Source organism: Pseudoalteromonas sp. CnMc7-15, from assembly GCF_022347925.1.
GTDB lineage: Bacteria > Pseudomonadota > Gammaproteobacteria > Enterobacterales > Alteromonadaceae > Pseudoalteromonas > Pseudoalteromonas ruthenica.
The window spans coordinates 230,686-287,366 of sequence record NZ_JAKRFT010000002.1; the positions used below are offsets into that span (position 1 = coordinate 230,686).

Here is a 56,681-nt window from a genome sequence, read left to right on the forward strand (position 1 = left end):
TCTAACCCCCACAACGCAACGATAAAGCGGGCTTGCACGCCAAATTTATCAGCCACTTCTTCCAGTGTCTGTTTATGCTCTTTATAGAGTTTACGGGCGCGGTCTATTTTCCATTGCGGCACCCGTTTTGGTAGATAAGTCTCTAAGGTTTCTTTGACCTCAGGCTGATTTTTATCGGCGCTGATCACCTTAGGCTTAAACTCTATAGTGGCAAACGCTGAATCAATTAAGGCTGCGTCATAGCCTTTTTCCAGCGCTTCGGAGCGCAGTTTTTTAACATAGGCATCAAACTGCGCCTGTTGTTGTTCAACACTTGCTACCTGCGAGTTTGCCAGAGACGGAAAAGTAATTGTTGCTGCGCCAGCCACACATAAGGTGGATAAGGCAACAGGCTTGAAGGCGCTGGCTATATACTTGCTGATGGTGTTAATCACGCTCTACTCCATTTTGCTGTCTTAATTCGTCCAACATATTCTCAGTTGGCGGTGGTAGTTGCAAATAGAACCCGTTGTCGCTTAATTCAGCCTTAACCTTGTCAATATCAGCAAGCGCCAAGCGCTCTTTTGTTGCTAAATTAATCAACATCACAAATTCAGGCGACCCAAAACTGTCCATCAGCGGCTCAGGAACATCGTCAAAATGGTCACGTTTGGGTACATATAAATAGGTATCTGCTTTTTTCTTGCTCTTGTATATGGCACACAGCATCTTAAGGCCTTTAAATTGTTGCGAAACACACCTTGACACTATACCATGAGAGCTAATCTATGTGGTAAGTTTAGTGGCCAAAGCTCAACGCTCATCACTGTTTGCGACTGCCAAGTTAAAATGGCAGCGCCACAGATAAGCGATAACAAATAATTCGGCCACACGAATACGAGCGCTTATGTCGGAACAATTATTCGAATTAAAAGGGAATCTCTTCACGTTATCCGTGTTGCGGTTATTAACACCGGATCTTGCAGCCTTATCTGAACAGCTTGATGCTAAAATAGCGCAAGCTCCGAAGTTTTTCGCAGGCGCGCCCATCGTTATCAATCTTGAAGCAATCCAAGATGCAACGCTTGATTTCACCCAGCTAAGAGACACATTAAAACGCCTTGCTTTTAACCCGGTTGGGGTATGCAGTGGCAGTGATAGTCAACATAGCAGTGCAAAAGAAGCCGGCTTGTCGGTGCTTAACTACGCCAAAGACGCACAACAAAGCCAGCAAAAAGCCCCTTCTCCACAAGCTACAGCCAAAGTAGAAAATGAACCAACCTTGGTTGTAGAAGGCACCGTGCGTTCAGGTCAGCAGGTGTATGCTAAAGGACGTGATTTGATTGTCTTGGGCTCTGTCAGCCATGGCGCCGAGGTCATTGCTGACGGACATGTTCATATTTATGGCACTTTGCGAGGCCGTGCTATTGCCGGTGCGCAAGGTGACGCAAACGCCACAATCTTCTGCCAAAAACTTGAAGCCGAACTTGTTTCAGTCAATGGCAGCTATTGGATCAGTGATTCGTTACAAGGGGACTTATGGGGCCAGCCAGCCCAAGTTCGCCAACGCGATGACTCACTTTATTTATCAGCTTTGGTTAAAGGATAAAACACATGGCAAAAATTATTGTCGTTACTTCAGGTAAAGGTGGCGTTGGTAAAACAACTTCAAGCGCCGCAATCGGCACAGGCCTTGCCCTTAAAGGCTTTAAAACGGCGATCATTGACTTTGACATTGGCCTGCGCAACCTTGATTTAATCATGGGCTGTGAGCGCCGCGTGGTCTATGATTTTGTCAATGTGATCAATGGTGAAGCAAACCTCAACCAAGCGCTTATTAAAGACAAGCGTGTTGATAAGCTGTTTTTGCTCCCCGCTTCGCAAACTCGCGACAAAGACGCGTTAACCAAAGAAGGTGTCGAAAAAGTCCTCAATGAAATGAAAGAGAGCTTTGACTATATTGTGTGTGACTCGCCAGCGGGTATTGAAGCCGGTGCGATGATGGCCCTATATTTTGCAGATGAAGCCATTGTAACCACCAACCCTGAGGTATCATCAGTACGCGATTCGGACCGTATCCTAGGTATTTTACAGAGCAAATCACGTCGTGCAGAGGAAGGTTTAGAGCCGGTAAAAGAGCATTTGCTGCTTACCCGTTATAATCCAGAGCGCGTACAAAAAGGTGAAATGCTTTCGGTTGAAGACGTTAACGAAATTTTGGCTATTGATTTGTTGGGTGTTATCCCAGAGTCACAAGCGGTGCTTAATGCCTCAAACCAAGGTCAGCCTGTGGTATTGGACGCTGAGTCGGATGCCGGTCAAGCCTATTTAGATGCCATCAACCGTCTACTCGGTGAGCAAATTGAATTCCGCTTCTTGGACGTTGAGAAGCGTGGTCTATTCAAACGGATTTTTGGAGGATAAGGTGTCATTACTAGATTATTTTCGTTCGCAGAAAAAATCCAGCGCATCGCTGGCTAAAGAGCGGCTGCAAATTATCGTCGCTCATGAGCGCTCACAGCGCGGCACGCCCGATTACTTGCCGCAGCTAAAACAAGACATCCTTGAAGTGATCCGTAAATACGTGGCCATTGATGCCGAAGCAGTGCAAGTGCAGCTAGAGCAAAATGAAGACGACTTAGCGGTATTAGAGCTCAATGTCACGCTACCTGATGACGAAAAATAACGTATCAGTGCAAATCACAAGAAAGAGGCTAAGTTAGCCTCTTTTTTTTATCCTTGTCTCTTTTTGCACGCAGACTGACCCAGTTCCAGATAATCGCTATCAGCAACAGCAAAGGCCAAGGGATGAGTAAGGCGTGGCTGTATTGCGCGGCGTTGATAAGCCCGACAATGATGATGCCCACACTCACTGCCAAGGCGATTATAAACGTAACCCATAAGCTGACTAAAACGCGGTCCAACGGCTTAGAGAGGGTCGGTGCATTCTCGGCGCAGGCCATGAACATCATCGCCATCGCAGCAAAGAACCCAATAAATATTTGCCCAATAAGCAATAGCACTAGCAACCACGTAGGCATAAGGAACTCAGTTATCGTCACTCGTTGGAAGTAAGCACCCAATCAGCAAGTGCTTCGCGTACATAATCAAAACGCCAAGGTTGTAGTAAATCAGGCGCTAATAGCTGCTCGCGTTCCTGCTCGTCGTACTTCCAATGCCAACTAATAAGTTGATTAATTTGTTTTTTACTGGCAAATACGTCGGCAGGTATACCGGTTTGCTTGGCAACGGTGGCTATCTTTTGCTTAATGTCTTTAGCCGTTTGTTTGTAGCCGCGATAATCCATTAATCGCGTTACGCGACTAGGAAGGCTTTGCTCAGGCACCGCTTTACCCCGCTCGATGCAAGCGAGGATTTCTTTACCAGAACGATTCACTTCCATCGGCTCGACGCCAGGAATATTACGCATACTATTGAGTGAGCTTGGCCGACGCTTGGCGATCTCTACCATATTGGCTTCTTTCAACACGAAATTAAGCGCTAAATTCTTTCGTTGTGCCTTTTGTCGGCGCCACATGGCCAGCTCTTTGAGTATCGCGAGATCCCGTGGCGCTAACTGCCAAGCCCCTTTCACCTCGCGGTATAACTGCTCATCGGGTATTTGATGGGCGCGCTTTTTCGACAACAACTGCGACTCTGCAATCACCAAATCAAACCACCCCTGAGCCCTTATCTGTGTCACTAATTCGTTATAGCAAGGCAATAGATGCGCAACATCAGCGGCGGCGTAGGCTAATTGGCTTTCTCTTAACGGCCGTTGTAGCCAATTGGTTCGCGACTCGCTTTTATCAATCTCTATATTAAGGCGTGAATTCACCATCGCTGCAAACCCCACGCAGTTCCCCTGCCCTAACAATTGCAATGCAAACTGGGTATCGAAAAGCGGCGCTGGCACAAAGCCGGCAAAGTTTTGGAAAACTTCGATGTCCTCAGAGGGGGAATGCAGCACTTTTAACACATGTTCGCATTTAAGTAACTGCCAAAGTTGGGTGAAATCAAGAGGCTGTAACGGGTCAATAAGACCAAGATGCTGACCATCAAAAATTTGCAGGAGTGCGATTTCGGGATAAAGCGTGCGCCGACGCATAAATTCAGTGTCTATTGCCAAGGTCTCAGCCTGACTAATAGCATTAACAAAGCTATCTAGTTCAGTCTGTTCAGTGATTAACTGGTAATCCACTTATACTCCTTAAAAAACAAACCGGCGATTGCCGGTTTGTTTGTTTATTCTTATTCGTCTTTAAGTGCGCGTCTGAGTATTTTACCGACGTTGGTTTTCGGTAATTCCTCTCTAAACTCAACTAATTTAGGCACTTTGTAATTGGTCAGGTTTTCGCGGCAATGCTTAATGATGTCTTGCTCACTAATGGCTGCATCCTTTTTCACCACGAACAATTTAACTTGCTCACCACTGACGTCATGAGGGACGCCTACAGCGGCGACTTCAAGCACGCCATCCATTGATGCGACCACTTCTTCTATTTCGTTCGGGAACACGTTAAAACCGGATACCAGAATCATATCCTTTTTCCGATCAACAATATAGAAAAAACCTTGGTCATCGTAAGTGGCAATATCACCGGTGGCAAACCAGCCGTCGCGCAGGCACTCTGCAGTAGCATCAGGGCGATTGTAGTAACCTTTCATTACCTGAGGGCCTTTAACCCAGAGTTCACCGGGCTCGCCAGCGGGTGCTTCTTGGCCATCTTCAAGCATCAATTTGATGTCTGTGCTCGGTGCCGGCAAACCGATAGAGCCGTTGTAGCCTTCCAAGTCATATGGGCAAACTGTAACCAACGGCGCACACTCAGTAAGACCGTAGCCTTCCACCAAACGCGTACCAGTTACTTTCTGCCAGCGTTCAGCAACTGGACGCTGGACCGCCATACCACCACCGAGCGACATTTTTAAGTTGGAAAAGTCTACGTCGGCGAAACCATCGGTATTAAGAAGACCATTAAATAAGGTGTTTACCCCAGTCATAACGGTGAATTTATTGTCTTTCAACTCTTTTACAAAGCCTTTCATGTCGCGTGGGTTGGTAATGAGTAGATTCAACCCACCATACTTCATAAAGGTTAAGCAGTTCGCCGTCAGTGCAAAGATGTGATACAGCGGCAGCGCCGTAACCACGATTTCTTTGCCTTTATCTAAAATATTATCGAGACAACCGGATACCTGTTCTAAGTTGCCCACCATGTTACCGTGGGTAAGCATGGCGCCTTTAGACACCCCAGTTGTACCACCTGTGTATTGTAAAAACGCGAGGTCGTCTAAGGTAATCTCTGGGCGAGTATAACGGCTGGCGTCACCGTTTTTTAACACATCCGTGAAAGCAATGGGGTTTGGCAGCTCAAAGCTCGGTACCATCTTTTTGATATGCTTAACAACGAAGTTGACCAGATGCTTTTTAAGGCCGCCCACCATGTCACCCACTTGGGTTACCACTATGTGTTTAACATTGGTTTTACCCAGTGCTTTTTCCAAGGTGTGAGCAAAGTTGGCAAGAATAAAAATGGCATCCGCTTCGGAGTCATTTAGCTGATGCTCTAGTTCACGCGCAGTATAAAGAGGGTTAACGTTAACAACCACGCACCCTGCCCGTAAAATACCGAGTATGGATACCGGTGTTTGCAATAAGTTGGGCATCATTACTGCCACTTTTGCACCTGGCTTTAAGCCCAGATCATTATTTATGTAGGACGCAACTTTCTTAGTTGCTTGGTCTAGCTCAGCATAGCTTAGCGTAACCCCCATATTTTTGAATGCAGGTAGTTGGGCGTAATCCGCAAAACTTTTCTCGAATAATGACAGTAAAGAGTCGTAATGAGCGGGATCGATGGTCTCTGGGCAACCTTTTGGATATCGCTTTAGCCAGATTTTTTCCACACTAAGCTCCTATTAATTTGTTCTTATAATGATTTGTCTTAGCAGTCATAAGTTTGGCAAATAGTAAGCACGACACTTAACCAATGCCCATATAGTTCGCTGTAGAGTGATAAACATTGCCACGCTTTTAGCAGGCTTGAGAGTTCATCGCCACAACAGTACTAACCTTAATCTAAGTTGCTATCTTTCACAATTGAGCAATTGCTCTAAATTGCTTTGATATTCCCACATTTATCGCAAAGTTACAATTATTCTGCGCTATTTTGATGCAAGTGCGCACCAATAAGGCGCGCGCATTGTTTCGGGCTTTGCATATGGCAATGATGGCCACCATCGACTGTATGTGTAACTAAGTCGTTGTAGCACTTACTAAATTCCTGCTCATTTTGGTGCACCATGGAATAACCTTGCGCCCCCTTTATCAATAAGGTGGGTACTTTTATAGGTGTTAACAAAGCATGCGCTTGCGCTTTAGTGTAGCGAAAAGCGGAATAATGCTTTAATCGTGGATCTGTTGTTAACATCACACCTCGCTCTTTTTTAACAATATTACGCGCCATTAGTTGCCGCGCGATATCAATATTGAAATCACTGACGGCCTCGCGGCGCTCATAGAGCTGTTCGGCACTTTCATAAATCACCCCTTTCTTTGCGCGGGCTCGGTGTTTAAGCGCCTGAATCAATACATTTTTAGTCTCAGGCTCCTCTGCGGTGACCAGGCCAATCCCTTCAATGAGAGAAAGTGAGGTAATACGCTCTGGAAAACACGCGCAGTACAATGAAGCCACCATAGCGCCGAGGGAGTGTCCGATGATGTGCACATATTTGGCCTTGCAACGCGTCACAAGTTGATGAAGGTCATCAACATAATCAATAAAATAATAATGTGCGTCTTGGCCTCGCCACTGCGATAAACCGTGTCCGGGCCAATCAATTGCATAAACCGGTAAATCCTTACCTAAGGCAGACATTAAAGGCAAAAAACTGTTGCTGTTATCCTGCCATCCATGCACGGCGATCACCACGGTGTCAGTGTTATTTGCGATTGCCAACTCTGTGTTGCTTTGTCCTTGCAGCCGAAGATGGCGCAGTTTGACCGAAAAACTAGGCACTTGAACTCCTTTTTGCCGCATTGCGGTTTATTTATTGATTTGTGGGTTTAAAATGTTGCCAAGCCACAACAGGACTAAATTATGAAACGCACTCTAACATTCGCTTCGATGATCTGCGCAAGTTTTTTTGCCAACGCAGAGCAAGCAGCACCTAAGAACATTATTTATATGATTGGCGATGGTATGGGCCCTGCCTACACCAGCGCTTATCGCTACTACGTTGATGATAAAAACACTAAGGTGGTAGAGCCCACCGTATTCGATTCCATCCTCGTGGGCATGGCACACACTTATCCTGATGACGATACCATCGTCACTGACAGCGCGGCTGGCGCAACGGCTCTGTCCACTGCAACGAAAAGCTACAATGGCGCCATCGCTGTGGATACTCACAAGCATGATCTTAAAACGATGCTTGAGATAGCCAAAGAACGCAAAATGACGACCGCGCTTGTCGCCACATCGCAAATCAACCATGCGACCCCCGCAAGCTTTGCTGCACATAACGAGTCTCGCCGTAACTACGATGACATAGCCAATGATTTCTTCGATAATAAAATCAATGGCGCTCTGCCAGTGGATTTAATGCTTGGTGGGGGTACACAGTACTTTATTCGCGAAGATAGAAACTTAGTGAATGAGTTTATCGCTCAAGGCTATCAATACAGCGATAACCTCAGTCAATTAGAACAATTACAGCAAATTCCAGCCCTGGGTCTGTATGCCGCTAAAGGTTTGCCATTTGCCCTCGATGGAGAGAGTAAACGATTAACGAAAATGACCGATAAAGCACTGTCGCTACTCGCAGCCAATGAGAATCCGTTCTTTGTAATGATCGAAGGCAGTCAAATAGACTGGTGCGGCCATGCCAATGATATTGCTTGTGCGATGGCAGAAATGGACGATTTCGCCCATGCCATTGATAAAGCCAAAGCCTATGTTGATGCCCACCCAGACACACTGTTGGTGATCACAGCCGATCACTCCACCGGTGGCTTGACCATAGGTGCCAATGGCCAATACTTGTGGCATGCCGATGTGGTTAAAGGCGTTACGGCTACAGCGGGTGTCATTGCTGAGCGATTGCTGGCGAGCGACGATATGGCCACCGTATGGCAACAAACCACAGCATTGGAATTTACCGAAGCACGTAAGGTTTTACTTACCCAAGCGAAGAATGTGGGTGAAGATGCGCTGGTCATGACTGTTAAAAAGTTAATCAATGAAGCAAGTTTTACCGGATGGACCACCTCTGGTCATACTGCTATTGATGTTCCTGTGTTTGCCTATGGCAACGGCGCAGAACAATTTATAGGGTCGCAAAACAACACTGACATCGCACAAAAGCTAATTAACTTTATTAACAATAAATAACATTGTTGATCTTATTGTAATCATGCGTTAATGTTTTATTGCTTGTTAACATAGTTTAACAACCCTACTGAAAACTGAAGACTCAAAAGCCGCTCTTGGAGCGGCTTTTTTATTGCTTTAAATCACAGCTTAAGAGCTACTGTATCTGCGCATCGCCTGTTCAAGCGTGAGTGGCATGTCAAAATAATAGCCTTGCATCAGATTCACAGGGAGCGTTGCTATGTAGTCAACGTGAAATGGCGACTCCACCCCCTCAGCGACAACACTAAACCCTAACTTGTTACAAAGCTGTGACATATTTTCATATAAATAGGTGGCCTTGTCTTCGGCGTTAACCGGAAGCAAGCTGCGGTCAAACTTAATGGTATCGACATTTAGCTTACTTAAAATATTTAAACATGAGTAGCCGGTACCAAAATCATCTACCGCACATAAAATCTGAGCGGCGCGCAATTTATCGACGATTTCTTTGGTGCGTTCAAAATTGTTATTGTAGGACGACTCAAGAATCTCAACCTCAACTTGCCCAGGAAACTTGGAGAACGCCTTGAGCACGCGGCGATAACGACGGTTAATCAAATTATCAGGAGAAATATTAAAACTAATTTTAGGGCTCATCTGATGGCGCTGAAACTGCAATAAGTCAAGCTCTAACTGATCAATCACAAAACTGTCCACCACATCCATCATCTCAAAGCGCTCAAGCACGTCAATAAACCACGGAGCTTTGATTTGACCGTCCGCTTGCTTTAAGCGTAGTAGCGCTTCGAAGCCAATGATTTTATGCGTGGTGTTATCGACTTTGGGCTGGTAGTACAAACACAGAGTGCCTTCTTTGAGGGCACTGATCACCTTATGTAGCTGGCGCTGGTCTGCAAACTGCGCGGTGTTGCGCTTTGCGAATTGCGCTTCGACGTGGCGCTCAAGTTGCCGTCCTGCGCTGACTCGTTTCACTAAAATATCGAGCTCACGCCCACTAATATTATGGGCACTATTGGCACGTACAAAGGGTAAATAAACAAGCGTATTGATAGCCACCAATCCCGCTTGCAGTGCCACGCCAATAAAGCCACCAGTTAATAAGTAGCCGCTCAATAGCACCGGAGTGAACCAGGGTATCGAATCAATATTGCTTAGGGGTAAAGCGCCGCTTTGTAGTAGCGCATAGGCAATAGCTGCATTTACCAATGGACAAAGTAAAAAAGGAATAATGAAAAATGGATTAAACACCACAGGCACTGCATACATCATTATTTCACTGATATTGAAAAATGAAAATGGCGCGCTTAGTTTAGCAATCTGGCTTTCATGACTTTGTTTTCCTTGTAATAAACAAGCGATTAGCAGACCCCAAATGCCACCACTGCCGCCTAAAGCCACAAAGGTCGATAAGAAGCTGTAGTTATCTAGGCCAGGCACCACTTCGTAACCTGTGAGTTCTGCTGAGGCAAGTATGTGATAAGTGTTATCGCCATGAATACCAAAGAGCCAAAACACGTGGCTAAATATAATTTGCGACATTAACTGCTGCCATTGGCTCCAATCGCTGTGACTTGCGCTTAACCACGACAAGCAAGCGGCCAATCCAGAGTCAAAATAAGGAAATAAAACAAAGGTTACAAAAACGGTCAGCACGTATGGCAGCATTAAATTGAGATGCTTGACCAAAAACAAGCTGACATTGCCCACGGACATAATTCTAAGCCAACGTAAGCTCAATGCAGAGCGCAACAGGTAGCAACAAAATATCGGCATAAGAATGGTGTACAGCACACCGGCGCGATTATTTATACCCACCCCACCGCTATCGAGCGCGTAGATATAGCCTGTAGCGACACAAAAACAAGTAAGCACTAAAATCGGTGCGGCGAAGGTATTTAACTTGAGGTTCTTCGCTAAATAGTAACTAAATGACAGCAATGTCGTTATCGGAAATAACGTCCATATTAGGTTATTGAAAGAATGCAAATAGGCATAAGGCCCCTGTAAATGCTCGTAGCCAAGCCAGTGAGTCACCAAAGAAACTAGCGCCGCCATAATAAAGAATGGGATGAGGGCTATGTACCCTTCTCGCAGCGAGAGAATAACGGTGTTGGCCGCTAACTTGGCAGCGCCGCGAGCAAGTACATCAAATACGCGGTGAAGCACGAGTTAATCAACTTTTATTATTATTTTCTAAGAGCAGTTAAGTTAACGTTAATAAGAGGTAATGTCCATAATTTAAAAACGTCGCTCAGGTTATGCGTAGACACTCACGCTAAGCATGGACTGCACTTCTTGGCGACGCTCTAAAAACGCGTATTCTTTATACGTGGCAATCGCATTACTCGTGCGGGTATTGGCAGGTTGGTCGTAAATGGTCTGACGATATAGGGCATCCGCTAAGCGACGACCTTGACTGGAGTCTTTAACAGACGACGCGGGCTGCTCTAGAGCCGGTTTTTCTTGAGCGCGTCCATCTCCGACAGGCTGTTGATTTCTTTTCAGTTCCAGCGCTGGGTTAGTCGTGAGTGAATTGACCGTACGTATCGTCATACCAATAATATATAAAAATCTAGCGACTTATTGAGTGTGATATAAACAGCGAGTTTGCGCAATGTTTATTCGCGTCCGGGTAATTTCTTCCACGTAACCGTGTCACGAACATACACCGGCTGCGCTTCACTGGCACTGTGCTGTTGGCCTTGTGCGAATTGCTCTGCCACCAGCGCCAGCATAAACTGACTATTCGGTAAGGTAATATGCTCATCAACGCTAATGCCGGCTACTGAGTGAGCTAAATCAGGGTAACTTTGCCACCCGGTGCCAACGGCAAGGGCCGCATCAAAAGGGACTGCGAGTGCTTCGGGCTTCACCACCTGCTGCGTGCCGACCAGCGTGGCAAGGCCATTGATATTCTCAAAAGCCCCCACATAAAGCTCACCCATACGCGCATCAATGGCCGACACTACTTGGTTTACACCACGTTGCTCTATCGCTTGCTGCGCCATCATGGCCAGCGAAGAGATACCGACAACGGGCTTTTGCGCTGAAAATGCGAGCCCTTGAGCCACCGAGACGCTGATGCGCACGCCGGTGAAGCTACCTGGTCCTTCGCAATAGCCGATAACGTCCACCTCTTTTAGCGCGCAATTGGCCTTGGCAAGTAGCGTGTCTATTTCAGTTAAAATACGTTGGCTGTGCTGCTGTGGACAGACATCAAAGAAACAATATTGCTGTCCTTGGTGGGTTAAGGCGATAGAAAGCGCTTCTGTGGAAGCATCGATGGCTAAAATGGTGTTGGTCATGGTTAATCTATTGCTGCTAAAAAGGCGTTTACTTCATTCATATCACGGCTACGACGCATATTCGGCAAGCTTTTTAGAAAGACTTGGCCGTAGTCGCGGGTGATCACTCTGTTATCACATAATACTAAAACACCGCGATCTTGGCTATCACGGATCAGCCGGCCAACCCCCTGCTTGAGCGCTATAACCGCTCTTGGCAGTTGAATCTGCGCAAACGGTTCGCCGCCACTTTGCTCACAGTCCTGCATTCTTGCTTGTAATAATGGGTCGTCGGGGGCCACAAAAGGCAGTTTATCTATCACCACGCAGCTCAGCGCGCTGCCACGCACATCTACCCCTTCCCAAAATGACGCGGTGCCCATTAATACCGCATTGCCATGACGAGTAAAGCGCTCAAGCAACAAGCGCTTGGACATTTGCCCTTGCACAAACACTGGATAGTCCATCTGTTGGCATAATACCTCAGCGACCATGTGCATGACACGATAGGAAGTAAAGAGCAAAAAACAGCGCCCTTTTGCGGCGCGGATAACTTGCTGACAAATGCTCACCAGCGCCCTTGGCATGGCATCGGAATTAGCCTCAGGTAGATAGCGAGGTAAACAAAGCAGTGCCTGATGTTGATAGTCAAAAGGACTGGCCAGCATCAATGTACGCGAAGGAGATAAACCCAGCGCATCACTAAAGTGTTGTAAGCTGTCATTGACCGATAATGTCGCAGAAGTAAAGACGAAACCCGCCTCTCGCTCGCTGAGCATCTCTTTGAATTTGGCCGCTATGTTCAACGGGGTAATGTGAATGGTTAAATGGTAGCGAGTGGCTTCATACCAGTAACTATAGCCACGCACTGACACATCAAAAGCGCGATCGAGTTGGCCTTTCAATGTCATCAAGCGCTCTAACATCGGCTCCACCAATTCACTGCGCTCTAAGCATAACTTAAGCACTTGGTTTAAAAATGCTAAGTCTTTATTAACACGGTGAATCGCGTCACACAGGGCTTTATCAGTCAGCGCTTTTCGCCAGTCTCCGCGCCCGCCGTCACTGCCAAAGGCCAAACGCATGTCCTTGGTTGCCGATTCTAATTTGTCCAGCGTCTTACCCAGTTGCAACATATCACGTAATTCGCTGCGATAAAGCATTCGCGCGTCGGTGATAAAAGCGAGAATCTTCTTCGTCGATATTGTTTCGCCAAAGTAGTCACTGGCAATATCGGCCAATTGATGAGCCTCATCAAAAATATAGCCATCGGCCCCAGGTAACAACTCGGCAAAACCACTGTCTTTCACCGCCATATCAGCAAAGAATAAGTGATGGTTAATGACGACGATATCGGCATCTGCGGCGCGTTGACGGGCTTTACGAATGAAACAACTGTCGAAATCAGGGCACTCGCGCCCAAGGCAGTTATCAGCAGTGGAAGTGACGTATGGCAGAACCTTGGCATCATCTTCGATGCCCACGCAATCGGCAATATCGCCACTGCGTGTTTGTGCTGCAAACTTTGCCACCATGGCTAACTGATGCATGATATCGGCGTCGTCACTTGGAACATGAGCAACATGTTGATTAAGGCGATAATGGCACACATAATTAGCGCGCCCTTTTAATAGAGCTTTCTTTTTAGCACTGCCCAAGGCTTTGTAGACAGTGGGTAAATCGCGGTGATAGAGCTGTTCTTGTAACGCCTTTGAGCCCGTGGAGATAATATATTTGCCTTTGTTCACCAACGCAGGAAGCAAGTAAGCAAAGGTTTTACCGGTGCCGGTTTCTGCTTCAACAATCGCTTGTTGAGAATGCTTTAATGCCGAGTTACACACCTGCGCCATATCTATTTGCGCTTGGCGAGGTTGGTAGCCTTTCAGTGCGAGAGCCAAAGGCCCGGTTTGCGAGAATAACTGCTCGATGGTCATGAATATTGCGCTCGGTGGACAGGCGCACATGATAACGAAAAAATCAGTTGCTACCAACAGGCCAATATTATGTTGTCATTTTGGCAACGCTCGGTTAATATTCTGGCGCTAAAACAACCCTCTAAAAGGACTTAACAATGAAACAATTAGTCGTTGTCTCTGCCGTTGTCGCCGCTGCACTTCTCAGTGGCTGTAAATCGACCCCACCGCGCGTTGCCCAAGATAAAACGGTTTCAGTAAACGGCACCGATTATGTATTCGGTGGTGTATACAATGTCGATAAAAATAAATTAGAGCTTAGTATTAATGGCGACCCAGCGATGAAGGGCAGTTTCCCTCCATATACGCCTACGTTGAATATGAGTACCAAGTACAAAGGCGAGGAGTTTTCCAGCTACTGCTACTTCGGTTCGGTACTTCAGGAGCAAGGCGGTGCTTTTGGCGCTATTGCCGGGGTGATCCAAGGCTCCAATAATAAATCGGGTGACAAGTGTGAGATTAAAGTAGCTGGTGAAATCAAAGAGCACCTTTACTTCTAAGCACTAGGCCCAGGTATCGAGGTGAGGCGATGAGTCCTTGCCTTTTTTCTTTTGCGTGTCTTCAACAAATGTTTCCTGCCCACGCGTTTCCTTGTCTTGTTTGCGCTCGTTGCGCACCTTCGCAACTTTGTTATCTTTAACACCGGCAACGTGAAAAGCGCCATTGTGGTGCACTTCTAGGCGCGTTATCCGCCCTAAAAAAGGGATCATAACATCCATACCGCTTTCCTTTTATCAACACTAACAAAGTAGTTGTACCTATAGACTATTATCGGCCGTTATACCTTATACTTTAATTTTTGTAAAAAAGTAGTTGCACTGCTTATAAGAACTATGATTATCTATGTGCGTAGTCAACAAACAACGCAAACACACTAAAGAGCATACGACCATGACAACGATTCTGATAACTATTCATCATCATCACCACAGCACCGAATAGCCTGTCAGGTCTTTCGCTGGGGGGTTATTCCTAAAAGGAACCTCTGGCGACGATATAGCAAGATTCATTTTCGCCCCGAGGTTTCCCCTCGGGGTTTTTAGTTTTATCTATTAAGGAAATGAATTATGAGCAACAACAAACGTTTACGTATCGCAATCCAAAAGTCAGGGCGTCTTTCCAAAGATTGCCAAAACCTGCTGAAGCAACTTGGCGTTAAACTTAATCTGCGTGAGCAGCGCTTAATTGCTCACGCCACCAACATGCCTATCGACGTGCTGCGGGTACGTGATGACGATATCCCTGGTTTAGTTATGGATGGCGTATGCGATTTGGGTATCGTAGGCGAGAACGTGCTCGAAGAGGTGCAAGCCGAACGCCGCAACAGCAGCGCCAGCTTTGCCGTTAAGAAACTGGCAAAATTAGACTTCGGTTACTGTCGTCTTGCGTTAGCCTGGCCCCAGGAGCTCGGCGCACAAGACAAGCAGTGGTTCAACGGCAAACGTATCGCCACCACCTACCCTGAAATCCTAAGCCAGTACCTAGAGCGTGAGAACATTGACGCCAGTGTAGTTATGCTCACCGGCTCGGTCGAGGTTGCGCCGCGTGCTGGACTGGCTGATGCTATCTGTGACTTGGTATCGACCGGTGCCACCCTAGAGGCCAACGGCCTGATGCAAGGCGACACTATTTTAGAGTCCAATGCCTGCCTAATCCAAAATCAAGAGCTCGCTGATGACGATAAGCTGGCGCTAATCGACAAGCTGATGCCGCGCCTACGTGGTGTTAAACAAGCGAAGGAAAGCAAATACATCATGATGCACGCGCCAAAGGCCAAACTTGATGATATCTGCGCTTTACTTCCGGGGACCGGACAACCCACCTTGCTTGCACTCGCTGGCAGCGATGATTACGTGGCCCTGCACATGGTTAGCAGCGAAACACTGTTTTGGGAAACCATGGAGTCGCTCAAGGCCCTCGGCGCTAACTCTATCTTAGTCATGCCCATTGAAAAGATGATGGAGTAATTAGCATGATTGTGTGGAACTCTTTGAGCGGCGAACAACAGCAGGCGCTATTACAGCGCCCAGGGGTTGCTGCTGCCGATCATGTGCGCCCCATCTGTGAAGACATTATGGCCAAGGTGCAACAACAAGGTGATAGCGCACTCAAAGCCATTGCCGCAAAGCTTGATAAGCGCTCGACTGAGGCGGAAATTTTATGTCCACAACAGGATATCATCGATGCCCAGCAACAGTTGAGCGAAGAACTAAAAGCGGCTATTGAGCAAGCGTACACCAACATCAAACGCTTTCACCAAGCGCAACAACCGAAGTCAATCAGCCTGAGTACGCAACCGGGCGTTTCTTGTGAGTTGCGCTATGAGGCCATTGACGCGGTGGGCATTTATGTACCCGGCGGCAGTGCGCCGCTGCCCTCTTCGGTGCTAATGCAAGGGGTGTTGGCACAGCTCAGTGGTGCCAGCACCGTGGTATTGGCCACCCCGGTCAAAGGCGATGAGCAAGTACACCCGGCTATTCGCTATGCTGCCAAGCTATGCGGCATCACGCAAATCATGCAAATTGGCGGAGCGGCAGCGATAGCGGCAATGGCCTTTGGCAGTGAATCTATCCCGCAAGTGAATAAAATTTTTGGCCCGGGCAATGCGTATGTCACCATGGCCAAACAGCTCGCTGCACAACAGGTGCCTGGTCTTGCCATCGACATGCCTGCCGGCCCCTCTGAAGTGCTGATTATTGCCGATAGCCGCGCCAATGGTGAATACGTTGCCGCCGATTTGCTGTCGCAGGCCGAGCATGGTCCGGACTCACAAGTCATTTTGCTCAGTGACAGCGATGAGGTCATTGCCGCCACTGAGCGTGCCTTAGAGCGACAGCTGGCCACCCTGAGTCGCGCCGATATTGCCCGTCAGGCGCTTGCACACTCGGCGCTAATTAAAGTGAGAGATATTGACCAAGCGGTGCGCATCTCGAATCTTTACGGCCCCGAGCACTTAATTTTGCAACTTGGCGACAGCACCCCGTACCTAAACAACATAAAGAATGTTGGCTCCATCTTTGTCGGCGATTATACCCCTGAATCTGCCGGTGACTATGCGTCGGGCACCAACCATGTGTTACCGACCTATGGTTATTCAAAAGTATATTCGAGCCTTAGCTTGCTCGATTTTTACCGCACCTACACGGTGCAAACAGTGACTAAAAATGGTCTTATTGATTTGGCCAACGCCATTATACCAATTGCCGAAGCTGAAGGCTTGGATGCACATGCCAATGCAGTTCGCGTACGTTTAGGAGCGTCCTCATGACTACAGAGTTATTACCGGATAATATCGCCGCATTGAAGGCGTACAGCTCGGCAAAAAGTGAAAAGCTCAGCGGCACTACGTGGCTCAACGCCAACGAAAGCCCGTATAGCAAAGCCTATAACGTCAGCGCATCCAATTTGAATCGCTATCCCGACCCACAGCCGCCAGCGGTGATTGAGGCCTATGCCCGCTACAGCGAGCTGCAACCTGAGCAAGTGTTAATGACCCGAGGGGCTGACGAGGGTATTGAACTCCTGATGCGCACCTACTGCCAAAGCGGAGTTGACAGTATTGCGCTGTTTACGCCCACCTATGGCATGTATAAAGTCAGCGCCGACACCCATAACATCGGCATTAATGAGCTTAGCCAAGCACAACTACAACAAGCCAGTGCCAGCGAGCTCAGCGAGTTAGTCGGTGCTGCTAAGCTGGTGTTTATTTGTAACCCCAACAACCCCACCGGCGCTCTTATCAGCGTTGACAAAATCGCCGAATTGGCACAGCGTTTAGCCAAGCGTGCCATTGTTGTGGTCGATGAAGCCTACATTGAGTTCTGCTATCAGCACAGTGCCGCGCAGCTCATTAAAACAAACGCCAATATCGTGGTGCTGCGCACCCTTTCCAAGGCCTTTGCTTTAGCGGGGCTGCGTACCGGTTTTACCTTGGCGCAGCAAGATACCTTAGCACCGCTGCGCAAAGTGATTGCTCCCTACCCCGTCGCCACAGTTATCGCTGACATTGCTGAACAAGCCGTAAGTAGTGCCAACATCATTTCCATGCGCCGACAAGTGAGTATTCTCAATACCTTGAAGGCCCAGCTAGTCGATTGGCTGCAAAGCAGCGCGGCGATTAGCCAAGTACTCACTGGCGAGGGAAATTTTGTCACCCTCCAGCTCAGAGATAAAGCCGCGATTGGCCTGGCCTATGAGCGCGGCTTGGTAATGCGCCCTTTTACCTTGTTTGGTGAGGATAATTGGCTACGTATTTCCATTGGCAATGAACAAGAGTTAAATGAAGTAAAAGCCTGGCTGGACAGCTTAACCAGCCCAGCGCCAACAACCAAGGAACCACAATGAGCAACCCGTATTTATTCATTGACCGTGATGGCACTCTGATTGAGGAGCCGAGCAGCGATAAACAAGTCGACTCACTGGAAAAGCTTAAGCTGCTACCGGATGTTATTGTGGCGTTATTAGCGCTGCAAAATGCCGGCTATCGGTTAGTCATGGTATCGAACCAAGATGGCCTAGGAACTGAGAGCTTCCCACAAGCAGATTTCAGTCTGCCCCATAACGCTATGATGGAGATTTTTAGCTCGCAAGGTATCCACTTTGACGAGGTATTAATTTGTCCTCACTTCGATAGCGATAATTGCAACTGTCGTAAACCGAAAACCGGTTTACTGACGCAGCTGATGCGCTCAGGTAAAGTGGATCTGAATCGCTCTTATGTGATTGGCGACCGCCAGACCGATCTCGGGTTGGCAGAAAACCTGTGTATACGCGGTATTCTTTATAACAATAATTGGCCGCAGATTGTCACCGAGCTGACCAGCGCTAATCGCAGCGGTGCGGTATCGCGTGATACCAAAGAAACGCAAATCTCCGTGGCCGTCAATCTAGATAGTAACGCCCAAGGCACTATCAGCACTGGGCTTGGTTTCTTCGACCATATGTTGGAGCAAATTCGTACCCACGCCAATATCGCTTTGGATATTAACGCCAGTGGCGACTTACACATTGATGAGCACCACCTAGTGGAAGATGTCGGCATTGCCCTTGGTCAAGCGCTGCGCCAAGCCCTCGGCACGAAATCACAAATTGCTCGCTACGGCTTTGCTCTGCCGATGGATGAGTGCAAAGCCGAGGCGCAAATTGACCTTTCTGGTCGTGCATCGTTCGTGCTGAATGCCGACTTTAGCCGCGATAAAGTCGGTGATTTGGATGTGCAAATGGTCGAGCACTTCTTCAAAAGTCTCAGTGACAATGCCGCGATTTCGCTGATTTTGTCTGTTTCACCGGGCAATTGCCACCACCAGGTGGAGGGGCTGTTCAAGGCCTTCTCTCGGGCCCTGCGCATGGCCATCGCCCTTGATAGCTCTCAGCAAATGGCAAGCTCAAAGGGGGTGTTATGATTGCCATCATTAATACCGGCTGCGCCAACATTAATTCGGTGCGCTTCGCCTTTGAGCGCTTAGGGCAAGATGTCGAAGTGATCACCTCCCCGGAGCAGTTGGCCACATTTGAGCGCGCAGTGTTACCGGGTGTCGGCCACGCCAAGGTAGCAATGCAGCGCCTAAAGCAAGGCGGCTGGCAGCAAGCGATCAGCGAGTTTCAGCGGCCACTGCTTGGCATTTGCTTAGGCATGCAAATGCAGTGTGACTATACCGATGAGGGAGATACGCCGTGTTTAGGGGTTATTCCTGGGCACGTTAGTGAGCTGCAGGTGGGTACGCTCAGTGCACCGCATATGGGCTGGAATCGCCTGCACATCGAGCGTGAACACCCGTTAACTAAAGGGGTACGCAGCGACGACCAAGTGTATTTTGTACATAGCTTTGCCCATGCCTGTAATCAGGCGACCTTGGCCTCAAGTGAATACGGACAACAGTTTTCCGCCATTGTCGCCGACAATAACTTTGCCGGCATGCAGTTTCACCCTGAGCGCAGCGCAAAAGTCGGCGCCCGGTTATTGCAGAACTTCATTGATTGGCAAGTCTAAGGATTGAGTATGATTATTCCAGCATTAGATATATTACAACAACAAATCGTGCGCTTATTTCAAGGCAAGTACGATACAGCCCAGTTCTACCCCTTTGATTTGCAAGCGCGATTAAGCGAATATCAGGCCCAAGGGGCACAAAAGTTACACTTAGTCGATTTAGAAGGCGCGCGCGACCCAAGCAAAAAGCAATGGCAGCAAATCCAAGCAGCGACCGCACAGCTAAAGGTTCCCTATCAAATCGGCGGCGGTGTACGTAGCAGTGCCGATGTCGAGCAGTGGCTAGAAGCCGGTGCAGCGCAAGTGGTTATCGGCTCCAAGGCGGTGAACGAGCAACAGCAAGTTGCCCAGTGGATCCGTGAATATGGCGCGCAGCACTTCGTTATCGCCCTAGATGTAAATAAAACGGACACTGGCTGGGCCCCTGCAACACACGGTTGGCTGCAAAGTGCAGATGTCTCGTTATTTAGCTTAGTTGACTACTACAGTGATCTCGGGGTGCAGGATTTCTTATGCACCGATATCTCCAAAGATGGCACCATGAGCGGGCCTTCATTTGCGCTTTATCAGCAACTGCAAGAGCATAACAGCCGTTTACGCATCCAAGCCTCCGGGGGCGTAAGTTCCTTAGAAGACATTGCCAAACTCAAGGCCATAGGTACGCAAGGCGTTATTCTTGGTAAATCCTTGCTTGATGGCGCGTTCAATGTTGAGGAGGCGCTGGCATGCTATCAAAACGCATAATCCCCTGTTTAGACGTCAAAGACGGCCAAGTAGTAAAAGGCGTGCAGTTCAAAGGCCATGAGGTAGTCGGAGATATACTCTCTTTGGCAGAGGCCTATAGCGCAGCAGGCGCCGATGAACTGGTGTTTTATGAGATCAGTGCCAGTGTCGAAAAACGCCTGCTAGATGTGAACTGGGTAGAGAGCATCGCCCGGCACATCGATATCCCCTTTTGTGTTGCCGGCGGTATAAAATCAGTGGCTGATGCGGCCCGCGTCTTGGAGCGTGGCGCCGATAAAATTAGCATCAATAGCCCGGCCATCGCACGTCCCGAGCTTATTCGCGAATTACATGATGAATTCGGCAAACAATGTGTGGTGGTGGGCATCGACAGTTTTTACGATAAGGACAGCGATCAATACTTGGTGTATCAATTAACCGGCGATCCCAATGCTTCGTCGCGTACCCGCTACAACACCTTGGAATGGGTCGAGCGCGTACAGCAGCTCGGAGCCGGAGAAATCGTACTAAACTGTATGAATCAGGACGGTGTGCGCAACGGCTATGATATTGCCCAGCTAAGCAAGGTACGCCAACGTTGCGATGTGCCGTTGATTGCCTCAGGAGGCGCAGGAACCATCAGCGACTTTAGCGATGTCTTTAACCAAGCTAATGTTGACGGCGCTTTGGCGGCAAGCGTGTTTCACAAAAAACTTATTAATATTGGCGATTTAAAACGTCACCTCGCCGATAACAACATAGCGACTCGATTATGCGATTAGATATTAGCAATGTAAACGAAGTAAATTTTGCCAAAGCGCCGTTAATTCCTGCGCTGATTCAAGATGTTGATACCGGACAAATTCTCATGCAAGGGTTTATGGATCAAGCGGCGTTAACGCACACCTTAGAAAGTAAAAAGGTCACCTTCTATTCACGCTCGAAACAGCGCCTGTGGACCAAAGGAGAAAGTTCTGGTCATTATCTCCACGTTGAGCGCGTGTACACTGATTGCGACCAAGACTCCATTTTAGTCTTTGCTCGCCCAGATGGACCCACTTGTCATTTAGGCACGCAAAGTTGTTTTGGCGATGCAAAACCCAACTTAGGGTTTTTAGCTGAGCTGGAGCAAATTATCGTTGCCCGTAAGGACAGCGACCCGCAAAGCAGTTACACCGCCTCGTTATTTGCCAAAGAGCTCAGCCGCAGCTGTCAAAAAGTGGGCGAAGAAGGTGTCGAAGTGGCCCTGGCTGCCATGAAAAATGATAACCAGGAACTGACCAACGAAGCCGCTGACTTGCTTTATCACCTAATCGTGCTGTTGCAGCGACAAGGCTTGTCATTGTCTGAGGTGGTCAGTTGTTTACAATCACGCCACTAAGACCTATTAATTGACAGTAAATATTGCCAGCATGGCCTTTGGTTGGGTATCCTGTGGGTACCCCAATTAAGGAACTCATTGGCATGAAGGCAATTTATCCTACCTTAGCGGCGCTGGTTGTTATTAGTGGTTGCACCAGCCCGCAACAAAAAGAGAATCAAGCATATGTCGACCAACTCAGTCCCTGCGACAAAATAGAAGCGCTTGTTGGTGCATATGACAACCAATTTGAGGGCTTGAAGCTTGGACGCATTCAATCAAAGTACATGGATAGCTGGCAATCACGCTATAACTTAATTGGTGAAAGCTGCCAAATAAGCGCCCTTAATGATAAAACCATGAACTATCATTGCCAAGAAAGTTATAAGGATAAAACCCAAGCCCTTAGCATTCATAACAAGGCAGTGGAGTTCACTCGTAAGTGCTTGGGCGAAAATTGGTTTGAAAAGCAAAAAGAGTCTGCCAACTCACTACGCACGACATTTGTACTTGATGAGTCTGCCCCCGTTGTTTCGATACATACTGGTAAATCTTTATCAAAACGAACCCCATGGATGACCTCTTATGAGGTGGGAACTAGCGTTAAATAAGGCATAAATACCACTGCTACAGCGGCCCCCTAAAAAGGACAGCGGCCGCTGATGTCATCTGGTTGTCATTTTTTCTACATCTTACTGCCTTAAATATTCGCCACACTGGCCCCATACCCATCACAGGAGAGGATGATGGTTCCTATCTATGTCATTAACTTGGCTGGCAGCCAAGAACGCTTGGCTCGCGCCGAGCAACAGCTCCACGCCCAACAACTTGACTTTGAACGCATAGAGGCGGTCAACGGCAAAACCTTAACTGCAGAGCAAGTGTCCGCTGTTTACAGCAAGGTGACTAATTGCCGTCATTTTTATCGCCCACTTAGTGCCGGTGAAATTGGTTGTTATCTAAGCCATCGCCGCTGTTGGCAAACCTTGATACAAAGCGGTGCTGAGTATGCGGTAATTTTAGAGGACGACTTTACCTTGTGTGGTGATTTAGCCGACAGTATTTCGGCAATCATAAACACCAACATGGCTATCGATATCGTTAAGTTATGCAGTTATCAAGGCCGGGAGCGGCCAGTGAAGTACAGCACCCAAATCAGTGGTGAACAGCACTTAGTGGTGCATGATAAGCCCATGAGTGGCTGCTGTGCTTATGTCATTAGCCGCCAAGGTGCGAAACAGCTATTAGCTCATAGTACCAAGATCAGCCGCCCGGTAGATACCGATATTCAATATTGCTGGGAAACCGGTGTTGATGTTGTCAGTATTAAGCCTTATCCCGTCGCTCAAGATAACTTTTTTGACAGCGATATCGCCGCAAAAGGACGAAATAAACCCAAGCCCTACCCACTGCAAAAACAGTGGCTGGCGCTGACCACCTTGCCAGCACAAATCATGGCGAGAAAAAACTTGATTAAAAATCTCAAGAGCCATGCTCAGCACTTAGACTCTCGCTCTCATTAAATGTGGCGTGCAGGTAAAGCGCACGCCACATTTATGCGACTAGATTAAATCAACTCCCATCCAGGCTTTGAAAAGCGCTTGTTGCGCCGCTGTCGGGTTATCAACGGCCTTGATAGTCGCTGCCTCATTGTATTCGCCACCGAGTGTAAGCGTGGTGGTTCTTAGGTTATCTCTGCGAAAGTAAGTGATCTCAACTTGCTCACCCACCGCGAATTGCTCAACCAAGGTAGCTAAATCGCTACTAACTCGCTTGCCGTTGATAGCCACGATGCTGTCCCCTGCTGTGAGGTTCGCTTGCCAAGCAGCGCCGTCTCTGCGCACATGGGTTAACTCAATCAAGCCATTGTCAAGCTTACCTTGCACGTCTAGCGATGGGCTTTGTTTGACATCTTCTGAGTAGGTACGCTGCAGCCCCACCGTCGCCAGTAATGTATCGAAATCGACCTGCAGTGGACTATCAACATGGTTTTGCCACCACTGCGTGTAATCTTGGCCGCTGATATCGTTGAGAATGGCCAACACATCCGCCTCGTTAAACCCTTCAGGCAGACGATGGCGCTTATACAGTTCACGATGTACATCACGGTAACTTACCGCGCCATCAGAGTCGCTTAGCAGCTTTAAATCTAATACCATGGAGATCAGTGAGCCTTCAGAGTAGATATTGGTACTAAAGTTACGACCATGATCGCCGCCAGCATTAATCCATTTATCAAAACTGGTATGTGCTGCACTTTGCACCTCGCGTCCTGGCGTCTTCAAGTGGCGGTCTATGCGCTTACCCAAATCTTTAAAAAACTCTTCTTTGCTCATTAACTCACTGCGCAGCAGAAGGTGATCCTCAAGATAGCTGGTCGACCCTTCAGCAAGCCACAATAAACGCGAGTAGTTAGGCTCTAGGTAATCATAGGGTACTAACCCTTCAGGGCGATAAGCTTTAACATTCCAGGTGTGAATAAATTCATGGGCTGCGGTGGCAATAAAGCCCAAATAGTCTTCACGCTTGGCGAACTTGTCGCGATGACGTTGAATGATGGTCGAGTTCAAGTGTTCAGTCGCACCGCGAGCGCCGGACGTTGCATGCACCATAAACACATAACGCTGGTACGGGTAATCATCCCAAATGACATCACCGGTCTTTACCAAGGTGGTTAAATCAGTGACCATTTTCTCGGCGTCATAGTTACCTTGGCCCCAAATCACGAGCTCATAATCGCGCCCGTCAACGGTAAATTCATAATGGCTATTAATACCGCTCTCTATGGGGGAGTCCACCAATACATCGTAATTACTGGCGATAAAGTGATGGTCATTGTCGCCATTATCCATTCCCGATACGGAGCGCCATTGCTTAGGAACATCAAGCTGCACAGAAACAGGCTCGTTGCGGGTTGCTTCACTAAACATAAAAAAGCCAGAGGCATCGATAAAAGCGTGACTGTCGTCAATGTGGCGCGAACGCAGGCCTAGTTGATTGGCATACACTTGGTAATTTAAGGTCACCGCTGTGGGTTTATCCAAAAAAATGCGCCACGTGCTTTTATCTACTTTTTGCCATTTCAGCGTATCACCTTCACTGTCTAGGGCCTCGAAATAACGCACACCATTGGCGAGATTTAATATGTCGTAGCGCCCCGTGCGCCATGCTGGTAGCTTGGCATCGATATAGCTTTGTCCGATTTTATCAAATTGGACCTGTACATCACCCAAATGATGTGTACCGTCATCGATAGTTAATGTGTATTGCGTATCTGCCAGCGCGCAGTGGCTAAGGGCAGCCATAGCTGCCCCCAGTAAAGCTTTTTTCACGTTCAAACCTAAAGAGAAATGATACTATGGCCGCCACCCTACCAATTCGGGCGCACAAACAACAAGCATTTGCGCCCAATTACTGATTCACAACAAAAAATCGGTGAGTAGTTCAGAAAAGCGAAGAAAATTGTTGTACACTAAAATCTATAGTAAGACAGAAGGAAAACGGGTGTGTCTGAGCAGCTCGACGCCTTAAGAAAAAAGCTTAATTCCGCCGTCTCCCAACGGCAAACAATCGAGAACACCCGCCAAGAGCAAGTTCGTACCCTCGCGCAATTTATTGCCAAGTTATCCTTGGTGTGTAAAGGCATGGATATCGAGCTAGATAACCGTCTTGCCGCATTTAGAAAGTTGTTACACAAAGGCGCCAACTATCAAGATCTGCTCCCTGTGATAGACGAGCTCACTGACTTACTGTCTCGCCATGAAGCCAATCTGGAAGCGCGTTTTCGCGCCTTGCATCAAGGTGTGCAGGCGGCCGGCTTGAATTTGCAAAAGCGTAAAGGTATTCCCGCTGAGCTAAGACGCACCTTGCGCCACCTACTTAATACCGAGCTGGTCGACGCACAAACCGCTGTCGACTTTTTGCCGATACTAGAGCGGTTAGTCACCATATACGACCAAGTGATGGCCAGTCGTAATCAGCAAGGGGATGATGACACAAGCGATAATACTCAACTACAGCCCTTAATTGATGAGCTTAACGCGCTGAGCAGTGAGATCTCCTTAGAAGGGGAATTGGCTGAGCATCTACGGCAATTAAAATCACAAATTAATGCTGCCAGCACTATCGATAACTTACTCAATGCCAGCGTTGAAATTATGCGCGTCATCGTCTTGAGCCTGAGTAAAGAGCGCCAGTCTGCTCAGCACTTTCTTGCCGCGTTAAATCACAACCTGTCGGAATTGCAGCAAGCCATCGCAAAAACCAGCGACCGCTCTAAGCAATTAGATAGCAAAATCAGTGCTGTATATCGCCAAATTGATGAAAACATCAATCACTTGAGTGAACAAACCGCGCAAGCGACTGATATTCAAACGCTCAAAGAAACTGTTGAATCTAAGCTCTCTGCCCTGACCGAGCAATTACTGAGTAAAGAGAAATTAGAGGCGCAGCAACGGGACACCCTCAGCCAAGCGTTGCACAGTATGCAATCTCAAGTCGAGGCGTTGGAGCAGCAAGTTGCACAATATGAAACCAAGCTTGAGCGTCAACGTCTGGTGTCGTTGCAAGACGGGCTGACTAAATTGCCAAATCGTATTGCCTTTGATGAGCGCATGGATCTTGAGCTGAAACACTTTAAACGCCATCAGACCCCGTTGTGCTTGGTGGTCATTGATGTCGACCACTTCAAGTCAATTAATGATAGTTATGGCCACAGTGCCGGTGATAAAACCCTGCAGGTTTTGGCCACGGCGATGAAAAAATCGATTCGCAGTACTGACTTTATTGCTCGCTTTGGCGGTGAAGAGTTCGTAATGCTGATGCCAAACGTATCCATCGATAACGTTGTTCGTCCGCTAGAGAAGCTGCGCCACACTATTCGTAGTATTCCTTTTAAGTTCAAAAATGAGCAGGTGCAAATCACGGTGTCTATTGGGGTCACCCAAATTAACGCCGACGACACTGCACTCAGTGCTTTCGACCGCGCTGATAAAGCGCTTTATGAGGCCAAGAATGCAGGGAGAGACCGGTTAATTTTGTCCAGTTAACCTCCAAGGCATTGCGTTATTGCTGTGACTGTGTCAAAAACAACTCAAGCTGACCATCTATTTTTAAGTGCTAGTCATTTTTAGCACTCGCCACATGCATTAAATTAAGGAGCAGCAATGCAAGTACAGCTTAATCCTACTGGCGTATTAAACCTTCTTTCACAATTAGAAGTAGATTTGCTTGCGCAATCGACCACTGACCGTTATCGGCTCTTTCGCAATTGTGCGCTCGCGGTCCTTAACGTGGGCAGTCATACCGATTCCAGCGCCGAGATTTACGATCGCTTTCAAGACTTCGACATTCGTTTAGTCGCCCGCGAGCGAGGAATCAAAATAGAGCTGACTAACCCCCCTGAAACCGCTTTTGTCGATGGCGATATAATTCGTGGTATCCATGAGCATATTTTTTCAGTCATTCGCGATATCTTATTCATTTGTCAAAAACACCAAGCGATGGTAGAACCCGATCCAAAAGCGATAACCCACATGGTCTTCGACATGCTTCGCAATGCCGATGCCATGCCAGTGAACACCGATCCGAACATGATAGTGTGTTGGGGTGGCCATTCTATTAATGAAGTCGAGTATAAATACACCAAAGAAGTGGGCTATCAACTCGGTCTGCGTGGCCTGAATATTTGTACAGGATGCGGCCCAGGTGCCATGAAAGGGCCAATGAAAGGCGCAACAATAGGCCATGCCAAGCAACGCGTTGACAACCCGCGTTACCTCGGCCTCACCGAACCCAGTATTATCGCTGCAGAGCCACCCAACCCAATTGTTAACGAGCTGGTCATTCTACCGGACATTGAAAAACGCCTGGAAGCCTTCGTTCGCGTTGCCCATGGCATTATTATTTTCCCAGGTGGCGCAGGCACTGCAGAAGAGCTGTTATATTTACTTGGCATCTTGTTGCACCCTGAGAATCAAAAGCAACAACTGCCGGTGATACTTACCGGGCCGGCACAAAGTAAGGACTATTTCGATGAAATAGTCAGCTTTGTACGCGACACCTTAGGCGAGCAAGCATTAGACAAATTTGAGGTGATCATTGACGACCCGGCATTAGTCGCCAGTAAATTAAAAGCGCAAATGCAAGATGTGCGCGACTATCGTCGCCAACAGGGTGATGCCTACTACTTCAATTGGACGCTGCGTATTGAGCCTGAATTCCAGGCACCGTTTGCCCCAACCCATGAGAATATGGCGTCTTTGAACTTGCATTTAGAGCAGCCGAAGCAACAACTTGCCGCCAACTTACGCCGTGCTTTCTCGGGGATTGTTGCTGGCAATGTTAAAGATGAAGGGATCCGCGCTATCAAACAGCATGGTGTGTTTGAGCTATCTGGCGATCCTGAGTTAATGCGTAAGATGGATACCTTGTTAAGTGCCTTTGTGGCCCAAGGGCGCATGAAGTTGCCAGGCAGCACCTACATCCCTTGTTATACCATTAAGACATGATGCACTTTCTACTTATTGATGCGCTGAACTTGATTCGGCGCATTTATGCGGTGTGCGAGTCTCAACATGGTAGTGATAGCGATGCTGCCATTGAAGCAGCGCTGCAGCGAACCAGTAACGCCATTAATAAGCTAATGCACCAATATCAGCCCCATTATGCGGTTGCGGCCTTCGATGGACAAAGCAGCTGGCGTCATGCTTACTACCCTGATTACAAGATATCGCGCAAACCGATGCCGCAGCGCCTAAAATCCAATTTAGGCCGTTTTGCACACGCATTTCACGCCGCCCAAATAAGCTCCTTGAGTGTAGATAATGAAGAAGCGGACGACGTATTGGCGACCCTGGCCAGTAAAGCGCCGCAGACCATGCAATGTATTATTGTGTCCACCGACAAAGGCTACTTGCCACTGTTAAGTGAGCAAATCAAAGTATATGACTACTTTGGCAAATCTTTTCGCGATGCTCAGCAGGTACAAGACAAATACGGCGTTAGCGTGGAACAACTGACTCAGTATTTCGCCTTAGTGGGCGACAAAACCAATGATATCCCAGGTGTAAATGGCATAGGTATAAAATCAGCAAGGGCATTACTCACTCAGTACGACAGCGTTCAACACGCCCTAGCGCAGGCACCTGAAAATAAAATTCAGCGACAATTAACCGATAATTTGCCACAGTACGTGCGCGCTTTACATTTGGTATCGCTGCGCTGTGATATTGATCTTGGCGTAAGTCTAAAGCAGTTTCGAGTTCACAACGGGGCGCAGCAAATTGTTCTTCCACCGCACTCGGCTTCGCAAAGCAGCGCCAAGCCCGGTATACTGAGTTAAATTGGCTGGTGGACGCAGTATCACAATGTTAAAAAAAGTATTACGTTATGTGGTGTTAGGTATTGGTGTGTATGCACTGATAGCGACGCTCGTGATGACCTTTTACAAGGATGACCCTGGCTCCATGGTATGGCAGGACAGAGAAGCCTATAACAAACGGTTTATCGCAAGCCTCGACTCTGCCGATTCAATGCCTATAGAAGAGGTCCTTGATACCTTAGGTACACCGGATCTAACTTTTGTAAAACGCCGAGGCGATGATATTTACCAAATAGTCTTTTATCGCACTCAGCACAAAAAGGCCGATGGCATCACCACCAAAGATGAATGCACCGGGCTGCTGTTTAAAAATAAAAAGCTTTTAGTATGGGGGCAGCAAGCCGAGCTTGCCTATGACAAAGTCGACTTACAATCCTAAATACGTCGAGCAGTTCGACCGCGTTATTGACTACATAGTACGCTTTGATAAAGCCGCACTGTCGCGCTCGCAGTGGTCTAGCTTATACCCTGCCCTGCTCGGTCTCAGTGAGCGCTTAAGTGTGTTAGCCCATAAGCAAAACGGTTTGTTTCAATGGCTGCTATCGACCCACATACAAAACCTTGCTTATGCACAGAGCCTGCGTCTAAAACGCGTCGCCATCGTGGCCGGATTGTGCCGCGCTCACAATTACCACCGCAGTGATACGCAAGTAATGATGATGGCGGCGCTCAGCGCTGACATATCAGTACTATCACTGCTCAATAAACGCCATAATTGCGAGGCTCTAAACAGTGCAGAGCGCCAACGGTTTAGCCAAAGCGCATTACTGAGCCTGAAGATGCTGTCGCTCAGCGGCGAAGAGCAACCTGCGCTAACGCAGATCATCGCCAAGCTAAAACGCTATCGCCGCGAAATTATCAGTCATCAACGCGCGCCTCTATATGATGGTTATACGCGCATTGTGGCCTGCGCCAGCATTTTAGCAGAGCAAATGACAGCAACACGGCCGTTACATCTCTTTAATGCCTGCGCGCAGTTGTATAAAGCCACTCATAATGTTGCCATCCAGCAAGACTGCGATACGTTGGTCGACTTCTATTCTCCCCAACTTCTTGGTTCGCGACAGCGCTTTGAAGAGAATGACTATTTATACATGGGCTGCCACCCTGATGGTCAGTATATTTTCACCGATGCGCAGGCCACTAAGTCTCGTTTTCGACTGCTCGCCAACCCTCACTGGCAATACCGCCAACCGGTGCGTTATCGCAGTTGGTCGTCAGTGAGTGCCCGCGCCAGTGTCCCTGTACAACGCGCCAGCTCTGCCGCTGGGGCGCAGCGCGATCATGATGCCATTGTCGCACAAATTCGTGGTGCCCATGGTTATAGCGATATTGAGAAAGTCATCGCACAAGACGACACGTTCGTTGCGCAAATCATGATGCAAGCGAGCCAATATAATCGCGGTGCACAACAGGCCAGCTCTTTGCGTCACGCGCTTTCCATGGTTGGGCTTTACAGCGTCGGGGATTTTATTGCCCGAGTGATGTTGGAAGAAAAGATGCTGCAACTGTGTCACCCAATGGCGCAGTTTCTCCAAGCTCGAGTACACAGTGCCATTCGCATCGTTGAAGATATCGCTAGGCAAACAAAAGACCTTCAGCATGAGCGACTAACAGCCTTATTACTATGTTATTTCAATTTCTTTATTTTTGAGTGCCCACAGCGGTTGTCTCGTACCATTGCGTTAAACCCGTTGAAAACACCCATGCAACAAGATATAGCGCGCCCATTGGCGACGCTCCTTGGGGTGCAACAATATGATAACGAAGCGTTGCGCCATTATTTAACCCGTCATATTGGCAACAATGAGTGGGTCAATGCGTTATTAAACAGCGAACAACAACCATTCAACCAGTTAAACAGCAATGCGCGACTATGCTGTACGTTAAAAATCATCTTGTTCTACACCTTCTCTGGGCCGGCGACGGCAAGTGCTTGGCAACAGCAGTTGGTTAAGCAAACCATGGTCGATTGGCAAGGACCCAGTACCAAAATCGAGCGGCTGGTCGATCGCGCCTTATCTTGCGCACCATACAATGGCATCTAACTTAGCTTAATTCACCATATTTATAGTCGGTATAAGGTATATTTAAAAGCCATATACTGGAAAAATAACGCCTTTGCTGCTATAAAACGCCCCTGAATTCTCACGTAAATTTATCCACTCTAAACGTTCATTTTACTGTTCTTGGTAGCAGCGTTGGCGTCGTTGGTGGACACATCTATCAGTTTTAAGGAATAGGTTACATGGCTAAGCAAACCATTAGCGTCATCAAAGGCGATGGCATCGGTCCAAGCATTATCGACGCGGCAATTGAAATTCTTGATGCCGTCGGTTGTGAGTTTGATTACGAATACATTGATGCTGGTCTAGCCGCGCTTGAAAAAACTGGTGAACTTCTACCACCAGAAACGCTCGAAGCCATTTCCCGTAATAAAATCACGCTAAAGGGTCCATTAACTACACCAGTAGGCGAAGGTTTTACTTCTATTAACGTCACACTTCGTAAACAGTTTGGCCTATACGCTAATGTGCGCCCAGTAAAATCCTTTGCTGGCACCAAGGCGCGCTATGACGACATCGATATTATCACCATTCGTGAAAATACCCAGGGTATGTACTCTGGTCTAGGCCAGGTGGTTTCAGAGGACGGTAACGAAGCCGAGGCGATGTCTAAAATCACTCGCGATGGCGCTGAGAAAATCGTAACCTTTGCTTACGAGTTAGCACGTCGTGAAGGCCGTAAAAAAGTCACTGCAGTACACAAAGCAAATATCTTGAAATCAACCTCAGGGCTGTTCTTAAAAGTGGCTCGTGAAGTGGGTGAGCGTTACCCAGATATTGAATCAGCGGAAATGATCGTTGATGCAACTTGTATGAAACTGGTCATGAATCCTGAGGAATTTGACGTTATCGTAACCACTAACCTGTTCGGTGACATCCTTTCGGACTTATGTGCTGGTTTAGTAGGTGGTCTAGGTATGGCCCCAGGCGCTAACATTGGCGAAGACGCGGCTATTTTTGAAGCTGTTCACGGCAGTGCCCCAGATATTGCAGGCAAAAACCTGGCAAACCCAACATCCGTTATTCTCGCAGCCATTCAAATGCTTGAATACTTAGACATGGGTGACAAAGCAGAGCGAATTCGCGCAGCAGTTGCTGATGTCATTAAAAGTGGCGACCGTACCACTCGCGACTTGGGTGGCGAGCACGGCACCACAGACTTTACCGCTGCCGTTATTGAGCGTCTGTAAGCAGGAAAAAAACTCTGCATACAGGTGGTCATAATGATTGAATAACCTGACTAAGACCGGTTCGACACCGGTCTTTTTTTTGCTAAAAACTTTACCATTAGGACAACTTTATTCCAAGCAGGTTAATTTAAACTCTCATTACGTATTTTTTATTCAAAATTCATCTTGCTCGGGGTTGACAGTATGCTTTCAAAAGCTTAACAATAGAAGCCATTGTTGAGTATAAAAGTGTTTACCCATGTTTAATGTCGTCGTTCTCGTTGTGATTCTCGTGGTGGTCTTAACCAAGACTACGGGGCCTACGTGAGCGAACATATAACGCTAACAAACCCCCGCCCTTAAGCGGGGGTTTTTTTTTAAGGAATGAGGATGAATGAGCAACAGTTTAACGGTGGAGAGTTAGTCGTCGCCGCGCTAAAAGAACTAGGCGTTCAGTATATATTTGGCTATCCAGGGGGGTCGGTATTAGATTTATACGATGCGCTATTTGAACAGCAGGACCTTGAGCATATTTTGGTGCGTCACGAGCAGGCAGCTACGCATATGGCCGACGGATATGCCCGAGCGACGGGGAAAGTGGGTGTGGTCTTGGCCACTTCCGGCCCCGGAGCGACTAATTGCGTAACCGGTATTGCCACTGCCTACATGGACTCTATCCCCATGGTGGTGATCTCTGGGCAAGTACCCAGCAACCTTATCGGTGACGATGCCTTTCAAGAAACGGATATTGTCGGTTGCTCACGGCCTATCGTTAAACACAGTTTCAATTGCCGCAGCGCAAAAGATATTCCCACTATGCTTGCCAAAGCATTTTATATTGCCAGTAGCGGTCGCCCGGGTCCGGTTGTTGTTGAACTCCCCAAGGACGTACTTAACCCAACCCAGAAATTCCCTTTTGAATTTCCAGGTGACATCCAGATCCGAACCTATAATCCCAACAAGAAAGGCCACCCAAAACAAATTAAAAAAGCGGTCAATGCGGTTCTTAACGCTAAAAAATTGGTCATTTATTCAGGAGGCGGTATCGTTCTCTCCGACACCAGCGATAAGCTCACCGAACTGGTAGAGACGCTTAACGCCCCTTGTACTAATACGTTAATGGGACTCGGTGGGTTGAGCGGTGAGCATCCAAACTTTATCGGTATGTTAGGCATGCATGGCACTTTAGAAGCAAACAAAGCGATGGCCAATGCGGATGTTATTTTAGCTCTAGGTGCTCGATTTGATGATCGGGTTACCAATAACGTGAATAAGTTCTGCCCAGACGCAACCATAGTCCATGTTGATGTTGACCCAACCTCGATTTCTAAAACTATCAGCGCTCATATTCCGGTGGTTGGCTGCTTAGACACTGTATTGACACAATTATTAACCGCTATCAACACATCGAACATTGCCATTGATAGAAGCGCCCAAGAAGATTGGTGGCAGCAAATCAATCGTTGGCGTGAACAAAAATGCCTTAGCTTCAGTGCAGGCAGTGAAAAAATCAAGCCACAAACGGTTATTCAAAAGCTTTACCAAGCCACTAACGGCGATGCCTACATCAGTTCCGATGTGGGTCAGCACCAAATGTTTGCTGCCCAGTACTACCCCTTTAAAAAGCCTCGCCAATGGATCAATTCCGGAGGCCTTGGAACCATGGGGTTTGGCCTCCCTGCAGCAATGGGCGTTAAGCTTGCTTATCGTGATAGCGAGTCAATATGTATCACTGGAGACGGCTCCATTCAGATGAACATACAGGAGTTATCAACTTGTTTGCAGTATAACTTGGCGGTCAAAGTTGTATCACTGAACAATCGTTCCTTAGGCATGGTGCGTCAATGGCAAGATATGATGTACAGCGGTCGTCACTCGTCGTCTTACATGGAGTCCCTACCTGATTTTGTCAAACTGGCGCAAAGCTATGGCCATGTTGGTATACGCGTTGATCATCCCGATGAGCTTGATGGCGCCATTGATGAGATGCTTAGTATCAGCGATAGGTTGGTCTTTTTAGATGTGCGTGTTGATGAGCTAGAGCATGTTTACCCGATGCAAATCAAACTAGGCGCAATTGATGATATGTGGCTGAAAAAAGGAGTGAAAGCATAATGCGTAGAATATTATCAATCTTATTAGAAAACGAGCCTGGCTCACTTTCGCGCATCGTCGGCTTATTTTCCCAGCGAGCTTATAACATCGATAGTCTCGCGGTGGGCACCACCGATGATGCATCGTTATCGCGCATTACTATTACCACGCAGGGCGGCGATCGTATCCTTGAGCAAATCCTCAAACAAGTTAATAAATTAGTGGATGTGCTCAAGGTCATTGATTTAACCGAACAAAGTCACATTGAACGTGAATTGCTATTAGTTAAGGTTGTAGCCCAAGATGAAAGCACACGCGCAGCAGTAACCCGAGTTGTTGATGTATTTGGCGGCGCCATTTTGGATATGGGGCGGATCAGCTATTCTTTACAACTCGCCGCAAGTACTGAGAAGCTAGAATCGTTTTTGGATACCTTGCGCCATGAAACAGAGGTCATAGAAATGGTGCGTTCTGGGGCTATCGGTTTGGGACGTGGCGATAAAGCCTTGAAAGGGTAGCAACAAGACGGCTAGCATCTCATTGACTAATTATGAATTGCAGAGCTTTAAACGTAAAAAAGGGCGAAACCGCCCTTTTTTCACAATTGTTAGTAAACTGATTATGAGTTTACTGAGTCTTTCAGACCTTTACCCGCTTTGAAGCTTGGGATATTCGCAGCAGCGATTTGGATTTCTGCGCCTGTTTGAGGGTTGCGGCCGGTACGAGCTGCACGCTCTTTAACTGAGAAAGTACCGAAGCCTACTAGCGCGACAGAGTTACCATCTTTCAAAGAGTTAGTCACCGCACCTGTGAACGCGTCCAGTGCACGGCTCGCCGCTGCTTTTGAAATTTCTGCATCATTGGCGATCTTTTCGACTAATTGAGCTTTGTTCATTGTTTGATTCCTATTCGTTATTTTTTTGCCTTAGCAAATCTATCATTATGCATTTTTACTGACTTGGCAACCGCAAATCACACATTTTCTGAAAAAGTTCTCCTCTGGAGAGCCCTTAGGCACAGAGTTTTAGCGTTTTTCTATCACCAGCGTGATTTCGCCAACCTCCAATCCCAACTTATCAATTGCGGTGCGGTTGATCAACCTCGATTCTGTGACAAGGTACATCCAATCGTCTAGGTCTACCGTCATGGTATCGCCGTCATAAGGAATTTCGAGGGTGTACTTCCAGTTGAAGGCACTGCCTCTGGTTACCCCTTGCGCGGTGCCAACCACATCATTGGCGGTCCCAGTAAGAGTGCCATTTTCACCCAGCTCTATGCGCCATACACGGGTGTCCTGCTCGCCGTCTTGATAATAGAACTGCTCATCAATAACGCCCTTGTTTCCCTGCCATGAGGCCTGCATATCAACGCGAAAACGCCGTGTGACCTCGCCTGAGTAATCTTGCACTATGCCATAGGCAACCAACTCACCGGAAAAAAACTGTTTAAAATCAAATTTTGGTTCAGTTCCTTCATAATCCTCAATGGAGGCCGAACAGGCAGTCAATATCGCCAATACAAACACACCTAAATAAACGCGTAATGACTTCATTCACTTGCTCCTATTAACTTCTGACGTAGTTTTGGCTCGCTGGTGTTCGGCGACAACCATATTGCCAAAAACGCTTCGCTAAAAGCCTGTTGCTCGATGGTTTGTAACTTTTCACCGTTATAATAAAAAGTACCCACGCCCTGCTCATTGGTCTCAAAAGCCAATGAATCCCCTTCTGTGATATCCGGCCATAAGCCTTGTAATGTATCGCCATATTCACTGACGTACTGCGCCTTATCAAGGTGTCGCCACTGATCAAATGTAGCTTTAACAATGTCGCTAGCTTCTATATCTCTGAGATAAGTGAGGGTCAAGCGCACTGGATGCTCTCCGCCTTGGTAGTCGCCATCAGTCGTTGCTAATTTCGCGCGGTATAGGTCCCAGAACATATAGCTCATAACCCCTTCACCAACCACCTTGAAGGAGACCTGTGACCACGCCGATGATGGCGCCATACCACCCAGGGTTAATGCCATAATGATAGGAAGGTATTTCATGGAAAATCATCCGTAATAACTAGGTATTGTCTTCTACGCGTCCTGCAAGGCGATTGATCACAATAATCACGGTAAAAGCACTGGCCCAAAGCAGCCCATACACAAGGTAGAATTGCCACCAAGGCAAGGGCGTTGACAGCACGTCAAAGCGAGCAGCACCTAGGTAGCTAAATGGTGCACACACCCAGCATAAGAAAAAGCATTGCCACAGCGGCAATCGCGTAATGAACCGCAATGAATGATTGATAGTTAGCAGAAGGGAAACCCATAACAAGACGAGCCACCAGGGTATCCAAGCGCCTTCAAATTGCAGTAGCGCAAATTGCGCGGCACTCGTTTCGAGTAATAAAGCAATGGGGAGACTGGCAAGTAACAGTATGTCTTGCTTGCGCTTATCAGAGAGCGCAAGCATCATCACAATCAGCGCCGCCATCATTGGCAACGCATCGTTTTGCCAAAAAAAAGCTGCCCACCAGCAGCTTTGAAACAAAATAAAATTAGTAGCTAAGCGCCACATGATCATCACCGCCGTTGAAGCCTTGCTTACGCGCACTTAAGTGCACAGTGCTAATTGCCCGCTGGCGAAATGCCCCTTCGCAATAAGCCAGATAATACAACCAAAGGCGATAGAAGGCGCTGTTGAATTTAGCTCCTTGCAATTGCGGCCACGCCTTTTCAAAGCGAGCGCGCCAATCAGCTAACGTCCGAGCATAATGAAGGCCAATATCATGTAATTCATGCATGACCAGGTCTGTGTTTTTACGCAAATGCTTACTCATTTCATCAACACACACCAAACACCCGCCAGGGAAGATGTACTGTTGAATAAAGTCAGTTTCTTTTACGTATTTACTGTAGCGCTGGTCATTAATGGTGATAGCCTGAATAAGCATGGCACCACTGGGCTTTAGAAGGCTGTTGCATTTGCTGAAGAACTCACCGAGGTACTCATGACCTACCGCCTCAATCATTTCTATAGAGACAAGCTTGTCGTAGTGTCCTTCAAGCAGTCGGTAGTCTTTCTTTAATAGGGTAATTTTATCTTCTAAGCCGTGCTGCGCGATTTTTTGCTGCACATAGGCATGTTGTTGATCTGAGATGGTTGTAGTCGTTACATGGACATCATAGTGGGTAGCGGCATAGATAGCAAAGGCGCCCCACCCTGTGCCAATCTCGACAACCTGGTCGCCATCGGCCAACTGTACACGTTCGCATATCAGTTTTAATTTATGTGCCTGCGCTTGCTCAAGGGTTGCATCTGCTTGAGGATAAACGGCACAGGAGTAAAGCATTTCATCACTTAAGAACGACTCGTATAATTCATTGCCCAAGTCATAATGAGCAACAATGTTTCTTTTGGAGCCTTGCGTGCTGTTACGATTACGCAAGTGCTTGAGTCGATAGGCGATTGCGCTGAAAAAGGCGAAGCGACCTTCAAATTCATCGAGCTGGTCTTGATTGAGAACAAAAATCTCCACCAAGGCCGTCAAGTTATCGCATTGCCAATGGCCATCGATAAAGGACTCCGCCGCACCAATACTGCCGCCAAAGGCAAACGCATCGAACATACGCGCATCGCTTATATCCACACGAGCTCTAAGCGAAGAGGTGTTATTGCCAAACTGATAGCTCTGACCACGAAAATGCATTTCTACATAGCCGTGTTCTAAGGTTCTCATTGCTGCCAAGACAAAGCGTTTAGCGATCTGAGACTTCCAACTGATTGATTTTTTTGCTTCTACTTGGGTAACTCTATCCATCTTTCTTTCCTGGGTGAGCGTAAAACGGCACACGCTTTAACAATAACCTTAATGCTTGCCAGTATATCCCGCGCATGACACTCAGTGTCATTATAGGAAAACGCCGCAACACCTTAGTGAACGCACAACGCTCTAACCCTTGGTGTTGCAATCGCATGGTGGCATCAAATAATTTCTGCCGCTGGCGTTTGTTCTCAATATGGATAAGCATCGCCCGGTTTTTGGCTTTCACTCGCCAATGGTAATGCATATCCAAATTCATAAAAGGCGATACGTGAAACTGCTTTTTAAAGTTCACTTTAGTTTGTAAATCAACTAAATAATAGTGACGCTCATTCCAAGGAGTATTACTCACTTCGGCAACCATGACACTGAAATCGCTGTCACCACGATAACGATAAAAGTAAAAATTGGCCGGAGAAAAGTAAATACCGCAACAGCGCAGCTGCACCAACATGTAAACTTGGGCTATCTCTTGCTCTACGCCCAGTTGCTGTGCTTTAAGCACAGCGCGTTCAAATAGCGAGCCGTGCTCATCACGCAAGTAATCGCCTTGGTTAAACCGAAGCACCTTCCAGCCATGCGTCCCAACCAAAGGGTGTATGCCATCAAGCTGCTCTGGGTGCTGAGTATCTACCCACATCATGTACAGTGGGTAATTAAAACCATGAAAAACGGGCTCAAAACGCCGATGACGCACATCGCCAAGCATGATGGCGCACCCCTGGGTCAGTAGCGGTTCCTGCACGGTTTCAGTGCTCAAAGTCGACTCCTAGCGCTTTGGCTACATCTACAGCACTGCGCACGCCATCTTCGTGAAAACCGTTGTACCAGTATGCGCCGCAATAGTAAGTGGCTGCGAGGTTTACCTCATCTCGGCGTTGTTGCGCGGCGATACTGTCGCTGTTGAATACAGGGTGATGATAAGTGAAACGGCGCAGCACCTTACTATCATCAATAGCGTCATCACAATTGAGAGTCACACACAACGGTGGGTTGCTGTGCAAACCTTGGAGGATATTCATTTGATAAGTGACAACTGCGGCTTGCTCGGTGTTGTTATCAAGGCGATAATTCCAGCTGGCCCACGCTGCACGACGTTCAGGTAACAAGCTAGTATCAGTATGTAGAACAACAGAGTTGGCAGTATAAGGCATCGCGCCCAGCACTTGCTGCTCGCTTTCGGTGGCATCGCCTAACAACGCAAGGGCCTGATCGGAGTGGCACGCAAACACCACCGCGTCATAATGGTAAATCTCACCGCCTTGCATATGTATCGTCACGCCATCTGGGTGCCTAAACACCTTTTCTATATTCGCATTTAGGTAGATATTGTCTTTAAAGGGTTTCGTTAGCGGACCGATGTATTCACGAGAACCGCCTGGGATCACATACCACTGTGGACGATTGGTAATATCTAACAGGCCATGGTTGTAAAAGAAGCGGATGAAGAACTCGATGCCAAAGTCTTGCATCTTTTTGATCGACGTTGACCAAATCGCCGCCCCCATAGGCAAAATATAATGATTGCGGAAGAAATCGTTAAACCCATGCCTATCAAGGAAGCGACCTAAGGTGTCGCCTTGTTCATATTCGCCGCTGTGATAAAGGTCCTTACACAACCGGTTGAAACGGACTATTTGCCACAACAAATGCCAAAACTTCGGTCGCAATAGATTGCGACGCTGAGCAAACAAAGTGGTCAATGTATGGCCATTGTATTCAAAGCCTGTGTCCACGTTGTGCACGCTAAAGCTCATTTGTGTAGGCTTGCGACCTATGCCAATTTCAGCGAGCAACTTTTCAAAACGCGGATAGGTGCGATCATTAAAAACAATAAAACCAGTATCGACGCTGTGTTGCTGTCCGCCGACCTCAACATCCACTGTGGCGGTGTGGCCACCGATGTAATCGTTCTTTTCGAAAACATCAACATGATACTTTTTACTCAACAAATAGGCACTACTGAGGCCCGCGATACCACTACCTATTACTGCGATTTTCTTCACCGCACCATTCCTTTTGCAATTTTGCGCCACAGCGGCCAAGGTAGCACGCGCAGCAGTTTTAAAATAAATGTGAATCTTTTTGGAAAATGAATCTCTTTGCGCCGTTTTTGCAGCCCCTTATACATGTATTCAGCGGCTTGCTCTGCACTGACGGCCATGGGCATAGGGAAGTCATTGTTATCGGTCAATGGCGTTTTCACAAAACCTGGGTGGATAACGCTCACGTCAATGTCTTTGAGATCCACAGCCAGGGATTTTGCCAAATAAGTTGCGCCTGATTTCGATGCGCCATATGCCTCGCTCCGCGTCAGTGGTAAATATGTGACACTGGAGGAGACAATGGCGAGGTGGGCACCGGATTTAAGTTTCGGCAACAGCGCCTCAAGGCAATAACCAAGGCTCAGAAGGTTGATGGTAATAACGCGCTCGAACAATGCACTGTCAAAATGACGCGCATCATCAACGTATTCGCAGTTACCGGCGTTGAGCACCACCAAGTCAAGCTCGTCTATGTCAGAGGTGGCTGATTTTATAGCCTCTAATTTGGTGACATCAAACGGTAACCCTTTTATATGCCCTTGGCCTTGGCTGTCTTCTAACTCTTTAAGCTTTTGTTCGTCTCGCCCACACGCTATAACATCGTGTTGCTGCGCATAGCGCTTAGCCAGAGCTTCACCGATACCCGATGTTGCCCCTGTGATTAATACTTTCATAGCCTAACTCCCTGCTTTGTTGTCAACGAGCTTGATTACTTTGCCAAGCAAAGGGATATGTCGGTATAACATAGCGCCTACATCAAAGTAATCGCGATGGTGGATGACTTTGCCTTGATCAAATTGCAAAAAGCTGTGCCCTGCAACCGAGACCTCATTGCCACCATTTAACTTGGGGTGTGAAAAGCGCATGGTCCAATACAAGAATGCATGATTATCAAAAGCAAATTGTTGGCTAATATCAAATGTGCAGTGATTAACATTGGCATACATGTTGGCGAAATATCGCCTTAGTTGTTGCAACCCTTTAACTTCATGAAGGGGATCTTGGAAATGAATGGCTTCGCCATAAACTTCATGCAGCAAGTCTAGGTTATGCTTATCCAAACGCTGATAAACTGACACAAATTGCTCAAGCGCGTTATTCATCGTCCACCTTAAATCGTGCTAAGGCACGTTCGCGTGCCGCTTTATGATCAACTATCGCTGGCCAATACCTGTTGCTTTGAGTTGCTGCTAGATATTGGTGCGGAAAGTGGATCTGCTTAGCAGGCACTTTTTCTAACTCTGGTAGGTACTTACGGATGAATTCGCCATCTGGATCAAAACGTTCACTTTGCGTTATCGGGTTAAAAATACGAAAGTAAGGCTGCGCGTCACAGCCGGTGCTTGCCGCCCATTGCCATCCGCCATTGTTTGACGCCAAGTCACCATCAATCAGGTGACGCATAAAAAACTGCTCACCAGCGCGCCAATCGATGAGTAAATGCTTGGTCAGAAAGCTTGCCACCACCATACGTAGGCGATTGTGCATCCACCCTGTTTGCACTAATTGTCGCATTGCTGCATCCACCAGAGGATAACCCGTTCTTCCTTCGCACCAAGCATTGAAATCTTTATCGCTTTCACGCCATTTCACGGCGTCGTACTTGGCGTTAAAGTTAGCGTGTTTGCATAAACGCGGATAGGCAACAATAAGATGGCGATAAAATTCTCGCCAAATCAGTTCGTTGACCCAACTAAAGAGGTTACTTTTTGCGCTTTGCAAAATATCAGGGTGGCGCTGCTGTACGTTAACGAGCAGTTGTTTAACGCTGATTATTCCGAGTGCCAAGTATGGGCTCAACCCGGAGGTGCCTTTAATCGCTGGAAAGTCTCGCTGCTGATCATAGGTGGTGAGCTTATCGTCAATAAAGCGCTCAACAATCGCGCTAAGTGAATCATCATCAACCGGCCATTTTTGCGATTCACCGTCACTTTGCAAACAACGAGGCGTCTGCCACTTTATCGCGTTATGTAACGACGGCCATGACGGCAATGACGGCAATGAAAAGTGGCTTTGCTCATACTGCTTTAGCCATTGACGCTTAAATGGGGTAAACACGCGAAACATGTCACCGCTTTTTGTACACACCGAGCCTGGCGGGGCAATTACATCGCCATCAAACCAATGAAACTCAAGAGCTAATTGCGCACATTGGCTGTCACGCTGGCGTTCATTCACTTCATATTCGCGGTTGGCATAAACATGCTTGACGCTCAAGCTGTTACATAACCCTTGTAACGATGCGGGTATGTCACTAAATTCATCAACATCCAATACGTGCAAGCGAATACCGTGCTCACTCAAGCGCTGACCCAAATAATCGACACGTCGCAGCATGAGATCCCGTTGAATGGGCGCCATGTCGTGCCGTTGCCACTGTTTCTCGCAGACAAAGAAAACGGCGTCTTTTGCGCCGTTGTTTAATGCTTCAATTAAAGCTTCGTTTGCATAAAGGCGCAAGTCGCGCCGAAACCAGAACAATGAACTCATTTAAATACCATACCTCAGCTTTAAATCGTTTGGGTGGGGATTAAAGTAGACTTGTTGCGCTAAATAAGGATTTGGATGCACCGTAAGGTGGTGACGCAATAATGTTAGCGGCACATATAAAGGCACAAGCCCCTGGCGGTAGTCTTCGATTGCCGCACGTAATTCTTGCTTTTCCTCTTTACCGAGGTGCTGTTTGAAATACCCCTGCAAGTGCATCAAGGTATTAGTATGTGCTTTGCGCGACGCAGGCTTTTTCAACGCATTCATTAAGCCAAGGATATACTCATCGGCAATAGCTTCGATGTCATCCCCTTCGATACTGCCGAGCAACCGGCCTAAATCACGGTAGGCTTGATAGTTGTGACTCATCAATAGGTATTTATGCAAAGAGTGGAAAGTAGTCAGCCGATGAGCGCTTAATCCTGACTCACGCAGCTTGCGCCAGCTATGATAAACATAAACACGCATAACAAAGTTTTCGCGCAGGTGCATGTCATTGAGTCGGCCATTTTCCTCACAAGGGAGTAGCGGATTAGCCTTCATTATTTCGGCGCTGAAAAAGCCTACACCCTCTGATGTATTGCCCGTCCCAGCTTCATTAAAGACTTTGACTCGTTCCATGCCACAGCTAGGACTTTTAGCACAGAATATAAACCCATCGAGGTGTTGGCCCTGATTCTGTGCCACCTGCTGCCCGTAGTTTTTAAGGTCCTTGCCAACTTCGCCACTGCCATCAGGGCGACACACGGTTATCACGTCGTCTTTACGCACTTGGCGAATGGCCGGCCTAGGAATGGGTAAGCCAATTGCCACTTCTGGACAAAAGGGCACATACTGCACGTGCTTTGCCAGCTCATCCATGCAAAAGTTAGAGCGCTTGTGCCCAGAGTCAAATCGAACTTTTTCGCCGGTAAGACACGCGCTAATACCTATTTTCAACGATTTATCCATTAATATATAAGCTCGCCAATGGGGTTGAGCAATTTACTTAAGCCTTTATTGAAGTGTAGTGCACTATTGACTACTGCCAAGCACAAACACCCCTGTTCGGTGTAAGGAGTATGGTCGTGCTTATGATCAAGCCATATAAAATCGCCCGGTTGATACTCTCCTTCTTCGTCGGTAAAGGTGCCATCAAGCAATAGCGTCAACTCAAAACCTGTGTGCGTATGCTCGGGAATGGTCCCCCCTGGAGCAATGTACAATAGGCTAGTGCGAATACTGCCCTCATCAAGCTCCAGGCGCGAACGCGCGAGCTTGCCGGCCTGAACAAATCTCGACATGCCCACATGGCTCAATGCACGTGGTAACGTGATGTTTCTATCACCAACGGATATTTGCTTTGCGCTTTGAATGGCAAAATCATCGACGTCTGTATCTGCAGTAATATCACTGAGCATGGCGCTCATCTGCGCGTCAAGCAGCTCTTGTGAACCAGTGAGCTCCTCACCGGCGTCATCTGTAAACGTTTGTTCACCAATGCGCTGCTCTAATGCTGCGACGGTGTCGCAACAGTCATCGCAAAGCTCAAGGTGAGCTGAAATTGCCACGCTCAGCGAAGCTGGCAATGCGCCAAGCACATGTTGTTCTAACAACTGTGTGTTCGGGTGAAATTTAATCATGCTCTGCTCCCAGATGATTTCTTAGCTTTGAGAGCGCCAATCTTAACCGCGACTTTACGGTTCCAACTGGTACGCCTAACTGCTTCGCAAGTTGCTCTTGCGACATTTCTTGAAAGTATACTCCCTTAACCACCTCCTGCTGGGCGATGGGAAGCTTGTCTATATGCTGCTGCAAGAGTTGGCTCTGTAAATGATCGCCAAATACTTCTTGCTCTTCTTCATGATGCTGCACCAACGGCCAAATATCTTCGCTTAAGGTATCTTCTTTATTGCTGCGCATTTTGCGCAGCGCATCGAAGGATGCATTACGCATTACGGTATAAACCCAAGTCGTCGCCGCGCCTTTACTCGGATGGTAAAGGTGAGCTTTACGCCAAACTGACGTCATGGTGTCTTGCACCAGCTCCATCGCCGACGCTTCATTGTTGTATTGCTTAATGCCAAAGCGTTTTATCTTTGGTGCGAAATAAGAAAACAGCGTTGCGAATGCGCTTCTGTCCCGATGCTCTGCGACGCGCACTAACGCATCTGACAAATGCTCAGTTTCACTGCCCATGTTTCTTCCTTTGCTTTGATTGCCACCGCTTGGTGCAATACTTTGCTGCGGAGACTTGTTACACGGCTTGTCTAACACGCTTTGCAATCCCATTGGCTGCCTCAGTAATGCTTTTATTTGTGAGATTTACGCAAGGAGTGGCGCGATAGATCATCGCTCGTTGAAATTAATTACAGTATGGAGGAAGTCGAGCAGTTGTTCAAAGTTGTGATCACGGATTATTAACTTTTTTTGATTATAATCAACAGGTAATATCTCTAACCAGCGATAGGCAACCCACTTGGCATCGTCGTAGTTAGGGTAATCATATAGGCATTTGAGTTCTGGGTTATTGTCTAACACCCATTTTAACGCCTGCGCCAAATCGGTAAGTTCAACCTCAGGCACCGTCGCAGTCTCTATTTCAGTGGGGTGGGTACAATAGCGTAAGCCGTTATCGAGGTAGGTTATGTTATCTATGCGCATCAGGCTTTCACCTTGCACAGTGATTAACAACTGGCCTGTCGGGTCTTGGTCAAAATCGATAATTTTAACTAGGCAACCAAATTCGCTTGTCTGGTCGTCATTTTCCTTGGCTAATGGGGTGATAACAAAGCCGCGTTGTTCGCGCAGACACTCTTTTACCATGTGAATGTATCGCTGCTCGAAAATTTTGAGCTTGGTCACGCCCTGCGGCAACAACACCAGCGGCAGAGGGAACACGGCATACTTCATAATAATCCTAGGACGGTGGGTAGTGCGTATACTACGTCATGTCTGTTAATGCCGATCAGATAGCCAGTGAAATAGTTAGGGTGAGGACAACTACTCTCCCCACCAACCGAAATTACGGCAGACACTAATGCCTAGGTAGGTACCAAACAAACTTGCTACGGGTAGCAGCATAAGCCCCAGTAAGGCAAAATTAAGCGTCATCACCCTGCTCCTTCGCATTCGTTTTATCAGACGCTTTATCTGATGCCTGGCGCTGCTCGGAAAATAACGTCTGAGTTGCATCACGTAGTGCCTGTTTCTGTGACTGGATGAGCGATGAATACGCTTCGTTTGCAGCAGAGCGAACAGCCTGTTCAATTTCTTGAGTGAGAGAGTTCGCATTTGCCATTGAACTTACAAATAAAGCGGAAGTCAGAATTGTTGCCTTGGTTAACGTTTTCATGATGATGTTCCTGTTGTTAAGGTATTGTTTAATTAGTCGCATCATCTATTACAAAGGTTGTGCCAGAACCAATAAATTTTTTAACCCCTTGTAATAACTGTACTTTTATTTTACAACAGGCGAAGTACTAAATTAGCCATATAAAATAAAAACTATTTCTTAGCTTTTTTCACACTGCAATTAGCGATTTAAACCAACCGAGTTTTTGTTCCGAATTAACACTTTCATTTGGGTGTACATGTGTACGCTGAACAGTTATAGTTGGTTCGTCGAAGCAAGTAATAATGAGTTAAAACAGATGCAAGTGAGTGGTTATTCCCCGTTTGAAGAAAAGTTAAACTGGTTAAGCCATGGTCTTGGTGCCTTACTCGCTATTGTGGCCTTGGTTGCTATGGTGCTCGTCAGCGAATCCATAACCGCTGTGGTAGCGACCAGCGTATACGGTGCCAGCCTCATTTTAATGTTCGTCAGTTCAACTCTTTACCACGCCAGTGTAAGTGACAAGGCCAAACGCGTCCTGAAAAAGCTTGATCACAGTGCCATCTACCTATTAATTGCCGGTACGTACACGCCCTTTTTATTACTTGCGCTAGGCGGATACTGGGCCTGGATAGGCATGTTTGCTATTTGGGGGTTGGCTTTATTTGGCGTGATATTCAAATTAACTGCAAAAATCCCGCGACCGAGAATTTCTTTGGCCACCTATTTGGTGATGGGGTGGATAGCACTTGCGTTTATCTATCCACTTTATCTTGCACTGCCCGGTGGCGCGATGTGGTTGTTGGTATTGGGTGGGGTATTATTCAGTGTGGGTACCTTATTTTACAGCGCCAAACATCGCCATCTCAGCCATGCCATCTGGCATCTATTCGTGCTGGTTGCCTGTACCTGCCACTTTTTGGCCATTTACCTATACATTATTTAGTTGCCAATAACACACTCGCTGTTAGATATGCCAAGCGAAACGGCGCATATTGACCTTCCCGTCGATTACAAGCACGCCTTCGCCAAGCAGTGCTTGTTGTTGTAGTGTGAACCCATCACTGCCTTGCGCAAACGATATTTTGCCTTGGCTGTTTACCACCCGATGCCAAGGCAAGCGAGAGTCAGAGGGTAGGTTTTTAAGGGTATGACCCACATAGCGGGCATAGCCTGGTAGGCCAGCTCGTTTGGCTACTTCGCCATAACTGCATACCTTGCCTTTAGGAATGGCGGCGACCACTTGATAAATCATCGCGGCTTTATCCATGGGCTATTTCCTGCAACTTTGTCCACACATGTCGAGCTACCGGACCGTGATGACGGGAATGTCGGCGAAACGCACGAATCTGCGCACGGAACGCGTGCTCCCTATCGCTAAGATGAATCACTTGCAGTTGCCCGGTCGCTATTTCTTGTTGACACAAATCGAGACACATTAAGGCCCAGCCCGCCCCTGCAAGCAACATGGAGCGCAGCGCGAATATATCGTCGAGTTTCATCATCGCCGCTTGATTTAAAAACGGCATCCGCCCACTTTCGAAATGCAGATCACTTTCAAACATCGCCACACAGGGGTAACTTTGGAGCTCTCGGTAACTTATCTGAGTTTGTTGGATAAGCTCCGGTGAAGCCACAACACCCACTTCAATGTCTCCAAGCGGCAAACTTTCTAAGTCGCCGGTGGCGTGAAAAATATCAAACCAGGGGCCAATCCCTAAATCACTTTTACCGCTATTAACTTGCTCTAGCGCGGTGAATCGCCGACCACTGTCAATCTCAAACTCGGTGTGAGCAAAGGCATGATAGCAATCGCGCAGCAAAATACTGAGCTCTTCGCCAACACAAACTTGCTCGTAGCTGATGCGAAACTTTGGCTCATTACCGTTGGCGAGCTCGCTGGAGAACTCACTCAATTCGTCCATGTCGCGCAGCACATATTGAGCACGCCGACAAAACGCCTGGCCTTGTTCAGTGAGTGAAAACCGATAACCTTCGCGATTGACCACAGCAAAACCGACGCTCTGCTCTATTTTCTTGACCATCATCGTCAGCGCCGGCTGAGTTTTATGTAAACGCTTTGCCGCCTCACTGAGCGAGCGACACTGAGATAACACATCAAGTACTTTTAACCATTCCAGCTTCATAACATTACCTTATGAAGTTATAAGTAATTTATAATTTTTATTTTAGTCTACGGCAAAGTAAGCTAACGCACCAGCGTGCTCTTATACTGGCATACATACACACTATTCACAGGGAGTCTCATTCATGTCTCGCAGTCTATTCGTTTTAGTCTTGCTCGCGATGATTTCACTAACGGGGTGCTCACAAGAGCAACCCAAAACCGATAAAAAGCCGCCCATCAGGCCGGTTAAACTCTTTACCGTGGGTCACGCTGATGAAAAGGTTATGCGTAGCTTTCCTGCTGAAGTAGTCGCCCACCAAGGCTCCTACTTAGCCTTTCGTGTCAATGGAGAACTCATAGAATTTCCCGTGTTAGCGGGTCAGGAAGTGGAAAAAGGCGAGTTACTCGCTAAGCTCGACCCTGAAGATTTCCAGCTACAGTATGAAGAGCGCAAGGCCCGTTATGACCTGGCTCAGTCGCAGCTAAAGCGCGTAAAAACACTGTATGAGCGCAACATTGCCAGCCAAGCAGAACTCGATGAAGCAGTCGCCAACGCCCGAGTTGCCGAATCGGCATTCAATATTGCTAAAACTAACTTAGACAACTCAGAGTTAAGGGCGCCCTTCACCGGTACCGTTGCCAAAGTATTCGTTAAGAATTTTGAAAATATTCAGGCAAAGCAAAATATTTTGCGCTTAGAAACCCGAGATTTAATGGACGTGGTTATCCAAGTACCCGAGAAGTTGGTGGCCCGCGTCAACAAGGATACCTTGTATCAACCCACGGTGATCTTTGACGGCTACCCAGATAAAGCCTATACGCTCACCATCAAAGAGTACGACACCCAAGCCCACCCTGCTACGCTGACCTACAAGGTGGTATTTTCATTACCCGTGCCCGAAGATTTCAACTTGTTAGCGGGGATGAGCGGCCATGTGTATATTGATATCAGTAAAATCACCGGAAATGCCGAGTCATGGCATAAAATTCCGGCGGAAGCGGTCTTTTCTGACTCGCAGCAAGGCCTAGCGAACAACAGCTATGTATGGATTTATAAGGATAACGCCGTGCATAAACGCCAGGTCGAGGTGGGGCAAATGCACCGAGACGGACTAGAGATACGCTCAGGCCTAAATAGCGGCGAGCAAGTGGTGGCCGCTGGCGTACACTATCTCAAAGAAGGGATGCAGGTGCGCCCGTGGCAAAAAGAGCGAGGCCTATAAATGAATCTTGCTGCATTTGCCATTGAACGCAAAGTTATTAGTTGGATGTTTGCGCTGTTCCTGCTCATTGGTGGAACAGTCTCTTACTTTTCTCTCGGACAGTTAGAAGACCCAGAGTTTACTCTGAAAAAAGCCATGGTGATTACCCTCTACCCTGGGGCCTCACCGCAGCAGGTCGAAGAAGAAGTAACATACCCAATCGAAAATGCGATTCAAGAATTGCCCTACGTCGACTATGTCACCTCTATTTCCTCTAACGGCAAAAGCCAGATTACGGTGGAGATGAAAAGCACCTATCGCAAAGAGGACCTAAGGCAAATTTGGGATGAACTGCGCCGCAAAATTAATGATGTTTCGGCATCTATGCCGCCAAGGGTTTACCCCAGTCAAGTCATTGATGACTTCGGCGATGTGTATGGTGTTACCCTTGCAGTGACCGGTGATGGCTACTCCTATGATGAGCTTAAAGACTATGTTGATTTTCTCAAGCGTGAATTGGTGCTGGTCGATGGCGTTGGCAAAGTCACTGTAGCCGGCGAGCAGCAAAGCCAAGTGATTGTCGAGGTGTCAACCCATAAGCTCGCGCAACTGGGACTCAGTCCTGAGCGCATATTTTCCCTGTTGCAAGCGCAAAACACCGTTTCTAATGCCGGTCGCGTCATGGTCGATGGCGAGTCTATTCGCCTGCATCCCACTGGCGAGTTTGACAATGTTGTTGAACTTGAACATGTGCTTATTTCTAAGCCCGGTGCCAGCGAGCTCATCTACCTCGGCGATGTCGCCAAGGTCTATCGCGAGTATGCTGAAGTACCCTCGCATATGGTGCGCTACAACCAACAACAGGCATTATTAATTGGTCTTTCTTTTGCCAGCAACGTCAATGTCGTAGACGTTGGTCAACGTATCGATGCCCATTTAGCGGAGCTGGAGTATCAGCGCCCCCATGGCATGGAAGTCGCCGCCATTTACAACCAACCGCAAGAAGTCGACAAGTCGGTGTCCAGTTTTATTATCAGCCTGGTCGAAGCGGTGGCCATTGTTATCGTGGTGTTGCTGCTGTTTATGGGGGTTAAAAGCGGTATTTTAATTGGTGGTATTTTGCTGCTCACCGTGCTCGGCACCTTTATCTTTATGGTGCTCTTTGATATCAACCTACAACGCGTCTCCCTTGGGGCGTTGATCATCGCACTAGGGATGTTGGTGGATAATGCCATTGTGATCACCGAAGGCATTCTTATTAATATGAAGCGTGGGCAAAGCAAACTAAAGGCAGCAGTCAATATCGTTAACCAAACCAAATGGCCCTTGCTTGGGGCTACGGTTATTGCCATTACCGCCTTTGCCCCCATTGGCCTGAGCTCGGATGCCAGTGGTGAATTTGCCGGCAGCTTATTTTGGGTGTTGATGATATCGCTATTACTGAGCTGGATCACCGCCATCACCCTTACGCCGTTCTTTGCTGATGTGATGTTCCGCACTCCAAAGAACAAAAACCAAGCCCAAGCAGGCGATGAAGATCCCTACCAAGGGTTTTTATTTAGTGGCTATAAGTTTATCTTGCGCCATGCCATGCATTACGGCAAAACCACTATCGTATTAATGCTGATCCTTTTAGTCGGCGCGGTGGTGGGCTTTAAATCGGTCAAACAGTCGTTCTTCCCCGCCTCTAACACGCCCATGTTTTACATAGATTATTGGCATTACCAGGGCGCTGATATTCGCACCACCAGCAAAGGTATCGCCAAACTCGAGCAGTTTTTACTCGAGCAGGAGTTGGTTGAGGAGGTCACCGCCACCATAGGTCAAGGGGCCCCGCGCTTTATGCTCACTTATGCGCCAGAAAAACAATACCCTGCTTATGGTCAGCTGATTGTTCGGGTGAAGGACCGAGAAGCTGTATTGGCCATGATAGCTAAGGTGCGTGACTACGAGCGCAATCATATTGTTGATGCCAAGCTAAAGCTCAAACGCATGGAAATCGGGCCATCGACCGATGCCAAAATCGAAGCTCGCTTTTCTGGCCCCGACCCTGTGGTGCTAAGACAGCTGGCTGAGCAAGCGAAGCAAATTCTCGCCAGTGACGCCGGAGCCTTTCACATTCGCGATGATTGGCGCCACCGCACAAAGCTCATCCGCCCACAGCTCAATGAGCAAAAAGCCCGCCGTTTGGGAATAAGTAAAACGGATTTAGACGAGTTGCTGCTCACCAGTGTGTCGGGTAAGAAAGTGGGACTCTATCGCGATGGCACCCAGCTGCTGCCAATCATTGCCCGCTCTCCAGAAGACGAGCGTTTAAACGTTGAATCACTGCGCGACTTGCAAATCTACAGTCCAGTATTAGGCGTGTTTGTGCCAGTGACGCAAGTGGTGGATGACTTCACCGTACGCTGGGAAGACCCCCTCATCATGCGTCGCGACCGCAAGCGCACCATTACCGTGATGGCGGATCATGATTTACTTGGCGATGAAACCCCTGCGAAGTTGTTCGCCCGTGTACGTGGCGATATCGAAGCCATCCCCCTGCCCCGAGGCTATGAACTGCAATGGGGTGGCGAGTATGAGTCTGCCAACAAAGCACGCTCAGCCATTTTTGGCTCGCTACCACTGGGTTATCTAGCGATGTTCGCGGTCACCGTGTTGCTGTTTAACTCAGTGCGTAAACCTCTGGTGATCTGGGCCACGGTGCCTTTGGCCATCGTCGGTGTCAGCGCTGGCTTGCTGGCCATGGGCGCATCCTTTGGCTTTATGTCACTGCTGGGGCTATTGAGCCTCTCAGGCATGTTAATTAAAAACGGCATCGTGTTGTTGGATCAAATCAATATCGAGTTAGCTGCAGGTAAAGACCCTTACGAGGCGGTATTTGACTCTGGCGTTTCCAGGGTTAGGCCGGTTTCCATGGCGGCGATCACCACTATTTTAGGGATGATCCCGCTGCTATTCGATGTGTTCTTTAAGTCCATGGCGGTGACCATTATGTTTGGTCTCGGCTTTGCCACCATACTCACGCTGGTTGTGGTCCCGGTGCTTTATTGTAAGTTCTTTGCCATACACAGCCACCGTCGCAACGGATGAGATCAGCAGTCATTAAAAAGCCAGCTTAAGCTGGCTTTTTTTCGTTAGCGTTCAACCTCTATCACATCGGCTATGGCTAACGCTAGGCGTCGATAGCCTTGGTCATTAAGATGAATAGCGTCAGATTTAAAGCGGTTATCGCCTAGTAATTCAGACAGTATATCTGCCACCAGCACCACCTGATACTGCTCGCTTAATTGTTGATACAGCGGCGCGTCAGACAAAAACAAAGACTTGGTCGGCACCGCCACAAGGATCACTGCAATCCCTTTACTTTGCGCATGCGTTATCATCGCGCCTAGGTTCGCTTTTGTTTGCCCGCTATCTTGGTTACGCAAAAAATCGTTTCCGCCTTCAAGTAACACCACCGCCTGAACCTGGTGCGTGTCGAGTGCACGTTTAAAGCGCTCAAGGCCCTGCGCTGTTTGCTCGCCAGAGACACCACTGGCTATCACTTCCAGCCCTGTTAGCTGAGCGAGTTGCTGGGGATAGGTGCTGTTTTTTGCACCCACTGACACGGTTAAACTATCACCGAACGCTAAAATAGAATCGCCAGCATGCAACGTCACTTTGTCTGATTGCGAGCAACCGGTTATAAAAACAAGCAGCACAAGGCCAATAAAGCGCATCATTTCTTTAGCCTCAATGTTCCTTTCACCCGCTTGTTTGCCTTACTTTTTGGCTTGTGAACAGGCGCTGTGCGAGCTCGAGGTACGGCTTTGCGCTTTGGTGGTGCAGTCTTCGGTGTATTGGAATGTTGCTCAGAGGGCACACTGTGCTCAGCTTTAGAATGCTCTTCGGTTTTACCAGAGTCCGCGATTAGATCATTAATGGTGGCCATTTCTGCATCACTTAAATGGCGCCATTGGCCACTTTTCAGCCCGGCTAATGTCACATTCATGATGCGCGTGCGCTTGAGCGTAACTACTTCATAGCCAAGATACTCGCACATGCGACGAATTTGCCTATTCAGGCCTTGAGTCAGTATGATGCGAAAGCTATCCGGCCCGGTTTGCTCAACCTTACACTTCTTGGTAACAGTGCCAAGAATGGGAATACCCGCGCTCATACGCTCAACAAAGCGCCGATTTAAGGGCTTATCAACCCGCACTTCGTACTCTTTCTCGTGGTTATTCCCTGAGCGCAATATTTTGTTGACGATATCGCCCTCGTTGGTGAGGAAGATAAGCCCTTCGGAGGGCCTATCTAAACGGCCAATAGGGAAAATACGCTCGGGATAATTAATCGCTCGCACAATATTACTTTTTATTTTCTTTTCAGTGGTGCAAGTAATACCCGTTGGCTTGTTGTAGGCGATATAGACACGTTTAGGCTTAGTTTTAAGCGCTTTGCCATCAATGTGAATGGTGTCGGCATCAGTCACTTTATCGCCCATTTGTGGCGCATGACCATTTACGCTGACTCGACCCGCACTGATCAGCGCATCCGCCTCACGGCGCGAGCAAAATCCGGTTTCACTTATGTATTTATTAAGGCGCGTAGGTTGACTCATAGTTCTACTTGTTGCTTCTTTTTCACCTGCGCATTGTAAAGCAGTTACCAACAAAAATCAGAATTAAAAGTGTTGATTGAGGATACTTTGCACATCGAAGGGGTACTCATCAAGTGTGCTGTTATGGGTTCTTGTGTAGCTTTTAAAATCAATTTGCTGCCAATTATCGGGGTCCACCAAAGGGAGGATACGCTTGACGTTTCCTTGATGCGCGATTGCCAGTTTAAAGCGCACTTCTTGAGTGCTACTTTTTGACACTGAAAAGCGGTGATCATAGGCTTTGACCAAAGCCCAAGCCCCCATCAAAAAGTGTCCACCCACCGACGCCGTTTGCCTACCATCGGCTATAGCGCTCAAGGAGTCGGCCAGCCAATCAAAACCACCGATAAACATATCTTTATTGACCACTTTGCCATGTTGCTGAGCTTGTTGTGCAGCCGCCAGCGCCATGGCGTCCGAGGCGCACCAGATGATACTTAACTCAGGATAGCGCCGTAATAGTTTGGCCGTTTGTTGACGGGCAACTTCTTGCTGCCAACGACCATGCACGACTTGCACTAGTTGTCCTTGGTGGTCTGCTAAAAAGTCGCGCAATCCATTCACACGCAGGTTTGTTTCTCCTCCGTAGTGCCCCCCTATCGCCGCCACCAGCGGTGACTCTATGCCTTGCTCAACGGCTTTATTGTGCAAAAAAGAAGCGAGTTGCTGCCCAGCGTGCTGGTTGTCATGGGACAGCTCCGCCAACCAATAATGGAAACGCTCACCAGGCTTTTGCACAAGCTCCCGCTCTTGTTGGGACAGTGTCTCTTCCAACGTGACAAAATAAACCTCGTGCTGCTCCAATAACTGCATAGACTGACCACTGCCGCCGGGGTAATTGATAAGCACCGCATAATCCGGCGCAGGATGAGTGGCTAAATACCGGGCGATGGCTCGATGCTGAAACTCTCGATGACCGTCGCCATAAACAATGTCTAAATTGATGTCCAAGTCCCCGGCAGCTTGCACCGCAAAAGTCTCTACTTTATGCCAAAAAGGGTCGCCCGCTGTAGATGGGTTAACAAACAGCACCCGCATTGCGCCATGTGCGCTAAAGCAAGATGACACATAAAGGATGGCAAATAAGATAACATGGTTTTTCACAGGGACTCCTTGGCTAGCGCTTAGTATAGTTTATGTTGATGGTATTAGCGCCATCGCTCTACCGCTTTGCGCCAAGCCCATTCTACGGGGCCTTGAGTAAAGATGCGCAGATACGCGTTCGCACCAAGCAATTGCACAATGATAATGGCAAAGGCCAATAGCGCGTAATGCGCTAGCGCAAAGTTTTGTGCGATATACAATCCAAAGTAATGGGCAATGACCAGCATCAATGCGCTTTGTGCCAGATAACAACTGAGCGATAAGCGCCCAACATTCGCAAGCAGCCTAACCCCTACACCCATACGTAGGCGTCTACGACTGAGCCAATGCAAAGCAATCACCGCCGTGATTGTGCCACTAATAGAGTTCGCAATAAGGCTTAGCGTTGCCGTAAAGCTATTACCATAGCTAAGATGAATGCCGCTGAGCAGTAAGCAGAGCAACAATCCAGCTCCTACAGACAGCTTCACTTGATGTGACCAAGGCGATGATAAAAAACCACTGCGCCATGTCGCTGCAATCAACATCATCGCCCCTAACTCCAGCCACAACACAGAAAACAGGGATACCAAGGTCATCAGCAGCATATTGATAGCGTTGCTTGAGCGCGTAGTTAAAAAGTGAAAGTTGTCTTGATTGAGATACCCTTGGTATTGCTCGTCGTCATAGGTGAGTGCAGGTTCAATGTATAACCCACTTAAGGTCAATAGCACTGCACTTCCAACAACAATAAACAGTATGCCTTGACGCAGCTGCTGTTTCGCGGGTGAATCTAACATCGTCACTAACAACAGCCCGGCAAGGGCATACCCAAGTAAGATATCCCCCGCCCACAATAGCATCCCATGCACCAGACCAATGACCGCTAAGCAATAGAGTCTGACGCGCAAATAGTGCATAGGTTCGTCGCGCGAGTCCGTGGCACGGCGCTGCCACTGGACAATTAACCCCACCACAAAGAGCGCCACAAACAGTCCCCGAAAGCGCCCATCAAGCAGCAGAACCTGTATGCCATAGAGCAGCGAGTCGGCTAAATGGGTACCGGGCGGTGCGATGTAACCATAATCGAAATAAATGAAAAAAGGGGCATTCAAGAACAACAAACCAAGGATGGCTAGCCCACGCAACGCATCAATTTCAGTACGGCGCGCATCGGTGATTAATTGCCGATAATACCCTTGTTCGGCGAACAAACTGGCCTTAGACACTCCCCCTCCACGATACAAATAGCGCTGACATTGTCGATAAAAAACATTACCATAGCACGGTTGTATTTATACGCGGTATCAGTTTCATGCATTCCTTCATCTGTTGTTCCCCCTCTAATAAGCACCGCTTGCAAAAGGGTTTTACCTTGATTGAACTCATCATCGTGATAGTTATTCTGGCGGTGTTGAGTATCACCGTGTTGCCGCGTTTTTTGAATTTACAAAATGATGCGCGCATAGCCGTATTGACCAATGCGCAAACCAGTATCGAGCAGGCGAATACACTGATGCAGATGAAGGCACAGATGCCTAGCTACCGAGCCACTGCGGTGACCGGG

At 47.8% G+C, this 56,681-nt stretch carries 60 protein-coding genes (2 of these 60 only partly in view); 27 read left to right on the forward strand and 33 right to left on the reverse strand.

What is annotated here, in order from left to right; translation table 11 throughout:
* Together MHM95_RS04760 and MHM95_RS04765 are read right to left on the reverse strand one after the other, a co-directional pair.
* Positions 1–350: the beginning of a lytic murein transglycosylase gene (locus MHM95_RS04760; protein ID WP_239384922.1), read on the reverse strand. Its footprint begins 655 nt before the window's first position; only the first 350 of its 1,005 coding nucleotides appear in the window; its start codon is at positions 348–350; the stop codon falls past the left edge of the window.
* Between the two features lie 76 nt (positions 351–426).
* The gene (locus MHM95_RS04765; protein WP_022946851.1) at positions 427–708 is read right to left on the reverse strand and encodes a YcgL domain-containing protein; all 282 of its coding nucleotides are present in this window, start codon (positions 706–708) and stop codon (positions 427–429) included.
* Between the two features lie 178 nt (positions 709–886).
* Between MHM95_RS04765 and minC the strand changes: the two genes are divergently transcribed.
* Genes minC through minE form a run of 3 tightly spaced genes read left to right on the forward strand, consistent with a single transcriptional unit; the run spans position 887 to position 2,665 of the window.
* Complete coding sequence (gene minC, locus MHM95_RS04770) at positions 887–1,588, forward strand: septum site-determining protein MinC (protein ID WP_045979988.1); 702 nt, start codon at positions 887–889, stop codon at positions 1,586–1,588.
* 5 nt (positions 1,589–1,593) lie between these two features.
* A complete protein-coding gene (gene minD / locus MHM95_RS04775) occupies positions 1,594–2,403 on the forward strand; it encodes a septum site-determining protein MinD (protein WP_022946849.1) in 810 nt (269 codons plus the stop codon).
* Position 2,404: 1 nt separating this feature from the next.
* Positions 2,405–2,665 (forward strand): cell division topological specificity factor MinE, encoded by a 261-nt coding sequence (minE, locus tag MHM95_RS04780; RefSeq protein WP_022946848.1) that lies wholly within the window; start codon positions 2,405–2,407, stop codon positions 2,663–2,665.
* Positions 2,666–2,693: 28 nt separating this feature from the next.
* Here the strand turns inward: minE and MHM95_RS04785 are convergent, their stop codons facing one another.
* From MHM95_RS04785 to MHM95_RS04800, 4 genes are all read right to left on the reverse strand, one after another.
* Entirely contained in the window at positions 2,694–3,020 is a 327-nt protein-coding gene (locus tag MHM95_RS04785) for a hypothetical protein (protein ID WP_239384499.1), read from the reverse strand.
* Positions 3,021–3,037: 17 nt separating this feature from the next.
* Entirely contained in the window at positions 3,038–4,180 is a 1,143-nt protein-coding gene (gene rnd / locus MHM95_RS04790; RefSeq protein ID WP_239384501.1) for a ribonuclease D, read from the reverse strand.
* 50 nt (positions 4,181–4,230) lie between these two features.
* The gene (fadD, locus tag MHM95_RS04795; RefSeq protein ID WP_239384503.1) at positions 4,231–5,889 is read right to left on the reverse strand and encodes a long-chain-fatty-acid--CoA ligase FadD; all 1,659 of its coding nucleotides are present in this window, start codon (positions 5,887–5,889) and stop codon (positions 4,231–4,233) included.
* 248 nt (positions 5,890–6,137) lie between these two features.
* Positions 6,138–7,001: an alpha/beta hydrolase gene (locus MHM95_RS04800; RefSeq protein ID WP_239384505.1), complete on the reverse strand. Its 864-nt coding sequence runs from the start codon at positions 6,999–7,001 to the stop codon at positions 6,138–6,140.
* 81 nt (positions 7,002–7,082) lie between these two features.
* Between MHM95_RS04800 and MHM95_RS04805 the strand changes: the two genes are divergently transcribed.
* Positions 7,083–8,375, forward strand: coding sequence for an alkaline phosphatase (locus tag MHM95_RS04805; RefSeq protein WP_239384507.1), 1,293 nt, complete (start codon positions 7,083–7,085; stop codon positions 8,373–8,375).
* 129 nt (positions 8,376–8,504) lie between these two features.
* Here the strand turns inward: MHM95_RS04805 and MHM95_RS04810 are convergent, their stop codons facing one another.
* From MHM95_RS04810 to MHM95_RS04825, 4 genes are all read right to left on the reverse strand, one after another.
* Entirely contained in the window at positions 8,505–10,523 is a 2,019-nt protein-coding gene (locus tag MHM95_RS04810) for an EAL domain-containing protein (protein WP_239384509.1), read from the reverse strand.
* A gap of 90 nt (positions 10,524–10,613) precedes the next feature.
* Complete coding sequence (locus MHM95_RS04815; protein ID WP_151174199.1) at positions 10,614–10,910, reverse strand: hypothetical protein; 297 nt, start codon at positions 10,908–10,910, stop codon at positions 10,614–10,616.
* A 65-nt stretch (positions 10,911–10,975) separates the two neighbouring features.
* Positions 10,976–11,662: a tRNA (adenosine(37)-N6)-threonylcarbamoyltransferase complex dimerization subunit type 1 TsaB gene (gene tsaB, locus MHM95_RS04820; protein ID WP_151174198.1), complete on the reverse strand. Its 687-nt coding sequence runs from the start codon at positions 11,660–11,662 to the stop codon at positions 10,976–10,978.
* A 2-nt stretch (positions 11,663–11,664) separates the two neighbouring features.
* The gene (locus MHM95_RS04825; RefSeq protein ID WP_239384923.1) at positions 11,665–13,581 is read right to left on the reverse strand and encodes an ATP-dependent DNA helicase; all 1,917 of its coding nucleotides are present in this window, start codon (positions 13,579–13,581) and stop codon (positions 11,665–11,667) included.
* A 131-nt stretch (positions 13,582–13,712) separates the two neighbouring features.
* On the opposite strand from MHM95_RS04825, the gene MHM95_RS04830 reads away from it, so the two are divergent.
* Entirely contained in the window at positions 13,713–14,114 is a 402-nt protein-coding gene (locus tag MHM95_RS04830) for a hypothetical protein (protein ID WP_022946838.1), read from the forward strand.
* Between the two features lie 3 nt (positions 14,115–14,117).
* Here MHM95_RS04830 and MHM95_RS04835 read toward each other — a convergent pair whose 3' ends face one another.
* Positions 14,118–14,333 carry a hypothetical protein gene (locus MHM95_RS04835; protein ID WP_022946837.1) on the reverse strand — a complete coding sequence of 72 codons (216 nt, stop codon included), beginning with the start codon at positions 14,331–14,333 and terminating at the stop codon, positions 14,118–14,120.
* 348 nt (positions 14,334–14,681) lie between these two features.
* Between MHM95_RS04835 and hisG the strand changes: the two genes are divergently transcribed.
* The 10 genes from hisG (at position 14,682) to MHM95_RS04885 (ending at position 23,209) form a co-directional block, all read left to right on the forward strand.
* Entirely contained in the window at positions 14,682–15,581 is a 900-nt protein-coding gene (gene hisG, locus MHM95_RS04840) for an ATP phosphoribosyltransferase (protein WP_045979979.1), read from the forward strand.
* Positions 15,582–15,586: 5 nt separating this feature from the next.
* A complete protein-coding gene (hisD, locus tag MHM95_RS04845) occupies positions 15,587–16,882 on the forward strand; it encodes a histidinol dehydrogenase (protein WP_239384511.1) in 1,296 nt (431 codons plus the stop codon).
* Entirely contained in the window at positions 16,879–17,958 is a 1,080-nt protein-coding gene (gene hisC / locus MHM95_RS04850) for a histidinol-phosphate transaminase (RefSeq protein ID WP_053909409.1), read from the forward strand. The genes hisD and hisC overlap by 4 nt, the downstream gene beginning before the upstream one ends.
* Positions 17,955–19,016, forward strand: coding sequence for a bifunctional histidinol-phosphatase/imidazoleglycerol-phosphate dehydratase HisB (gene hisB, locus MHM95_RS04855; RefSeq protein ID WP_239384513.1), 1,062 nt, complete (start codon positions 17,955–17,957; stop codon positions 19,014–19,016). Before hisC ends, hisB begins: the two co-directional genes overlap by 4 nt.
* Positions 19,013–19,603, forward strand: coding sequence for an imidazole glycerol phosphate synthase subunit HisH (gene hisH, locus MHM95_RS04860; RefSeq protein ID WP_045979975.1), 591 nt, complete (start codon positions 19,013–19,015; stop codon positions 19,601–19,603). The genes hisB and hisH overlap by 4 nt, the downstream gene beginning before the upstream one ends.
* 9 nt (positions 19,604–19,612) lie before the next feature.
* Positions 19,613–20,347, forward strand: coding sequence for a 1-(5-phosphoribosyl)-5-[(5-phosphoribosylamino)methylideneamino] imidazole-4-carboxamide isomerase (locus MHM95_RS04865; RefSeq protein WP_022946831.1), 735 nt, complete (start codon positions 19,613–19,615; stop codon positions 20,345–20,347).
* Positions 20,329–21,108 (forward strand): imidazole glycerol phosphate synthase subunit HisF, encoded by a 780-nt coding sequence (gene hisF / locus MHM95_RS04870; protein WP_239384515.1) that lies wholly within the window; start codon positions 20,329–20,331, stop codon positions 21,106–21,108. The genes MHM95_RS04865 and hisF overlap by 19 nt, the downstream gene beginning before the upstream one ends.
* Entirely contained in the window at positions 21,099–21,707 is a 609-nt protein-coding gene (hisIE, locus tag MHM95_RS04875; RefSeq protein ID WP_022946829.1) for a bifunctional phosphoribosyl-AMP cyclohydrolase/phosphoribosyl-ATP diphosphatase HisIE, read from the forward strand. The genes hisF and hisIE overlap by 10 nt, the downstream gene beginning before the upstream one ends.
* Before the next feature lie 83 nt (positions 21,708–21,790).
* The gene (locus MHM95_RS04880; protein WP_239384517.1) at positions 21,791–22,297 is read left to right on the forward strand and encodes a hypothetical protein; all 507 of its coding nucleotides are present in this window, start codon (positions 21,791–21,793) and stop codon (positions 22,295–22,297) included.
* Between the two features lie 135 nt (positions 22,298–22,432).
* Positions 22,433–23,209, forward strand: coding sequence for a glycosyltransferase family 25 protein (locus MHM95_RS04885; RefSeq protein WP_239384519.1), 777 nt, complete (start codon positions 22,433–22,435; stop codon positions 23,207–23,209).
* Between the two features lie 39 nt (positions 23,210–23,248).
* Here MHM95_RS04885 and MHM95_RS04890 read toward each other — a convergent pair whose 3' ends face one another.
* Positions 23,249–25,018, reverse strand: coding sequence for a PDZ domain-containing protein (locus MHM95_RS04890; protein ID WP_239384521.1), 1,770 nt, complete (start codon positions 25,016–25,018; stop codon positions 23,249–23,251).
* A gap of 174 nt (positions 25,019–25,192) precedes the next feature.
* On the opposite strand from MHM95_RS04890, the gene MHM95_RS18850 reads away from it, so the two are divergent.
* From MHM95_RS18850 to ilvN, 8 genes are all read left to right on the forward strand, one after another.
* A complete protein-coding gene (locus MHM95_RS18850) occupies positions 25,193–26,734 on the forward strand; it encodes a GGDEF domain-containing protein (RefSeq protein WP_239384523.1) in 1,542 nt (513 codons plus the stop codon).
* A 117-nt stretch (positions 26,735–26,851) separates the two neighbouring features.
* Positions 26,852–28,195 (forward strand): nucleotide 5'-monophosphate nucleosidase PpnN, encoded by a 1,344-nt coding sequence (ppnN, locus tag MHM95_RS04900; protein ID WP_235418308.1) that lies wholly within the window; start codon positions 26,852–26,854, stop codon positions 28,193–28,195.
* A complete protein-coding gene (gene xni / locus MHM95_RS04905; RefSeq protein ID WP_239384525.1) occupies positions 28,192–29,028 on the forward strand; it encodes a flap endonuclease Xni in 837 nt (278 codons plus the stop codon). Before ppnN ends, xni begins: the two co-directional genes overlap by 4 nt.
* A gap of 25 nt (positions 29,029–29,053) precedes the next feature.
* A complete protein-coding gene (locus tag MHM95_RS04910) occupies positions 29,054–29,446 on the forward strand; it encodes a DUF3192 domain-containing protein (RefSeq protein WP_022946822.1) in 393 nt (130 codons plus the stop codon).
* Positions 29,421–31,115 (forward strand): hypothetical protein, encoded by a 1,695-nt coding sequence (locus MHM95_RS04915; protein WP_239384527.1) that lies wholly within the window; start codon positions 29,421–29,423, stop codon positions 31,113–31,115. Before MHM95_RS04910 ends, MHM95_RS04915 begins: the two co-directional genes overlap by 26 nt.
* A 200-nt stretch (positions 31,116–31,315) precedes the next feature.
* Entirely contained in the window at positions 31,316–32,323 is a 1,008-nt protein-coding gene (locus tag MHM95_RS04920) for an isocitrate dehydrogenase (RefSeq protein ID WP_022946820.1), read from the forward strand.
* 369 nt (positions 32,324–32,692) lie between these two features.
* Complete coding sequence (locus MHM95_RS04925) at positions 32,693–34,417, forward strand: acetolactate synthase 3 large subunit (protein ID WP_022946819.1); 1,725 nt, start codon at positions 32,693–32,695, stop codon at positions 34,415–34,417.
* Positions 34,417–34,914 carry an acetolactate synthase small subunit gene (gene ilvN / locus MHM95_RS04930; RefSeq protein ID WP_022946818.1) on the forward strand — a complete coding sequence of 166 codons (498 nt, stop codon included), beginning with the start codon at positions 34,417–34,419 and terminating at the stop codon, positions 34,912–34,914. Before MHM95_RS04925 ends, ilvN begins: the two co-directional genes overlap by 1 nt.
* A gap of 101 nt (positions 34,915–35,015) precedes the next feature.
* Here the strand turns inward: ilvN and MHM95_RS04935 are convergent, their stop codons facing one another.
* The 15 genes from MHM95_RS04935 to MHM95_RS05005 all read right to left on the reverse strand — a co-directional run bounded on the left by MHM95_RS04935 (position 35,016) and on the right by MHM95_RS05005 (position 46,077).
* Positions 35,016–35,291, reverse strand: coding sequence for an HU family DNA-binding protein (locus MHM95_RS04935; RefSeq protein WP_022946817.1), 276 nt, complete (start codon positions 35,289–35,291; stop codon positions 35,016–35,018).
* 129 nt (positions 35,292–35,420) lie between these two features.
* The gene (locus MHM95_RS04940) at positions 35,421–35,948 is read right to left on the reverse strand and encodes a DUF3833 domain-containing protein (RefSeq protein WP_045979968.1); all 528 of its coding nucleotides are present in this window, start codon (positions 35,946–35,948) and stop codon (positions 35,421–35,423) included.
* Positions 35,945–36,445, reverse strand: a complete 501-nt coding sequence (locus tag MHM95_RS04945) for a chalcone isomerase family protein (protein WP_239384529.1) — start codon at positions 36,443–36,445, stop codon at positions 35,945–35,947. Before MHM95_RS04945 ends, MHM95_RS04940 begins: the two co-directional genes overlap by 4 nt.
* Positions 36,446–36,464: 19 nt before the next feature.
* Positions 36,465–36,962: a DUF2878 domain-containing protein gene (locus tag MHM95_RS04950; protein ID WP_239384531.1), complete on the reverse strand. Its 498-nt coding sequence runs from the start codon at positions 36,960–36,962 to the stop codon at positions 36,465–36,467.
* Complete coding sequence (locus tag MHM95_RS04955; protein ID WP_239384533.1) at positions 36,943–38,205, reverse strand: cyclopropane-fatty-acyl-phospholipid synthase family protein; 1,263 nt, start codon at positions 38,203–38,205, stop codon at positions 36,943–36,945. The genes MHM95_RS04950 and MHM95_RS04955 overlap by 20 nt, the downstream gene beginning before the upstream one ends.
* Positions 38,198–38,917, reverse strand: a complete 720-nt coding sequence (locus MHM95_RS04960; protein WP_239384924.1) for a DUF1365 domain-containing protein — start codon at positions 38,915–38,917, stop codon at positions 38,198–38,200. Before MHM95_RS04960 ends, MHM95_RS04955 begins: the two co-directional genes overlap by 8 nt.
* Before the next feature lie 40 nt (positions 38,918–38,957).
* Positions 38,958–40,214, reverse strand: a complete 1,257-nt coding sequence (locus MHM95_RS04965) for an FAD-dependent oxidoreductase (RefSeq protein ID WP_239384535.1) — start codon at positions 40,212–40,214, stop codon at positions 38,958–38,960.
* Positions 40,211–40,927: an SDR family NAD(P)-dependent oxidoreductase gene (locus tag MHM95_RS04970; RefSeq protein ID WP_239384537.1), complete on the reverse strand. Its 717-nt coding sequence runs from the start codon at positions 40,925–40,927 to the stop codon at positions 40,211–40,213. Before MHM95_RS04970 ends, MHM95_RS04965 begins: the two co-directional genes overlap by 4 nt.
* 3 nt (positions 40,928–40,930) lie before the next feature.
* Complete coding sequence (locus MHM95_RS04975; RefSeq protein WP_053909393.1) at positions 40,931–41,356, reverse strand: nuclear transport factor 2 family protein; 426 nt, start codon at positions 41,354–41,356, stop codon at positions 40,931–40,933.
* Complete coding sequence (gene phrB, locus MHM95_RS04980; RefSeq protein WP_239384539.1) at positions 41,349–42,743, reverse strand: deoxyribodipyrimidine photo-lyase; 1,395 nt, start codon at positions 42,741–42,743, stop codon at positions 41,349–41,351. Before phrB ends, MHM95_RS04975 begins: the two co-directional genes overlap by 8 nt.
* Positions 42,744–43,694 (reverse strand): DUF523 and DUF1722 domain-containing protein, encoded by a 951-nt coding sequence (locus MHM95_RS04985; RefSeq protein WP_239384540.1) that lies wholly within the window; start codon positions 43,692–43,694, stop codon positions 42,744–42,746.
* Positions 43,694–44,365: a ChrR family anti-sigma-E factor gene (locus MHM95_RS04990; RefSeq protein ID WP_022946806.1), complete on the reverse strand. Its 672-nt coding sequence runs from the start codon at positions 44,363–44,365 to the stop codon at positions 43,694–43,696. Before MHM95_RS04990 ends, MHM95_RS04985 begins: the two co-directional genes overlap by 1 nt.
* Positions 44,358–44,921: a sigma-70 family RNA polymerase sigma factor gene (locus MHM95_RS04995; RefSeq protein WP_045980206.1), complete on the reverse strand. Its 564-nt coding sequence runs from the start codon at positions 44,919–44,921 to the stop codon at positions 44,358–44,360. The genes MHM95_RS04990 and MHM95_RS04995 overlap by 8 nt, the downstream gene beginning before the upstream one ends.
* A 150-nt stretch (positions 44,922–45,071) precedes the next feature.
* A complete protein-coding gene (locus MHM95_RS05000) occupies positions 45,072–45,635 on the reverse strand; it encodes an LON peptidase substrate-binding domain-containing protein (RefSeq protein ID WP_239384541.1) in 564 nt (187 codons plus the stop codon).
* Between the two features lie 190 nt (positions 45,636–45,825).
* A complete protein-coding gene (locus MHM95_RS05005) occupies positions 45,826–46,077 on the reverse strand; it encodes a hypothetical protein (RefSeq protein WP_022946802.1) in 252 nt (83 codons plus the stop codon).
* A gap of 238 nt (positions 46,078–46,315) precedes the next feature.
* Between MHM95_RS05005 and MHM95_RS05010 the strand changes: the two genes are divergently transcribed.
* Complete coding sequence (locus MHM95_RS05010) at positions 46,316–47,002, forward strand: hemolysin III family protein (protein ID WP_022946801.1); 687 nt, start codon at positions 46,316–46,318, stop codon at positions 47,000–47,002.
* 21 nt (positions 47,003–47,023) lie between these two features.
* Here MHM95_RS05010 and MHM95_RS05015 read toward each other — a convergent pair whose 3' ends face one another.
* Together MHM95_RS05015 and MHM95_RS05020 are read right to left on the reverse strand one after the other, a co-directional pair.
* Complete coding sequence (locus MHM95_RS05015; RefSeq protein WP_239384542.1) at positions 47,024–47,326, reverse strand: MGMT family protein; 303 nt, start codon at positions 47,324–47,326, stop codon at positions 47,024–47,026.
* On the reverse strand, positions 47,319–48,203 hold the full coding sequence (locus MHM95_RS05020; RefSeq protein ID WP_138587412.1) for a LysR family transcriptional regulator: 885 nt from the start codon (positions 48,201–48,203) through the stop codon (positions 47,319–47,321). Before MHM95_RS05020 ends, MHM95_RS05015 begins: the two co-directional genes overlap by 8 nt.
* A 124-nt stretch (positions 48,204–48,327) precedes the next feature.
* On the opposite strand from MHM95_RS05020, the gene MHM95_RS05025 reads away from it, so the two are divergent.
* Together MHM95_RS05025 and MHM95_RS05030 are read left to right on the forward strand one after the other, a co-directional pair.
* On the forward strand, positions 48,328–49,407 hold the full coding sequence (locus MHM95_RS05025; protein ID WP_239384544.1) for an efflux RND transporter periplasmic adaptor subunit: 1,080 nt from the start codon (positions 48,328–48,330) through the stop codon (positions 49,405–49,407).
* Entirely contained in the window at positions 49,408–52,479 is a 3,072-nt protein-coding gene (locus MHM95_RS05030) for an efflux RND transporter permease subunit (RefSeq protein ID WP_239384546.1), read from the forward strand.
* Positions 52,480–52,523: 44 nt separating this feature from the next.
* Here the strand turns inward: MHM95_RS05030 and MHM95_RS05035 are convergent, their stop codons facing one another.
* The 4 genes from MHM95_RS05035 to MHM95_RS18855 form a co-directional block, all read right to left on the reverse strand.
* Complete coding sequence (locus MHM95_RS05035; protein ID WP_053909386.1) at positions 52,524–53,111, reverse strand: GDSL-type esterase/lipase family protein; 588 nt, start codon at positions 53,109–53,111, stop codon at positions 52,524–52,526.
* On the reverse strand, positions 53,108–53,992 hold the full coding sequence (gene rluF, locus MHM95_RS05040; RefSeq protein WP_239384548.1) for a 23S rRNA pseudouridine(2604) synthase RluF: 885 nt from the start codon (positions 53,990–53,992) through the stop codon (positions 53,108–53,110). The genes MHM95_RS05035 and rluF overlap by 4 nt, the downstream gene beginning before the upstream one ends.
* A gap of 63 nt (positions 53,993–54,055) precedes the next feature.
* The gene (locus MHM95_RS05045; RefSeq protein WP_239384550.1) at positions 54,056–55,135 is read right to left on the reverse strand and encodes an ABC transporter substrate-binding protein; all 1,080 of its coding nucleotides are present in this window, start codon (positions 55,133–55,135) and stop codon (positions 54,056–54,058) included.
* A 44-nt stretch (positions 55,136–55,179) separates the two neighbouring features.
* Positions 55,180–56,343 carry a DUF418 domain-containing protein gene (locus MHM95_RS18855; protein WP_239384552.1) on the reverse strand — a complete coding sequence of 388 codons (1,164 nt, stop codon included), beginning with the start codon at positions 56,341–56,343 and terminating at the stop codon, positions 55,180–55,182.
* An 86-nt stretch (positions 56,344–56,429) separates the two neighbouring features.
* On the opposite strand from MHM95_RS18855, the gene MHM95_RS05055 reads away from it, so the two are divergent.
* Positions 56,430–56,681: the beginning of a prepilin-type N-terminal cleavage/methylation domain-containing protein gene (locus MHM95_RS05055; protein WP_051034508.1), read on the forward strand. 291 nt of this gene lie beyond the right edge of the window; 252 of the gene's 543 nt are visible here — the first part of the coding sequence; its start codon is at positions 56,430–56,432; its stop codon lies off the right edge, out of view.

What these genes read in the sequence shown, in the direction of transcription:
- MHM95_RS04765 (WP_022946851.1), bottom strand. Translation starts at nt 708, where the DNA reads ATGCTGTGTGCCATATACAAGAGCAAGAAAAAAGCAGATACCTATTTA.
- minC (WP_045979988.1), top strand. Translation starts at nt 887, where the DNA reads ATGTCGGAACAATTATTCGAATTAAAAGGGAATCTCTTCACGTTATCC.
- minD (WP_022946849.1), top strand. Translation starts at nt 1,594, where the DNA reads ATGGCAAAAATTATTGTCGTTACTTCAGGTAAAGGTGGCGTTGGTAAA.
- MHM95_RS04785 (WP_239384499.1), bottom strand. Translation starts at nt 3,020, where the DNA reads ATGCCTACGTGGTTGCTAGTGCTATTGCTTATTGGGCAAATATTTATT.
- MHM95_RS04805 (WP_239384507.1), top strand. Translation starts at nt 7,083, where the DNA reads ATGAAACGCACTCTAACATTCGCTTCGATGATCTGCGCAAGTTTTTTT.
- MHM95_RS04815 (WP_151174199.1), bottom strand. Translation starts at nt 10,910, where the DNA reads ATGACGATACGTACGGTCAATTCACTCACGACTAACCCAGCGCTGGAA.
- tsaB (WP_151174198.1), bottom strand. Translation starts at nt 11,662, where the DNA reads ATGACCAACACCATTTTAGCCATCGATGCTTCCACAGAAGCGCTTTCT.
- MHM95_RS04830 (WP_022946838.1), top strand. Translation starts at nt 13,713, where the DNA reads ATGAAACAATTAGTCGTTGTCTCTGCCGTTGTCGCCGCTGCACTTCTC.
- MHM95_RS04835 (WP_022946837.1), bottom strand. Translation starts at nt 14,333, where the DNA reads ATGGATGTTATGATCCCTTTTTTAGGGCGGATAACGCGCCTAGAAGTG.
- hisG (WP_045979979.1), top strand. Translation starts at nt 14,682, where the DNA reads ATGAGCAACAACAAACGTTTACGTATCGCAATCCAAAAGTCAGGGCGT.
- hisD (WP_239384511.1), top strand. Translation starts at nt 15,587, where the DNA reads ATGATTGTGTGGAACTCTTTGAGCGGCGAACAACAGCAGGCGCTATTA.
- hisC (WP_053909409.1), top strand. Translation starts at nt 16,879, where the DNA reads ATGACTACAGAGTTATTACCGGATAATATCGCCGCATTGAAGGCGTAC.
- hisB (WP_239384513.1), top strand. Translation starts at nt 17,955, where the DNA reads ATGAGCAACCCGTATTTATTCATTGACCGTGATGGCACTCTGATTGAG.
- hisH (WP_045979975.1), top strand. Translation starts at nt 19,013, where the DNA reads ATGATTGCCATCATTAATACCGGCTGCGCCAACATTAATTCGGTGCGC.
- MHM95_RS04865 (WP_022946831.1), top strand. Translation starts at nt 19,613, where the DNA reads ATGATTATTCCAGCATTAGATATATTACAACAACAAATCGTGCGCTTA.
- hisF (WP_239384515.1), top strand. Translation starts at nt 20,329, where the DNA reads ATGCTATCAAAACGCATAATCCCCTGTTTAGACGTCAAAGACGGCCAA.
- hisIE (WP_022946829.1), top strand. Translation starts at nt 21,099, where the DNA reads ATGCGATTAGATATTAGCAATGTAAACGAAGTAAATTTTGCCAAAGCG.
- MHM95_RS04880 (WP_239384517.1), top strand. Translation starts at nt 21,791, where the DNA reads ATGAAGGCAATTTATCCTACCTTAGCGGCGCTGGTTGTTATTAGTGGT.
- MHM95_RS04885 (WP_239384519.1), top strand. Translation starts at nt 22,433, where the DNA reads ATGGTTCCTATCTATGTCATTAACTTGGCTGGCAGCCAAGAACGCTTG.
- ppnN (WP_235418308.1), top strand. Translation starts at nt 26,852, where the DNA reads ATGCAAGTACAGCTTAATCCTACTGGCGTATTAAACCTTCTTTCACAA.
- xni (WP_239384525.1), top strand. Translation starts at nt 28,192, where the DNA reads ATGATGCACTTTCTACTTATTGATGCGCTGAACTTGATTCGGCGCATT.
- MHM95_RS04910 (WP_022946822.1), top strand. Translation starts at nt 29,054, where the DNA reads ATGTTAAAAAAAGTATTACGTTATGTGGTGTTAGGTATTGGTGTGTAT.
- MHM95_RS04915 (WP_239384527.1), top strand. Translation starts at nt 29,421, where the DNA reads ATGACAAAGTCGACTTACAATCCTAAATACGTCGAGCAGTTCGACCGC.
- MHM95_RS04920 (WP_022946820.1), top strand. Translation starts at nt 31,316, where the DNA reads ATGGCTAAGCAAACCATTAGCGTCATCAAAGGCGATGGCATCGGTCCA.
- MHM95_RS04925 (WP_022946819.1), top strand. Translation starts at nt 32,693, where the DNA reads ATGAATGAGCAACAGTTTAACGGTGGAGAGTTAGTCGTCGCCGCGCTA.
- ilvN (WP_022946818.1), top strand. Translation starts at nt 34,417, where the DNA reads ATGCGTAGAATATTATCAATCTTATTAGAAAACGAGCCTGGCTCACTT.
- MHM95_RS04935 (WP_022946817.1), bottom strand. Translation starts at nt 35,291, where the DNA reads ATGAACAAAGCTCAATTAGTCGAAAAGATCGCCAATGATGCAGAAATT.
- MHM95_RS04940 (WP_045979968.1), bottom strand. Translation starts at nt 35,948, where the DNA reads ATGAAGTCATTACGCGTTTATTTAGGTGTGTTTGTATTGGCGATATTG.
- MHM95_RS04945 (WP_239384529.1), bottom strand. Translation starts at nt 36,445, where the DNA reads ATGAAATACCTTCCTATCATTATGGCATTAACCCTGGGTGGTATGGCG.
- MHM95_RS04950 (WP_239384531.1), bottom strand. Translation starts at nt 36,962, where the DNA reads ATGTGGCGCTTAGCTACTAATTTTATTTTGTTTCAAAGCTGCTGGTGG.
- MHM95_RS04955 (WP_239384533.1), bottom strand. Translation starts at nt 38,205, where the DNA reads ATGGATAGAGTTACCCAAGTAGAAGCAAAAAAATCAATCAGTTGGAAG.
- MHM95_RS04960 (WP_239384924.1), bottom strand. Translation starts at nt 38,917, where the DNA reads ATGCTTGGCGATGTGCGTCATCGGCGTTTTGAGCCCGTTTTTCATGGT.
- MHM95_RS04970 (WP_239384537.1), bottom strand. Translation starts at nt 40,927, where the DNA reads ATGAAAGTATTAATCACAGGGGCAACATCGGGTATCGGTGAAGCTCTG.
- MHM95_RS04975 (WP_053909393.1), bottom strand. Translation starts at nt 41,356, where the DNA reads ATGAATAACGCGCTTGAGCAATTTGTGTCAGTTTATCAGCGTTTGGAT.
- phrB (WP_239384539.1), bottom strand. Translation starts at nt 42,743, where the DNA reads ATGAGTTCATTGTTCTGGTTTCGGCGCGACTTGCGCCTTTATGCAAAC.
- MHM95_RS04985 (WP_239384540.1), bottom strand. Translation starts at nt 43,694, where the DNA reads ATGGATAAATCGTTGAAAATAGGTATTAGCGCGTGTCTTACCGGCGAA.
- MHM95_RS04990 (WP_022946806.1), bottom strand. Translation starts at nt 44,365, where the DNA reads ATGATTAAATTTCACCCGAACACACAGTTGTTAGAACAACATGTGCTT.
- MHM95_RS04995 (WP_045980206.1), bottom strand. Translation starts at nt 44,921, where the DNA reads ATGGGCAGTGAAACTGAGCATTTGTCAGATGCGTTAGTGCGCGTCGCA.
- MHM95_RS05000 (WP_239384541.1), bottom strand. Translation starts at nt 45,635, where the DNA reads ATGAAGTATGCCGTGTTCCCTCTGCCGCTGGTGTTGTTGCCGCAGGGC.
- MHM95_RS05005 (WP_022946802.1), bottom strand. Translation starts at nt 46,077, where the DNA reads ATGAAAACGTTAACCAAGGCAACAATTCTGACTTCCGCTTTATTTGTA.
- MHM95_RS05010 (WP_022946801.1), top strand. Translation starts at nt 46,316, where the DNA reads ATGTGTACGCTGAACAGTTATAGTTGGTTCGTCGAAGCAAGTAATAAT.
- MHM95_RS05015 (WP_239384542.1), bottom strand. Translation starts at nt 47,326, where the DNA reads ATGGATAAAGCCGCGATGATTTATCAAGTGGTCGCCGCCATTCCTAAA.
- MHM95_RS05020 (WP_138587412.1), bottom strand. Translation starts at nt 48,203, where the DNA reads ATGAAGCTGGAATGGTTAAAAGTACTTGATGTGTTATCTCAGTGTCGC.
- MHM95_RS05025 (WP_239384544.1), top strand. Translation starts at nt 48,328, where the DNA reads ATGTCTCGCAGTCTATTCGTTTTAGTCTTGCTCGCGATGATTTCACTA.
- MHM95_RS05030 (WP_239384546.1), top strand. Translation starts at nt 49,408, where the DNA reads ATGAATCTTGCTGCATTTGCCATTGAACGCAAAGTTATTAGTTGGATG.
- MHM95_RS05035 (WP_053909386.1), bottom strand. Translation starts at nt 53,111, where the DNA reads ATGATGCGCTTTATTGGCCTTGTGCTGCTTGTTTTTATAACCGGTTGC.
- rluF (WP_239384548.1), bottom strand. Translation starts at nt 53,992, where the DNA reads ATGAGTCAACCTACGCGCCTTAATAAATACATAAGTGAAACCGGATTT.